At 64.0% G+C, this 56103-nt stretch carries 56 protein-coding genes and 1 riboswitch (1 of these 57 only partly in view); of the genes, 36 read left to right on the top strand and 20 right to left on the bottom strand.

What is annotated here, in order from left to right:
• The 6 genes from hisS to JWP26_RS20770 form a co-directional block, all read left to right on the top strand.
• On the top strand, positions 1-1383 hold the 3' portion of the coding sequence (gene hisS / locus JWP26_RS20795; RefSeq protein ID WP_299732439.1) for a histidine--tRNA ligase. Its footprint begins 114 nt before the window's first position; the window shows 1383 of its 1497 coding nt (coding positions 115-1497); the start codon falls outside the window, past its left edge; the stop codon is at positions 1381-1383.
• Positions 1380-2444 carry an ATP phosphoribosyltransferase regulatory subunit gene (locus tag JWP26_RS20790; protein ID WP_299732437.1) on the top strand — a complete coding sequence of 355 codons (1065 nt, stop codon included), beginning with the start codon at positions 1380-1382 and terminating at the stop codon, positions 2442-2444. Before hisS ends, JWP26_RS20790 begins: the two co-directional genes overlap by 4 nt.
• Positions 2444-3151, top strand: coding sequence for an ATP phosphoribosyltransferase (gene hisG, locus JWP26_RS20785; RefSeq protein WP_299732435.1), 708 nt, complete (start codon positions 2444-2446; stop codon positions 3149-3151). Before JWP26_RS20790 ends, hisG begins: the two co-directional genes overlap by 1 nt.
• Before the next feature lie 10 nt (positions 3152-3161).
• Positions 3162-3491: a hypothetical protein gene (locus JWP26_RS20780; protein WP_299732432.1), complete on the top strand. Its 330-nt coding sequence runs from the start codon at positions 3162-3164 to the stop codon at positions 3489-3491.
• Positions 3492-3569: 78 nt separating this feature from the next.
• Positions 3570-4754 (top strand): glycosyltransferase family 2 protein, encoded by a 1185-nt coding sequence (locus JWP26_RS20775; RefSeq protein WP_299732429.1) that lies wholly within the window; start codon positions 3570-3572, stop codon positions 4752-4754.
• Between the two features lie 4 nt (positions 4755-4758).
• Entirely contained in the window at positions 4759-5508 is a 750-nt protein-coding gene (locus JWP26_RS20770; RefSeq protein ID WP_299732426.1) for a TSUP family transporter, read from the top strand.
• Positions 5509-5537: 29 nt separating this feature from the next.
• Here JWP26_RS20770 and JWP26_RS20765 read toward each other — a convergent pair whose 3' ends face one another.
• The 5 genes from JWP26_RS20765 to JWP26_RS20745 form a co-directional block, all read right to left on the bottom strand.
• A complete protein-coding gene (locus tag JWP26_RS20765; RefSeq protein ID WP_299732423.1) occupies positions 5538-6269 on the bottom strand; it encodes an EF-hand domain-containing protein in 732 nt (243 codons plus the stop codon).
• Between the two features lie 157 nt (positions 6270-6426).
• Positions 6427-6663 (bottom strand): BrnA antitoxin family protein, encoded by a 237-nt coding sequence (locus JWP26_RS20760; RefSeq protein ID WP_299732420.1) that lies wholly within the window; start codon positions 6661-6663, stop codon positions 6427-6429.
• 39 nt (positions 6664-6702) lie between these two features.
• The gene (locus tag JWP26_RS20755) at positions 6703-7185 is read right to left on the bottom strand and encodes a hypothetical protein (RefSeq protein ID WP_299732417.1); all 483 of its coding nucleotides are present in this window, start codon (positions 7183-7185) and stop codon (positions 6703-6705) included.
• Positions 7186-7439: 254 nt separating this feature from the next.
• Entirely contained in the window at positions 7440-9083 is a 1644-nt protein-coding gene (gene groL, locus JWP26_RS20750) for a chaperonin GroEL (protein WP_299732414.1), read from the bottom strand.
• Between the two features lie 55 nt (positions 9084-9138).
• Entirely contained in the window at positions 9139-9429 is a 291-nt protein-coding gene (locus JWP26_RS20745) for a co-chaperone GroES (protein ID WP_299732411.1), read from the bottom strand.
• A 184-nt stretch (positions 9430-9613) separates the two neighbouring features.
• Here JWP26_RS20745 and JWP26_RS20740 point away from each other — a divergent pair, with 184 nt between their 5' ends.
• The 3 genes from JWP26_RS20740 to JWP26_RS20730 all read left to right on the top strand — a co-directional run bounded on the left by JWP26_RS20740 (position 9614) and on the right by JWP26_RS20730 (position 11311).
• Complete coding sequence (locus tag JWP26_RS20740) at positions 9614-9976, top strand: DUF427 domain-containing protein (protein WP_299732408.1); 363 nt, start codon at positions 9614-9616, stop codon at positions 9974-9976.
• A 72-nt stretch (positions 9977-10048) separates the two neighbouring features.
• The gene (locus tag JWP26_RS20735; protein ID WP_299732405.1) at positions 10049-10252 is read left to right on the top strand and encodes a hypothetical protein; all 204 of its coding nucleotides are present in this window, start codon (positions 10049-10051) and stop codon (positions 10250-10252) included.
• Between the two features lie 138 nt (positions 10253-10390).
• Complete coding sequence (locus JWP26_RS20730; RefSeq protein ID WP_299732466.1) at positions 10391-11311, top strand: DMT family transporter; 921 nt, start codon at positions 10391-10393, stop codon at positions 11309-11311.
• A gap of 22 nt (positions 11312-11333) precedes the next feature.
• Here the strand turns inward: JWP26_RS20730 and JWP26_RS20725 are convergent, their stop codons facing one another.
• Genes JWP26_RS20725 through JWP26_RS20715 form a run of 3 tightly spaced genes read right to left on the bottom strand, consistent with a single transcriptional unit; the run spans position 11334 to position 13427 of the window.
• On the bottom strand, positions 11334-11633 hold the full coding sequence (locus JWP26_RS20725) for a HigA family addiction module antitoxin (protein ID WP_299732402.1): 300 nt from the start codon (positions 11631-11633) through the stop codon (positions 11334-11336).
• A 31-nt stretch (positions 11634-11664) separates the two neighbouring features.
• Positions 11665-11946 carry a type II toxin-antitoxin system RelE/ParE family toxin gene (locus JWP26_RS20720; protein WP_299732399.1) on the bottom strand — a complete coding sequence of 94 codons (282 nt, stop codon included), beginning with the start codon at positions 11944-11946 and terminating at the stop codon, positions 11665-11667.
• A gap of 53 nt (positions 11947-11999) precedes the next feature.
• Positions 12000-13427 carry a sigma-54 dependent transcriptional regulator gene (locus tag JWP26_RS20715; RefSeq protein WP_299732397.1) on the bottom strand — a complete coding sequence of 476 codons (1428 nt, stop codon included), beginning with the start codon at positions 13425-13427 and terminating at the stop codon, positions 12000-12002.
• Between the two features lie 197 nt (positions 13428-13624).
• On the opposite strand from JWP26_RS20715, the gene JWP26_RS20710 reads away from it, so the two are divergent.
• From JWP26_RS20710 to rsmD, 10 genes are all read left to right on the top strand, one after another.
• Positions 13625-14833: an ROK family transcriptional regulator gene (locus JWP26_RS20710; protein WP_299732395.1), complete on the top strand. Its 1209-nt coding sequence runs from the start codon at positions 13625-13627 to the stop codon at positions 14831-14833.
• A 202-nt stretch (positions 14834-15035) separates the two neighbouring features.
• A complete protein-coding gene (locus JWP26_RS20705) occupies positions 15036-16310 on the top strand; it encodes an EAL domain-containing protein (protein WP_299732393.1) in 1275 nt (424 codons plus the stop codon).
• 39 nt (positions 16311-16349) lie between these two features.
• On the top strand, positions 16350-16829 hold the full coding sequence (locus tag JWP26_RS20700; protein ID WP_299732391.1) for a shikimate kinase: 480 nt from the start codon (positions 16350-16352) through the stop codon (positions 16827-16829).
• Between the two features lie 100 nt (positions 16830-16929).
• Positions 16930-17796 carry a TIGR01459 family HAD-type hydrolase gene (locus JWP26_RS20695; protein WP_299732389.1) on the top strand — a complete coding sequence of 289 codons (867 nt, stop codon included), beginning with the start codon at positions 16930-16932 and terminating at the stop codon, positions 17794-17796.
• Between the two features lie 5 nt (positions 17797-17801).
• Positions 17802-18776 carry a bifunctional riboflavin kinase/FAD synthetase gene (locus JWP26_RS20690; protein WP_299732386.1) on the top strand — a complete coding sequence of 325 codons (975 nt, stop codon included), beginning with the start codon at positions 17802-17804 and terminating at the stop codon, positions 18774-18776.
• 217 nt (positions 18777-18993) lie between these two features.
• The gene (gene ileS, locus JWP26_RS20685; protein ID WP_299732383.1) at positions 18994-21963 is read left to right on the top strand and encodes an isoleucine--tRNA ligase; all 2970 of its coding nucleotides are present in this window, start codon (positions 18994-18996) and stop codon (positions 21961-21963) included.
• A 3-nt stretch (positions 21964-21966) separates the two neighbouring features.
• The gene (lspA, locus tag JWP26_RS20680) at positions 21967-22524 is read left to right on the top strand and encodes a signal peptidase II (RefSeq protein ID WP_299732380.1); all 558 of its coding nucleotides are present in this window, start codon (positions 21967-21969) and stop codon (positions 22522-22524) included.
• A gap of 116 nt (positions 22525-22640) precedes the next feature.
• Positions 22641-23327: a hypothetical protein gene (locus JWP26_RS20675; protein WP_299732377.1), complete on the top strand. Its 687-nt coding sequence runs from the start codon at positions 22641-22643 to the stop codon at positions 23325-23327.
• Between the two features lie 99 nt (positions 23328-23426).
• On the top strand, positions 23427-25553 hold the full coding sequence (locus tag JWP26_RS20670; RefSeq protein ID WP_299732375.1) for a pseudouridine synthase: 2127 nt from the start codon (positions 23427-23429) through the stop codon (positions 25551-25553).
• A 106-nt stretch (positions 25554-25659) separates the two neighbouring features.
• Positions 25660-26214 carry a 16S rRNA (guanine(966)-N(2))-methyltransferase RsmD gene (gene rsmD, locus JWP26_RS20665; protein WP_299732373.1) on the top strand — a complete coding sequence of 185 codons (555 nt, stop codon included), beginning with the start codon at positions 25660-25662 and terminating at the stop codon, positions 26212-26214.
• Positions 26215-26443: 229 nt separating this feature from the next.
• On the opposite strand, the gene JWP26_RS20660 is transcribed toward rsmD, so the two are convergent.
• The 5 genes from JWP26_RS20660 to JWP26_RS20640 all read right to left on the bottom strand — a co-directional run bounded on the left by JWP26_RS20660 (position 26444) and on the right by JWP26_RS20640 (position 29891).
• A complete protein-coding gene (locus JWP26_RS20660; protein ID WP_299732370.1) occupies positions 26444-26881 on the bottom strand; it encodes a Fur family transcriptional regulator in 438 nt (145 codons plus the stop codon).
• A 54-nt stretch (positions 26882-26935) separates the two neighbouring features.
• On the bottom strand, positions 26936-27865 hold the full coding sequence (locus JWP26_RS20655) for a metal ABC transporter substrate-binding protein (protein ID WP_299732367.1): 930 nt from the start codon (positions 27863-27865) through the stop codon (positions 26936-26938).
• 168 nt (positions 27866-28033) lie between these two features.
• Positions 28034-28906, bottom strand: coding sequence for a zinc ABC transporter permease AztB (aztB, locus tag JWP26_RS20650; protein WP_299732365.1), 873 nt, complete (start codon positions 28904-28906; stop codon positions 28034-28036).
• Positions 28903-29670 (bottom strand): zinc ABC transporter ATP-binding protein AztA, encoded by a 768-nt coding sequence (gene aztA / locus JWP26_RS20645; RefSeq protein ID WP_299732363.1) that lies wholly within the window; start codon positions 29668-29670, stop codon positions 28903-28905. The genes aztB and aztA overlap by 4 nt, the downstream gene beginning before the upstream one ends.
• Positions 29667-29891, bottom strand: coding sequence for a hypothetical protein (locus tag JWP26_RS20640; RefSeq protein WP_299732360.1), 225 nt, complete (start codon positions 29889-29891; stop codon positions 29667-29669). Before JWP26_RS20640 ends, aztA begins: the two co-directional genes overlap by 4 nt.
• A gap of 130 nt (positions 29892-30021) precedes the next feature.
• Here JWP26_RS20640 and JWP26_RS20635 point away from each other — a divergent pair, with 130 nt between their 5' ends.
• Positions 30022-31236, top strand: coding sequence for a GTP-binding protein (locus tag JWP26_RS20635; RefSeq protein WP_299732357.1), 1215 nt, complete (start codon positions 30022-30024; stop codon positions 31234-31236).
• On the opposite strand, the gene JWP26_RS20630 is transcribed toward JWP26_RS20635, so the two are convergent.
• On the bottom strand, positions 31217-31573 hold the full coding sequence (locus tag JWP26_RS20630; RefSeq protein ID WP_299732354.1) for a DMT family protein: 357 nt from the start codon (positions 31571-31573) through the stop codon (positions 31217-31219). The genes JWP26_RS20635 and JWP26_RS20630 overlap by 20 nt on opposite strands.
• 169 nt (positions 31574-31742) lie before the next feature.
• Between JWP26_RS20630 and JWP26_RS20625 the strand changes: the two genes are divergently transcribed.
• From JWP26_RS20625 to cobO, 7 genes are all read left to right on the top strand, one after another.
• Positions 31743-32354, top strand: coding sequence for a hypothetical protein (locus JWP26_RS20625; RefSeq protein ID WP_299732351.1), 612 nt, complete (start codon positions 31743-31745; stop codon positions 32352-32354).
• A 43-nt stretch (positions 32355-32397) separates the two neighbouring features.
• Positions 32398-32610: riboswitch (cobalamin riboswitch) on the top strand.
• 39 nt (positions 32611-32649) lie between these two features.
• Positions 32650-32832: a CbtB-domain containing protein gene (locus JWP26_RS20620; protein ID WP_299732348.1), complete on the top strand. Its 183-nt coding sequence runs from the start codon at positions 32650-32652 to the stop codon at positions 32830-32832.
• Between the two features lie 33 nt (positions 32833-32865).
• A complete protein-coding gene (locus tag JWP26_RS20615; protein WP_299732345.1) occupies positions 32866-33621 on the top strand; it encodes a CbtA family protein in 756 nt (251 codons plus the stop codon).
• Entirely contained in the window at positions 33618-34673 is a 1056-nt protein-coding gene (gene cobW / locus JWP26_RS20610) for a cobalamin biosynthesis protein CobW (RefSeq protein ID WP_299732342.1), read from the top strand. The genes JWP26_RS20615 and cobW overlap by 4 nt, the downstream gene beginning before the upstream one ends.
• A 76-nt stretch (positions 34674-34749) precedes the next feature.
• The gene (locus tag JWP26_RS20605; protein ID WP_299732339.1) at positions 34750-35256 is read left to right on the top strand and encodes an endonuclease domain-containing protein; all 507 of its coding nucleotides are present in this window, start codon (positions 34750-34752) and stop codon (positions 35254-35256) included.
• Complete coding sequence (gene cobN / locus JWP26_RS20600) at positions 35256-39167, top strand: cobaltochelatase subunit CobN (RefSeq protein WP_299732336.1); 3912 nt, start codon at positions 35256-35258, stop codon at positions 39165-39167. Before JWP26_RS20605 ends, cobN begins: the two co-directional genes overlap by 1 nt.
• Positions 39164-39805 carry a cob(I)yrinic acid a,c-diamide adenosyltransferase gene (gene cobO / locus JWP26_RS20595; RefSeq protein WP_299732333.1) on the top strand — a complete coding sequence of 214 codons (642 nt, stop codon included), beginning with the start codon at positions 39164-39166 and terminating at the stop codon, positions 39803-39805. The genes cobN and cobO overlap by 4 nt, the downstream gene beginning before the upstream one ends.
• On the opposite strand, the gene JWP26_RS20590 is transcribed toward cobO, so the two are convergent.
• Positions 39802-40281, bottom strand: coding sequence for a hypothetical protein (locus JWP26_RS20590; RefSeq protein WP_299732330.1), 480 nt, complete (start codon positions 40279-40281; stop codon positions 39802-39804). The two genes, cobO and JWP26_RS20590, sit on opposite strands and share 4 nt — an antisense overlap.
• A gap of 48 nt (positions 40282-40329) precedes the next feature.
• Positions 40330-41226 (bottom strand): cation diffusion facilitator family transporter, encoded by an 897-nt coding sequence (locus tag JWP26_RS20585; protein ID WP_299732463.1) that lies wholly within the window; start codon positions 41224-41226, stop codon positions 40330-40332.
• A 305-nt stretch (positions 41227-41531) separates the two neighbouring features.
• Here JWP26_RS20585 and JWP26_RS20580 point away from each other — a divergent pair, with 305 nt between their 5' ends.
• Positions 41532-42044 carry a cobalamin biosynthesis protein gene (locus JWP26_RS20580; protein ID WP_299732327.1) on the top strand — a complete coding sequence of 171 codons (513 nt, stop codon included), beginning with the start codon at positions 41532-41534 and terminating at the stop codon, positions 42042-42044.
• On the opposite strand, the gene JWP26_RS20575 is transcribed toward JWP26_RS20580, so the two are convergent.
• Positions 41963-42706: a cobalt-precorrin-6A reductase gene (locus JWP26_RS20575; RefSeq protein WP_299732324.1), complete on the bottom strand. Its 744-nt coding sequence runs from the start codon at positions 42704-42706 to the stop codon at positions 41963-41965. The two genes, JWP26_RS20580 and JWP26_RS20575, sit on opposite strands and share 82 nt — an antisense overlap.
• Positions 42707-42783: 77 nt before the next feature.
• Here JWP26_RS20575 and cobA point away from each other — a divergent pair, with 77 nt between their 5' ends.
• From cobA to cbiB, 4 genes are read left to right on the top strand one after another with little or no spacing between them, the layout of a single operon-like run.
• Positions 42784-43620, top strand: coding sequence for a uroporphyrinogen-III C-methyltransferase (gene cobA / locus JWP26_RS20570; protein ID WP_299732321.1), 837 nt, complete (start codon positions 42784-42786; stop codon positions 43618-43620).
• Positions 43607-44896, top strand: coding sequence for a cobyrinate a,c-diamide synthase (locus JWP26_RS20565; RefSeq protein ID WP_299732318.1), 1290 nt, complete (start codon positions 43607-43609; stop codon positions 44894-44896). The genes cobA and JWP26_RS20565 overlap by 14 nt, the downstream gene beginning before the upstream one ends.
• Positions 44893-46356, top strand: coding sequence for a cobyric acid synthase (locus tag JWP26_RS20560; protein WP_299732316.1), 1464 nt, complete (start codon positions 44893-44895; stop codon positions 46354-46356). The genes JWP26_RS20565 and JWP26_RS20560 overlap by 4 nt, the downstream gene beginning before the upstream one ends.
• The gene (gene cbiB, locus JWP26_RS20555; protein ID WP_299732313.1) at positions 46356-47324 is read left to right on the top strand and encodes an adenosylcobinamide-phosphate synthase CbiB; all 969 of its coding nucleotides are present in this window, start codon (positions 46356-46358) and stop codon (positions 47322-47324) included. The genes JWP26_RS20560 and cbiB overlap by 1 nt, the downstream gene beginning before the upstream one ends.
• Here the strand turns inward: cbiB and cobU are convergent.
• Entirely contained in the window at positions 47321-47875 is a 555-nt protein-coding gene (cobU, locus tag JWP26_RS20550; RefSeq protein WP_299732310.1) for a bifunctional adenosylcobinamide kinase/adenosylcobinamide-phosphate guanylyltransferase, read from the bottom strand. The two genes, cbiB and cobU, sit on opposite strands and share 4 nt — an antisense overlap.
• A gap of 218 nt (positions 47876-48093) precedes the next feature.
• Here cobU and JWP26_RS20545 point away from each other — a divergent pair, with 218 nt between their 5' ends.
• The 4 genes from JWP26_RS20545 to edd are packed head-to-tail and all read left to right on the top strand — an operon-like array spanning position 48094 to position 53045.
• Entirely contained in the window at positions 48094-48966 is an 873-nt protein-coding gene (locus JWP26_RS20545) for a BadF/BadG/BcrA/BcrD ATPase family protein (protein ID WP_299732308.1), read from the top strand.
• A 27-nt stretch (positions 48967-48993) separates the two neighbouring features.
• Positions 48994-50475, top strand: a complete 1482-nt coding sequence (zwf, locus tag JWP26_RS20540) for a glucose-6-phosphate dehydrogenase (protein ID WP_299732306.1) — start codon at positions 48994-48996, stop codon at positions 50473-50475.
• Positions 50475-51170 carry a 6-phosphogluconolactonase gene (gene pgl, locus JWP26_RS20535; RefSeq protein WP_299732304.1) on the top strand — a complete coding sequence of 232 codons (696 nt, stop codon included), beginning with the start codon at positions 50475-50477 and terminating at the stop codon, positions 51168-51170. Before zwf ends, pgl begins: the two co-directional genes overlap by 1 nt.
• A gap of 60 nt (positions 51171-51230) precedes the next feature.
• Positions 51231-53045 carry a phosphogluconate dehydratase gene (edd, locus tag JWP26_RS20530; RefSeq protein ID WP_299732302.1) on the top strand — a complete coding sequence of 605 codons (1815 nt, stop codon included), beginning with the start codon at positions 51231-51233 and terminating at the stop codon, positions 53043-53045.
• Between the two features lie 46 nt (positions 53046-53091).
• Here the strand turns inward: edd and JWP26_RS20525 are convergent, their stop codons facing one another.
• Positions 53092-53928 carry a GGDEF domain-containing protein gene (locus JWP26_RS20525; RefSeq protein ID WP_299732300.1) on the bottom strand — a complete coding sequence of 279 codons (837 nt, stop codon included), beginning with the start codon at positions 53926-53928 and terminating at the stop codon, positions 53092-53094.
• Between the two features lie 60 nt (positions 53929-53988).
• The gene (mutL, locus tag JWP26_RS20520; protein WP_299732298.1) at positions 53989-55827 is read right to left on the bottom strand and encodes a DNA mismatch repair endonuclease MutL; all 1839 of its coding nucleotides are present in this window, start codon (positions 55825-55827) and stop codon (positions 53989-53991) included.
• Positions 55828-56103 lie beyond the last annotated feature (276 nt).

Genomic DNA, 56103 nt, shown 5'->3' with positions numbered 1-56103 from the left:
GAACGCTATGGCTTCGATCCGGTCGAAACCCCGCTCTTTGAATATACCGAGACCCTCGGCAAGTTCCTGCCCGATACCGACCGGCCCAATGCCGGCGTCTTTTCCTTGCAGGACGATGACGAGCAGTGGATGTCCCTCCGCTACGACCTCACCGCGCCGCTCGCCCGCCACTTCGCCGAAAATTTCGAAACCCTGCCCAAGCCCTATCGCTCCTACCGCCAGGGCTACGTCTTCCGCAACGAACGCCCAGGCCCGGGCCGCTTCCGCCAGTTCATGCAGTTCGATGCCGATACGGTCGGGGCCGGCAGCCCCGAAGCCGACGCCGAAATGTGCATGATGATGGCCGACGTCATGGACGAACTCGGCCTCGGCGGTAAATATGTCGTGCGCGTCAACAACCGCAAAGTGCTCGACGGCGTCCTCGCCACTGCCGGCGTCGCCACCGACGAACAAAAGCTCATTGTCCTCCGCGCCATCGACAAGCTCGACAAGTTCGGCACCGCCGGCGTCAAGCTCCTCCTCGGCGCCGGTCGCAAGGATGACAGCGGCGACTTCACCAAGGGCGCCGGTCTCAACGCCGATCAGATCGACACCGTGGTCGCCTATATCGAAAGCGGCACCCCGGCCGCGGGCGTCGAAAAGGGCAGCAACACCCACGTCATCGCCGTCATCAACACCCTTGCCGGCCTCGTCAGCGGCTCGGAAACCGGCCTTGCCGGTGTGCAGGAACTCGCCAGCATTTTTGGCCTCGTCAGCGCCGCCGGCTTTGGCGGCCGCGTCATCCTCGACCCCTCCGTCGTCCGCGGCCTTGAATATTACACCGGCCCGGTTTTCGAGATCGAATTGACCTTCCAGGTCACCAATGAAAAAGGCCAGCCGGTCGTCTTCGGCTCAGTCGGGGGCGGTGGCCGTTACGATGGGCTCGTCTCCCGCTTCCGCCGCGAGCCCGTCCCCGCTACCGGTTTCTCCATCGGCGTCTCGCGCCTGTTCAATGCGCTCAAGCTCACCGGCAACGTCACCACCGCTGAGCCCACCGGCCCCGTCGTCGTCCTCGTCATGGACAAGGACCAGACCGCTGGCTACCAGGCCATGGTGTCGGACCTGCGCAAGGCCGGCATCCGCGCCGAAATGTTCCTGGGTAATTCCAAGAATTTCGGCAAGCAGGTCGCCTATGCCGACAAGCGCAACGCCCCCGCCGTCATCATCGAAGGCAGCCAGGAGCGCGAGCAGGGTATCCTCCAGATCAAGGACCTGATCGCCGGCAAGCAAGCCGCCGCCGCCATCACCGACAACGCCGAATGGAAAGCCGCAAGGCCGGGCCAGTTTGAAGTGAAACGCGAGGAGTTGGTGGCTGCGATTCAGAAGCTGCTGGCCGAGCAATGACCGCTGCCGCCGCCCAGCGCCGCACAGCGCTCGAAGATCTGGTCGAGGCCCAGGGCGCCACCCGCGCCACGCCGCCGCTCTTGCTTCCGGCCGACCCATACTTCGATCTGGCCGGCGAGGAATTCGGCCGTCGACTGCTGCTGACCACCGCCACCACGGGCGCCGAATACTGCCTGCGCCCAGATTTCACCCTGCCCATCGTCAAGGCCTATATTGAGGACGGCGTCGGCGAACCCGCCGCCTTCTCCTATCTCGGCCCCATTTTCCGCCAGCGCGAAACCGGCCCTGCCGAATTCGACCAAGCCGGCATCGAGCTGCTGGCCCAACCCGATGGTGATGTCGCGCTCGATCAGGTGCTGACCTTCGCCCGCGCCGCGCTCGACCTGTTCGGCGTCAGCCCCACCATCCACCTCGGCGGCGTTGGCCTCTTCGAATCCCTCCTCGCGCAGGCCGATATGCCCGCCCCCTGGCGCTCGCGCATTCGCCAGCGCTTCGGCCATACCGAAGCGCTCGATCGCCTGCTGACGCGCCTCGAATCCGCGCCCGAATTGCCCCGCGCCGAGCAACCCTCACGCGAAGCCATGGTCGATGACATCACCGAGCAGATGGTCGCCGCCGGCCTCAGCCTCTCCGAAGGCCGCACACCCACCGAAATCGCCGACCGCTACCTCGAACAGCAAGCCCTAGACGCCGCGCAAATCCCCCCCGCGACCCTCAAGCTGCTCCGCGACTACCTCGCCATTTCCGGCCCGGCACTACAGTCACTGACCCGCATCGAAACGCTGGCTCGCGCCGCCCGCATCGACCTAGCCCCGCGCCTTAAATCTATCCGCCACCACCTCGATAATCTCGGCGAGGCCAGCGTCAGCTTCGACGCCAACTTCTCGCCGCGGCTGGATTATTACACCGGCATCGTCTTCGAAATGACCGGTCCGCGTGGCGAAATCCTCGCCTCTGGTGGCCAATACGATCGCCTGCTCGAGCGCCTCGGTGCCGTGGCCCCCATCGCTGCCTCCGGCTGTTCCGTCTGGGTCGATCGCCTCGAAGCGGAGGCCGCATAATGGCCGGTATTACTCTGGCGGTTCCCAGCAAGGGCCGTCTCGAAGAACTCACCCGCGAATGGTTCGCCGATAACGGCCTCACCATCACCCGCCCCGGCGGCGCCCGCTCCTATCTGGGCGCCATCGAGGGCCTGCCGGACGTCACGGTGCGCTTCTTCCCTGCCTCCGAAATCGCCCGCGAACTGATCCGTGGCACCATCGATTTCGGCGTCACCGGCCGCGACCTGATCCACGAGACCAGCGAATCCGGCCCCGCCTCGGTCGTCTTCGCCAAGCCCCTCGGTTTCGGTTCCGCCGATGTCGTTGTCGCTGTCCCCGACGCCTGGATCGACGTCACCCACATGCACGACCTGGCCGATGTTGCCTCCGATTTCCGCTCGCGCCACGGCCGCTGGCTGCGCATCGCCACCAAATACATCACCATCACCCGCCAGCATTTCGCCAAGGCCGGCATTGCCGAATACCGCATCGTGGAAAGCCTCGGCGCCACCGAAGCCGCCCCGGCCTCGGGCGTGGCCGACATCATCGTCGATATCACCACCACCGGCTCGACCCTGACCGCCAACGCCCTGCGCGTCCTCGAAGACGGCACGCTGCTTCAGAGCGAGGCGTGCCTTCTGGTTTCGCGCACGGCTGCATGGACCCCGGAGCGCCGCGCGCTGCTCGATGTCGTCCTCACCCGCCTCGACGCGGCGATCGATCTCTGATCGCCGCCCGATGGGAGACCTTTGGGACCTCTGGTTTCTGCTGATCCCCGCCGCCCTCGTGGCGTTCGTCGTCTTCGTCATCCTCAATTCGATCTTCAACATCAAGGTGCCCACCGATGGCCGCCCAATCCATCGGGCTCCCGCCGGCTCCAGCGACAGCACCGACAGCAGCTTTTGGTCGTCCAATAGCGACACCAGCACCCACCCCGGCCACGATAGCAGCCCTCATTCAAGCCCCAACGACAGCAGCCACAACTCCGGGGATAGCGGCAGCTCGTCCGGCAGCGACAGTGGCTCGTCCGGTGGTGGCGATGGCGGCGGCGGCGGTGGCGGCGACTGATCGCCGCTGGCGCCATTGCCAGTCACCCAGTTTCACGGCACAAGCCCTCCCCAGCGCACGAAACCGGGGAGGGCGCCCATGAGCGACGCGCTCGAACTGACCATTCTGATGCCATGCCTCAACGAGGCCGAGACCTTGGCCGCTTGCATCGCCAAGGCCCGGTCCTTTCTCACCCGCGCCGGCATCGCCGGCGAAATCGTCATCGCCGATAACGGCTCCACCGACGGCTCTCAGGCCATCGCCACCGCAAGCGGCGCTCGCCTTATCGCCGTGCCCGAAAAGGGCTATGGCGCCGCTCTTGCGGGCGGCATCGATGCCGCCAGGGGGCGGTTCGTCATCATGGCCGATGCCGATGACAGCTATGATTTCGCCAATCTGGACCTGTTCGTCGCCGCCTTGCGCGACGGGGCCGATCTGGTGATGGGCAATCGCTTCGCCGGGGGCATCGCTCCCGGAGCCATGCCCTGGCATCACCGCCAGATCGGCAACCCGGCTTTGTCCTTTGTCGGCCGCCTGTTTTTCCACACGCCGGTCAATGATTTCCACTGCGGCCTGCGTGGCTTTTCCCGCGCCGCGATTCTGGCGCTCAATTTGCGCACTACCGGCATGGAATTCGCCTCCGAAATGGTGGTCAAGGCGACGCTGGCCAATCTCGACGTGCGCGAGGTGCCAACCACGCTGTCCAAGGATGGCCGCTCCCGAGCGCCCCATCTGCGGTCTTTCCGCGATGGCTGGCGCCACCTGCGCTTCCTGCTGCTGTTCTCGCCACGCTGGCTGTTTCTTTATCCCGGTATGGTGTTGCTACTGATCGGCCTTGTCGGCGGCGCGGCTCTGCTGCCAGGTCCCATGCATATTGGCGGCGTGGTGCTGGGCATCCACACCTTCCTTGTCGCCGCGCTCTGCGTCATCGTCGGCGTGCAGTCGATTGCCTTCGCCATTATCGGTCGCCGCTTCGCCTCGCGCTATGGCTTCATCCCGCCATCCGATACTTATGATCGTATCCTCGAAGCGATCACCCTCGAACGCATCCTGCTGCTCTCGGCCATTCTCATGCTGACTGGCGTCGTCGCGCTTGGCTGGGGACTGAGCGAATGGGCCCAACGCGGCTTTGGCGATCTTGATCCGCGCACCACCATGCGTGCCGCCATTCTCGCCTTGACCGCCCTGGTCTGCGGCTTTCAACTGATGATGAGTGGCTTCATGTCGTCGATGATCAATATTCCGTTCTCCGAAGGCCGCATCGGCGGCCAGTCAAACTCGTGATCCCATGCTCGATCCACTGATCCTTCTATCCCTGACCGGCGTCGGCCTGCTCGCCGGCTTCGTCGATGCCGTGGCCGGCGGCGGCGGCCTGATCGGCATTCCGGCCCTGCTATTCGTGGGCCTGCCCCCGGTCGCGGCGCTTGCCACCAACAAGGTGCAGGGCGCCTGCGGCACGGCCATGGCCGTCGTCACCTATTGGCGCCGCGGCTTCGTCGATATTCGCGCCCTAGCCCTGTCCGCCCTGTTCACCCTCTGCGGCAGCGTCATTGGCGCCCTGGTGGTCAAGCGGCTGGATGTGTCGATCCTAACCACGCTGGTGCCGATCGCCCTGATCGCCATCGCGCTCTATTTTCTGGTCGCGCCGAACCTGTCCGACACCGACAAGCACGCCCGCCTGCCATTCGCGCGCTTCGTGCCGTTGCTGGGATTCTGCCTCGGCTTTTACGACGGCATTTTCGGCCCCGGCACCGGCTCGTTCATGACCATCGGCTTCGTCACCCTGTTCGGGCTGGGCCTTACCCGCGCCACCGGCCACACCAAGCTGTTGAACCTGACGTCCAATATCGCGGCGCTGCTGGTGTTCATTCCGTCGGGTGACGTGCTGTGGCCTGCCGCCATCGCCATGGCCATTGGCCAGCTCGCCGGGGGCTATATCGGCGCCCGCACCGGCATTCGTTACGGCGCCAAACTGATCCGGCCCCTCGTCGTCGTCATCTCCATCGCCCTGGCGCTGAAGCTGCTGTTCTTTCCGTAAAAAGCGGCGGGTCGCCCCGCCGCCTAATGTTATGCTGCGCTGTCGAAGATCGCCTTCAACTGACTCAGTAAGTCGGTGCCCTTGCCCTGGCTCGAATAGGCATTCTGCGCCAGGCTCATCAGGTCGAACGGCTTGTCTTCGTTATCGTCTTGGCCGTCATCGCTGAGCGCCTGTGCCAGCGACATACCATTGGGTATTCCGCCTGCAGCATTATCCGTCTTCCCGCCGCCGCTGGCGATATCCAGCACCGCCGACTTCACCGAATTGAGAAAGTCCGAGCTTTCGGTCTTGCTGATCGCGCCATCCCCGTCGGCATCGATCATGGCGAACAGCTTCTGCAATCCATCGTTGCCGATGGCCTTGGCGCCCGCGTCGTCGCCCAGTTCTGCCAGGCTCACCGAGCCATTGCCGTCCGTGTCGGTCTGGTCGAACAGGCTGTTATTGTCGATCGGCTGCTGGCCACCGGCCATCATCTGCGTCATGAACTGCATCGATTGCCGCTGGGCGGCCATCTTGCTGTCGAAACTGTCTTTTTCCGTGCTGGTGACGCTACCGTCACCATCCTGGTCTATCGCCTTGAACAGCGCTTCTGCGCGTTTGCTGGCTTTGGCATCCGTTGCGCCCCCGGGCGCGCCGGCGATAAGTTCGTCCAGCGTTACCGTGCCGTCCGCATTCTGGTCTAGCGTGTTGAACGACGGTGGCTTCATCGCTGGGCGCATCATCTGCGCGGCGTTCGACCCTCCGATAGTGCTTGTCGACATCGTGCTCTCTATTGACCCGCGCGGGACTTCCGCGCCCGAGCAGCAAGAGCCGACATGGTTAACCACCCGTTAAAGTCCGGCTTTGGGACAGCCGGAACAGCAGATTTAATCATTCGGTAATGTTGGCTAGGGCGGCGAGCAGAACGCCGCGTCTATCCTACGATTCCAGCCCAGCCGCTGCCCGCAATGCAGCGTTGATCCGCTCCTGCCAGCCCGGCCCGTCTTCCTGGAAATGCTCCAGCACATCCCGGTCCAGCCGCAGCGACACCATCTCCTTGCCCGCCGGTGGCGTGGCTGGCTTGGAAGCCACCTCCGGCTTGGCGGTGACTGCCTTGAAAACCGCCTCGGCGCGATCGATGGCACTGGTTGGGCGGCGTGTCGTTGGTGTTTTCATGGGTGAGGTCACGCAATAGGGAAGGGCAGGGGCGATTGTCTATGATTCCGGGCAGGTGGTCATGGTGACTTTTTCAAACGGCTCATTGACCGGTTTCAACGTGCCTTTTTCAATATGCAGCGGGGCAAACGGTGGTTCTTCCTGCAAGGCTGGCTGCACCAGCCGCAACTGGTAACACCCCGCGAAAACCTTATGCGTCCCGTCGGTAGCCTCAGCATCAATCGCGACCGGCAGCGTGTAATACGTGCTCCCCGCCGCGCCCTCTGACGTTTCGTCGCCAGTCTTAAGCGTCACGCCAGCCGTATCCGCATAACCCGCCTGGAATTCCGAGAATGGCTGGTTATCGGCACTGTCGCCAAAATACGAATAAGCCCGCGCATATTCGCTACGGTTGATCGCATTGTAGAACGACTCGATCACCGTCGTGGCGGTTGACCGGTCATCGACGTACGACGAGTCATCCGCCATCGCGGGCGCAGCGACGCTACCCAGCAGCAGAACCGCGATCGCTATTTTCCGCATTCAATCCTCCCGAATGCATCACCCTGCGGTGCCGTCACGGCGGATTTGGGGCAACGAAAAAGGCGCGGTGTTTCCACCGCGCCTTCTGCAAAGTCCGTGACTGGGAAGTTACGAGACCTTGTAGCTCTTTGTTTCTTCCAGGCTGCAAGGCAGTCCGGCAGGCGTCTGCCGCGCCCGCGCAGGGCCAGTATTCAGTCCCCTTGAGGACTGAATACGAAACGGCCCGTGAGCGAAAGGAATCTAAGGCGTTAGCCTTAGAAGTCCATGCCACCCATGCCGCCCATGCCGCCGCCACCGCCGCCCATCTGGGGCGCGGAGTCCTTGGGAGCATCGACGATAAGGGCTTCGGTGGTGATCAGCAGCGAAGCGACCGAAGCCGCGTCCTGCAGGGCGGTGCGAACCACCTTCACCGGATCGATAACGCCCATGGTGATCAGATCGCCATATTCACCGGTCGCGGCATTGTAGCCGAAGGTGATCGAGCTGTTCTCAAGGATCTTGCCGACGACGACGGAGCCTTCGGCACCAGCATTGTTGGCGATCGTGCGCACTGGCTCCTGCAGAGCGCGGCGAACGATATTGATACCAGCGGCCTGATCGGCGTTGGCGCCCTTGACGGTGATGGCGTGCGAAGCGCGCAGCAGCGCGACGCCACCGCCGGCCACGATGCCTTCTTCAACAGCAGCGCGGGTTGCATTGAGCGCGTCATCGACGCGGTCCTTGCGTTCCTTGACTTCAACTTCCGTCGAGCCGCCAACCTTGATCACCGCAACGCCACCGGCGAGCTTTGCCAGGCGTTCCTGCAGCTTTTCCTTGTCGTAGTCCGAAGTGGTTTCTTCGATCTGCGCCTTGATCTGGCCAACGCGACCTTCGATATCGTCCTTGGTGCCGGCACCGTCGACGATGGTCGTGTTTTCCTTGGTGATTTCAACGCGCTTGGCAGTGCCGAGCATGTCGAGGGTCACGTTCTCGAGCTTAATGCCGAGGTCTTCGGAAATCACCTGGCCACCGGTCAGGATGGCGATGTCTTCGAGCATTGCCTTGCGGCGATCGCCGAAGCCGGGAGCCTTGACGGCCGCAACCTTGAGGCCGCCACGCAGACGGTTGACGACGAGGGTCGCGAGAGCCTCACCTTCGATGTCTTCGGCGATGATGAGCAGCGGGCGCTGGCTCTGAACGACGGCTTCCAGGATCGGCAGGATAGCCTGCAGGTTGGAGAGCTTCTTCTCGTGCAGCAGGATCAGGGGCTCGTCGAGCACAGCCGTCATCTTCTCGGCATTGGTCACGAAGTAAGGCGACAGGTAGCCGCGATCGAACTGCATGCCTTCGACGATGTCGACGGTGGTCTCGGCGGTCTTGGATTCTTCGACCGTGATGACGCCCGAATTGCCGACCTTTTCCATGGCCTTGGCGATTTCTTCGCCGATGAAGCTTTCGCCATTGGCGGAGATCGTGCCGACCTGGGCGATCTCGGCAGTCGAGGTGATCTTCTTGGAAGCAGCCTGCAGCGAGGCGACAACTTCTTCGACGGCCAGGTCGATGCCACGCTTCAGATCCATCGGATTGAAGCCCGCAGCCACGGCCTTGACGCCTTCGACCACGATAGCCTGACCGAGCACGGTCGCGGTGGTGGTGCCGTCACCGGCAATGTCGTTGGTCTTCGACGCAACCGAACGCAGCAGCTGTGCGCCCAGGTTTTCGAACTTGTCTTCCAGTTCGATTTCCTTGGCGACGGTGACGCCGTCCTTGGTGATGCGCGGAGCGCCGAACGACTTTTCGATAACGACGTTACGACCCTTGGGGCCGAGCGTTACCTTGACGGCATTTGCCAGGATGTTGACGCCGCGCAGCATCTTGTCGCGGGCTTCGGTGGAGAATTTGACTTCTTTAGCAGCCATGTGAGGCGCTCCTTAAAAACGGAAAAGGGCAGACCGAAAGGGCAGGGCGCGAGCCTTAGCCTTCGATGATGCCCATGATGTCGGATTCTTTCATGATCAGCAGGTCTTCGCCGTCGACCTTGACTTCGGTGCCGCTCCACTTGCCGAACAGGATGCGGTCGCCGGCCGAAACGTCGGGGAGGACGCGCACGCCCTGCTCGTCACGAGCGCCGGGGCCAACGGCCACGACGACGCCCTCGGAGGGCTTTTCCTTAGCGGTATCGGGGATGATGATCCCGCCTTTGGTCTTTTCTTCGCTGTCGAGACGGCGGACGACCACGCGGTCGTGCAGGGGACGGAAGCTCATGTTTGCTCCTATGGCATCGAACTGGAATGCAATTTGTGCACCGAAATTAGCACTCACAATCTTAGAGTGCTAACAGGCTGTCGGGGATATAGGGAGGAGGGTGAACCGAGTCAAGAACGCTTGAACCGACTTCGTCGCTCATGCGTTAACAGCTTACCGACAACCAAACAGATGGCAGCCAATCATGACGGGACAATGTCTGGACAAGGATATCAAGATCGCTCCGGCCAAGGGCCGCGTGCATGTGATCTTTGATGACGCCGAGATCGCCTCTTCCCTCAACGCGCTTGAACTCGATGAACCCGGCGCTCCGTTGCGCATCTATATTCCGCGCGAGGACGTGCGACCCGATATCCTGGAAGCGTCCGAAACCCACACGCACTGTCCTTATAAGGGCGACGCTTCCTACTACACCATCAAGACCCTGACCGCGACCGGCGCGGACGGCGTCTGGTACTACCCCGACCCGTGCCCCCTGGTCGAACCGATCCGCGATCACCTGGCTTTCTGGGGCGACAAGATCGAATACCGCACCAGCGAGGTCTAAGCGCGACGGGCGCGTTCCGGAAACTGCCCCTTTCGCCCTTTCGCCGTAACGATTGCTGTTGCATAAGGGAACATGACCGAAAAAACCGAAAACCTGACGATCCGCCTCCGCCTCAAGGGCGGCAGTGGCCCCAATTCCAACTGGCTGTGGGAGCTTGTCGATGCCCAGGGCAGCGTGGTGAAATCCGGCACCATCAGCGGTCCCGAGCACAAGGCCTTCGCCACCGCCACCCAGGCCAAGGCCAAGCTGGTCAAAGCCGAGGCCAAGCCGCGCTAGACCAATCCAAATCCTTGACGGACCATGGCGCGAGCCGTGGCCGTCAAGCACAGTTTACCTCTTCGCCTTCTCACCAACCTTGAGCGTCCCGTGACCATCCCGCCCGCACCATATGTTCCCGCCACCCCAACGGGGATCATGGACGGGCCGATGCGCGGCATCATGCTCAAGGTCGGCTCGGTCTGCATTTTCGTCGTCATGTCGGCGCTGCTCAAGGCCACCGGCAACGTGCCTGCCGGCCAATTGGTATTCTACCGCTGCCTGTTCGCGATCGTGCCGGTGCTGGTCTACCTCGCCTGGCAGCGCCAGTTACGGGTCGGCTTCAAGACTGCCAATCCTTGGGGCCATTTCCTGCGCGGCCTGATCGGCGTTATCTCGATGGGCCTGAGTTTTTACGCGCTCACCAAGCTGCCGCTGCCCGAGGCCATCGCCATCGGCTACGCCTCGCCGCTCCTGATCGTCGTGTTCAGCGCCATCATGCTCAAGGAGCAAGTCCACTTCATCCGCTGGTCGGCGGTGCTGATCGGCCTCGTTGGCGTCGGCATCATGCTGTGGCCCCGCCTGACGGTATTTTCGGGCCAAAGTGCAATGGGGTGGGGCGAAACCGTCGGCGCCATCGCGGCCCTTGGTGGTGCCGTCTGCGCCGCCTTCGCCATGATGCAGGTGCGTCGCCTGGTGCAGACCGAACGCACCGAAACCATCGTGCTCTACTTCTTCATCAGCGCCAGCACCATCTCATTGGTCACCATTCCGTTCGGCTGGGTCTGGCCCTCGCCCGAACATGTCGTGTTCCTGATTCTCGCTGGCTTCGCGGGTGGCATCGCCCAGATCATGATGACGGCGAGCTATCGCCACGCCGATATGTCGGTCATTGCTCCCTTTGAATATACGTCGCTGCTGCTCGGCCTCTTGGTCGGCTATTTCGCCTTCGCCGAAGTCCCCACCGTGCCCATGCTCATCGGCGCCGCCATCGTCATCGCCTCAGGCATCGTCGTCATCCTGCGCGAACACCGCCTCGGCCTCGACCGCGTCAAATCCCGCGAAGCCAATACGCCTTAGGCGTGTCCACACTACCTAAGAGCTAGGCCGCCTTCATCGCCTGGATTTTCTCCAGGTCCTCAGCGATGGCCATGGCTTCCTGGCTCAGGTCGAATGCAGTCTGCATGCTCATCCAGAATTGCGGCGTCGTGTCGAAAAACTTGGCAAGGCGCAATGCGGTATTGGTGGTGACAGGTGTGCTTTCGGCCACCAGGCGCTCGATACGGGTTCGCGGAACGCCTAGTTTCTTTGCGAGCGCATAGGCCGACAATCCCAGCGGAGCCAGATATTCCTCGCGCAGGATTTCGCCCGGATGGATCGCCACAATAGCTTGAGTGTGCATTCGATCTTCCTGTTTGCCCGACGTTTGTGCATCAGTGATAGTCGACGATTTCAACCTCATGGGCCCCGCCGTCTTCCCAGCGCAGGCAGATGCGCCATTGCTCATTGATGCGGATTGAGTGTTGCCCAGCCCGGTTGCCCTTGAGAGCCTCAAGGCGGTTGCCGGGCGGCGACATCAAGTCCTTTAGTTCGAGAGCATGCTCCACCATGAACAGCTTCCGCTGCGCCGACCGCAATAGGTCCGCGGGAAAGCCTTTTGGAGCCAACCCGGCGGCGACCTTCTCGGCGAATTTGCCTTTGAACGACGCAATCATCAACGATCCATATCTGTATCACGTCACGATACAGATGGCAACAAATCGAAAGCCTAAGCCGCCCCTGCCACTCCCTCCGCCCAGCTCTGCCGCTTGCGATAGATCGTCGACGGGCTGATTTCCAGCGCTGCGGCGGCCAGCGAAACATTGCCGCCGAAGCTGGCGATCGCGTCCTCGATGATGCGCTGTTCCTGCTGCCACATCGGCAAGATCGCCTGCACCCGCTGCTGCGGCACGCCGGTGCCGATCATTTCGGCGGTGCCACGCGATTCGATATCGGCGGCAGCGATCATGGCGCCGCTGATTTCGCCGCCGTCGAACATCACCACCAAGCGCCGCACCAGGTTCTGCAACTGGCGCACATTGCCCTTCCATTCGGCGGCCATCAGCGCCTGTGCGCATTCGCCCGAAAAGCCGCTGAACGCCTTGTGTTCTTCACTCGCATATCGGGCGAGGAAATGGCGTGCCAGCACCATGATATCGCTCGGCCGCTGCCGCAACGGCGGTAGGTGGATGGGCAGCACATGCAGGCGATAGAACAGGTCTTCGCGGAATTTCTTTTCCGAAATCAGCGTCATCGGATTGCGATTGGTCGCGCAGATCACCCGCACGTCGACCTTGCGCACGCCCGCCTCGCCGACCCGGCTCAGTGTTCCCGTCTGCAGGAACCGCAACAGCTTGGATTGCAGCGACAGGTCCATCTCGCCGATTTCGTCGAGAAACAGCGTGCCACCATCGGCCAGTTCGGCCGCGCCCTTGCGGTCTTCATGCGCCCCGGTAAATGCACCGCGCGCCACGCCGAACAATTCGCTTTCCATCAGATCGCGCGGAATCGCCGCGCAATTGATCGCCACCAATGGCTTGCCGACACGCGGTCCCTTGGCATGCAGCGCCTCGGCGCACACATCCTTGCCGGTGCCGCTCTCGCCGGTGATGAACACCGGGGCCGCCGATGGCGCAATCCGCGCAATCTGCTCATAGACGAATTGCATGGCGCTCGACGCGCCGATGAAGCCGCCGAAATCGGCCACGCCCGCGGTCGGCCGAGCCTCGATACCTAGCGTGCGCGTCTTGCCGTGCCGTTGCGCCAATTCATCGATGCGCGCCGCGATGGCCGGACCGTTCAGCGGCTTGACCACATAGTCGTGTGCGCCCGCGCGCATTGCGGCCACCGCCGCCGATACCGAACTGCCGTCCGAAATGGCGATCACCAGCGCGCCTTCGGCCAGCTTGACTAGCCGCGTTACCGCGTCTTCGCTGCGCTCGCTCAAATCGCCCAGGCTCGACAGGTCCATCAGCACGATATCGTACCGCGCCTGCCGCAAGGCCTCGACAGCCTGCCGCCCGGTTTCCGCCGCCGCGATTTCCGGTGCGCCCGCCAGGGCAGCGCCCAGCCCCTCGACCACGAGGCGTGACGAGGCCACATCCCGGTCGATCAGCAGCAGGCGTCCATTGGCGTCGCACTGGCGTCCACTATGCATGCAGCGCGTCCTCGTTGTTTCTTTTCACCTTCTCGGCGCGGGCGGCAAAACGTTATGCAGCCACGCGAACAGGCGGTGTTGCGTTTGATTGTTCGTGAACAGGGTAAATTTTCCGTTCCGGTTTGGTCGCAATTAGGCCAAATACGCATTTCCATGGCTCTTGATCACAGCCCAAACTCCCGATTAAGTCTGCCGCCATGAGCAAGACGGATGATCCTGATGAGTTGAGTCCAGTGGGGCGCGGCGTGCCCCAGGCTGGCGTGCGCATTGCCAATGAACGGGCCGTGTTAAGCCTGATTGCGATTATCCCGGGCTCCTCCAATGCCGATCTGGCGCGCCGCTCGGGCCTGGGTCCCCAAACGACCTCGCGAATCATTTCCGATCTGGAGGATCGTGGCCTTATCGTGCGCGGCCAGGTGCTGCGTGGCCGCCGCGGCCAGCCGGCGACGCCCTTGTTCCTCAATCCTGATGGTGCTTATTCCATCGGTGTCGAGATCGGCTGGCGCCACGTTCAGGTGACGCTGGTCAACCTGACCGGCAAGGTGCTGTCCCATGAGCGCCGCGCTTATGCCTATCCCGATGCAACGACGCTGTTTGCCGAAATCGCCACGAGGATCGCTGACCTCGTCGCGGGGCTGACGCCGCAACAGCGAGCCCGTCTCGTTGGTGTCGGCGTCGCCTCTCCCACCGCGATGGGGCGGAACGTCGAAATGTTCTTGACCCACCCCGAGCAGCAGCCGCTTTGGGAAGCGATCGACATCGCTGCCCGCATCGCTGCCGATACCGGCCTGCCCACCGAATGGTTCAACGATGGCAGCGCCGCCTGCTGGGCCGAAATTATTGCGCTGCCTGACCCGCGCCCCACCGGTTTCGCCTATTTCCATGTCGGCGCCTATATCGGGGCGGGGATCATCGCCGATGGCCGCCTGTGGGAAGGTCCCACCGGCAATGCGGCAAATCTGGGCGCCATCATGGTGTCCGATCGTCACGGCGCGCCCAGCTTCGTGCACCGGGTCGCCTCGATCACCGCTTTCGAACGCTGGCTGCGCGAAGTGGGCGTAACCCCGCCGCCTTGCAGCCCCCAGGATTGGGATTGGGACACGCTTGAGCCTCATGCCACCGCCTGGCTCGACGATGCCGGGCGCGCGCTGGCCCAGGCCGCCATGACCACGCAGGCTATGGTCGAACTCGATAAGGCCAGCATTGATGGCTCCATGCCGCGTCCTGTCGTCGAGCGCCTGCTGCAGCGCGTGCAGCACCATCTGGCGCTGCTGCCGGTGCTGCGCAGCGGTCGACCGGTGGTGGCCATCGGCCACCTCGGCGCGTTCGCTGCCGCCAAGGGCGCGGCGCTCCTGCCTGTGTACAAACGCTATTTTTCCAGCGCCTGGAGCCACTTTGGGGCCTGAAATGGACGTGCCCTGCAGTGGTTCACCCCTGCGACACTGCGCCGCCGCGCCCACCCCGCCCGTCGTCGGCTTCACTAGCTGCCTGATCTCCCTCAAAAAATTACCCACGGAATACTGGCTGGTCACAGCTTTTGTGCGCCCGCTGTCAATGCTATGAGAGCTATGCCGAATCCCGGCCCACTCAAGCGATTGCGGACCGCTCGTGCAGGTATTGGTTTACACATTCATAGCGTTGGCGGCGCTTGGCGTCGGCTGCACGGCCTATTTCGGGCTGACGTTCACGCCTGCCGAGGCCATCATGGCTGCCCTGAGCTTTTCTGCCGTCGCGGTGGTCTTGATGGAGCGCAGCCTGCGTCAGCGCGCCGAGAATCGCCTGGAAAAGGCCATCGAGGATCTTGGATTGCTGCTGGCCGCCGAGGGGCAGGTCGGCACCACGCTGGGTCAGCGCGTCAATGCCTTGGCCGATCTCAATGCCGGCCGGCGTCTCGAAGGCGTCGAAGCTGACGTGTCCGTGCTGGGTACCGTCATCCGCCAGATCGCCGAGGCCGTCTCCGATATCGAGGAACGCGCCAACAAGCCGCAGTTTAGCGCCGCGCCGACGCCCCTGGCCGCCGTTCCCGCCATCGTCACACAAACGCCCCAACCCGTCGCGGTGCCGGTACAACGCGAGCCCGAGCCGCCCCTGATCCCGATCGAAACCCTGCGTCAGGCGCTCGCCGAAAACCGTCTCATCTATCATGTGCAGCCCATCATCACGCTGCCGCAGCGCCGCCCGCATGGCTACGACTTAGTGCCGCGCCTGATGCTGGATAATGGCGAGCTGGCCGACCGCGCCGCCTTCATGCCCCGCCAGAGCAATGAAGACGTGCTGCGTCACATCGAAGGGCTGGGCCTGATCGAGGCCATCGCCATCGGCCGCCGCTCGCGCAGCGCCGATCAGCCGATCAATCTGTTCATTCCGCTATCGCGCGCCACGCTGGGCGAATGGGTCGCCTCCGAACAGCTCATCGTCTCGCTCGAAGCCAACCGCGCCATCGCGTCCAGCATGGTTTTCGTCGTTACCGAAGCCGAATGGCAGATGCTGGCGGCCGGCGAACGCGCCATTGTCGACGGGCTGGTCAAGAAGGGCGCCGGTTTCTCGCTGTCCGAGGTCAAGTCGCTGCGCGTCGATGTCGCCGAACTGGCCGGGCAGGGGGTTCGTTCGCTGCGCGTCGATGCCACCCGCTTCATCGATGCGCCCGAAGCCTTCACCGATTTCCACGCCTCCGATATCGCCAACTACCTCAACCGTTTTGGCGTCAGCCTGATGGCCACCGGCGTCGTCAGCGAGCGCCAGATTCTCGAACTGCTCGATATCGGCATCGCCCAGATTCAGGGCCCGCACATTGCCGCGCCCGGCCCGGTCCGTCCCGACCTGATGCTGGAGCGTCCCAAGACCGCCGCGCCGGTTCTGCGTCGGGCCGAAGGCATAGCCTGATCGCCAACCGCGCCGGCGGCCGATGAAGGGAGCACGCGCATGATCGTCGTCGTGCTCAATGGCTCTATCAATTCGGGGAAGACCACCACCGGCCGGGCGCTCGCCGCTCTGCTCCCCGGCGCCCGCTTCATCGACGGCGATGACCATGGCATACCCGAATCCGTCCCCTTTCAGCAGATGATCGACCGCGCCGTGCTCTGGGTTGCCGACCAGATCACCGCCGCGACAGAACCCGTCCTGGTCATCGCCTATCCCATGCGCGACAGCGATTTCGCCATGCTCCAATCCGCCTGTGCCACCCGCCATGCCCGCCTTTTCGTCGCCACCCTGGCCCCACCGCTCGCCGTCGCCCTCACCAACCGCGGCGCCCGCGAACTCGACGACGGCGAGCGCGCCCGCATCCACGAAATGTACGCCGAAGGCTATCCGGCGCGCACCTTCAGCGACATCATCGTCACCGACCTCGCCACCCCCGAGCAAACCGCCGCCATGCTCGCCCTTCATATTGCCCGACTATGAGCCATGCGCCGGCAGCCGTCGCTATTGCTGCTTCCGCCCTTGATCCTGGCTGCAACCTGCACCATAGAACCCCCAGGCAATCCCGCTTCCGGAGCCTCCGATGACCGCCCCCCTGCCTCCCATTTCCGGCCTAGCCGATCTTGCCGGCCGCTACGATGCGGTTCTCAGCGACGTGTGGGGCGTCGTCCATAACGGCGTCGCCGCTTTCCCCTCCGCCGTCGACGCTCTCGTCGAGTATCGCAAAGCCGGCGGCAAGGTGGTCTTCATCACCAATGCGCCGCGCCCCTCCGCCCCGCTGATCGAGATGCTCGATCGCCTCGGCGTGGTGCGCGAAGCCTATGACGCCATCGTTTCCTCGGGCGACGCTACCCGCGTCATGATCGCCAAATATTCCGGCCGCCCGATCCATCATGTCGGCCCGCCCACCGAGGACGACGCGCTCTACGAGGGCCTCAACGTCCGCCGCACCACGGCCGAGGAAGCCGAGGTCGTCGTCGTCACCGATCTGGATACCGATGACGACACCCCCGAAATGTACCGCGACCGCGCCAAGCTCTGGCTGGCCCGCAAGCTGCCCATGATCTGCGCCAATCCCGACCGCGTGGTCGAGCATGGCGACAAGATCATCTATTGCGGCGGCGCTTTGGGCGATCTCTACGCCGCCATGGGCGGCATGGTGCTGATGGCCGGCAAGCCCTATCAGCCGATCTACGAGGAAGCCTTCCGCTTGGCCGAAGTCGCCGTCGGCCGCTCGCTCGAAAAATCCCGTACTCTCGCCATCGGCGACAGCGTACGCACCGACGCCACCGGCGCCGCCCAGTTCGGCATCGACCTGTTGTTCGTCACCGGCTCCATCCACGCCGCCGAACTCGATGCTTTCGGAAAACCCAGCCCGCAAGCCATCGCCGATCTCGTCGCCCCCAGCCGCGCCCACATGGCCGGCTTCCTGCCGCGCCTAAGCTGGTAGTCTCTATGTCCGACTTTCTCCGCCTCTCCAGTCTCGACACTGTCCCCGCTGCGTTGCGCGGCGCTTACGTGGCCATCGGCAATTTCGACGGCTTCCACCGCGGCCACCAATCGGTGTTCGACCTGCTGCGCCGCCGCGCCGCCGAGGCGGGGGTGCCGGCCATCCTGCTCACCTTCGAGCCGCATCCGCGCGATGTCTTCGCGCCCAGCCCCTTCATGTACCGGCTCACCGATGGCAACGCCAAGGCGCGCCTGGCCGAAGCGCTCGATCTCGACGGCATCGTCATCCTCAATTTCGACCGCGCCTTCTCCCAGATCGAAGCCGAGGATTTCGTCTCCCGTTTCCTCGTTGATGCACTTGCCGTCGCCGGCGTCATCGTCGGCGCTGATTTCCATTTCGGCCGCCAGCGCCGCGGTACCCCCACCTTCCTCACCGCCGCCGGAGAAGCCCAGGGTTTTGCCGTCGAGGTCATCGACCTGCTCGACGAGGGCTCGGAGGTCATCTCCTCCTCGCGCATCCGCGCCGCGCTTTCGGAAGGCGATATCGCCGCCGCCAATCGGCTTCTGGGGTATCACTGGTTCATGGAAGGCTGCGTCGTCAAAGGCGACCAGCGCGGCCGCGAGCTAGGCTATCCCACCGCCAACACCGTCACCCACGACAATTTCCAGCTCGCCCAGGGCGTCTACGCCGTGCGCGCCCGCTTGGGCGATCGGGTGTTCGACGGCGTCGCCGCCTATGGCAAGCCCATGTTCAACAACCAGCGCCCGCCCTTCGAGACACACCTGTTCGATTTCTCCGAGGACATCTACGGCCAGACCATCGTGGTCTGCCTGATCGAGCACATCCGCGGCCAGGAAGTCTTCTCCGGCCTTGATGAGTTGATCACCGCCATGAACCGCGACAGCAACAAAGCCCGCAAGATGCTGGCCGAGGCCAAGCCGTTGAGCGAATTGGACAAGCGACTGGGGTTTTTCGGGTAGTCGTTCTTCACCTCGCCCCTTTGGGGAGAGGTCGGCGCGTAGCGCCGGGTGAGGGGGCCTTTACTGGGTGGAGTGCGTGGGAAAGGCCCCCTCACCCGACCCAAGAGGGTCGACCTCTCCCCCAGGGGGAGAGGTGAAGCCCCCCAACCAAACCCTTTGCCCCATCGTCCCCACCTTGCTACAACCCCCGCAAATCTCCCCAACCGATTGCCGTTCCATGACCGATACTGCCACGGGCGCCGCCGAAACCGATTACTCGTCGACGCTCTTCCTCCCCGAGACCCAATTCCCCATGCGCGCCGGCCTGCCCGATCGCGAGCCGGGTTGGCTCAAGCGCTGGGAAGACATGGACATTTACAAGCTGCAGCGCGAGCAGGCGCAGGATCGCCCGCTGTTCACGCTGCATGATGGCCCTCCCTACGCCAACGGCAACATCCATATCGGTCACGCGCTCAACAAGACGCTCAAGGACATCGTCTCCCGCTCGATGCAGATGCTCGGCTTCAACTCGGCCTACGTGCCGGGCTGGGATTGCCATGGTCTGCCCATCGAATGGAAGATCGAGGAACAGTACCGCGCCAAGGGCCGCGACAAGAACGAAGTCCCGATCAATGAATTCCGCGCCGAATGCCGCGCCTTCGCCAGCCAATGGGTCGATGTGCAGCGTGAGGAATTCAAGCGCCTCGGCATCCTCGGTGAATGGGACAACCCCTATTTGACCATGAGCTTCGACGCCGAAGCCCAGATCGCGCGCGAACTGATGAAGGTCTCCACCTCCGGCCAACTCTATCGCGGCAGCAAGCCCGTCATGTGGTCCGTGGTCGAACGCACGGCTTTGGCTGAAGCCGAAATCGAATATGCCGATTACGAGAGCGACACCATCTGGGTGAAGTTCCCCATTCTGGGCGCATCCTCGGAAGTGCAGGGCGACGACTTCGTCGGCAGCGCCCAGCTCACCCGTGATCTGGCCGATGCCTCGGTGGTCATCTGGACCACCACGCCCTGGACCATCCCGGCCAACCGCGCCATCAGCTTCTCGTCAAAAATCGCCTATGGCCTCTATGAGGTCACCCAGGCCCCCGAGGGCAATTGGGCCGCGACCGGCGAAAAATACGTCCTGGCCGATAAGCTCGCCGCCGACGTCCTCGCCAAGGGCAAGGTCGAGGCCTTTACCCGCCTGCGCGATGTGAACCCCGCCGATATCACCGCCTGCGCCCACCCGCTGCGCGGCTTTGATGGTGGCTACGAATTCAAGGTGCCGCTGCTCGATGGCGAACACGTCACCGATGATGCCGGCACCGGCTTCGTCCATACCGCGCCCGGCCACGGCCTCGACGACTTCGAGATCTGGATGAATTCCGGCCGCCTGCTGCTTGAGCGCGGCATCGACACCGCCATCCCCTATGTGGTTGGCGACGACGGCTTCTACACCAAGGACGCCCCCGGCTTCGACGGCGCCCGCGTCATCGACGACAGCGGCAAAAAGGGCGACGCCAATAACCGCGTCATCGCCGCTCTCGCCGAGCGCCACGCCATGCTCGCGCGCGGCCGCGTCAAGCACTCCTATCCCCATTCCTGGCGTTCCAAGAAGCCGGTGATCTATCGCAACACGCCGCAATGGTTCGTCTATATGGACCGCGATATCGAGGGCGCTGCGGGCGATACCCTGCGCACCCGCGCGCTCAACGCCATCGACGCCACCAAGTTCTACCCCGCCGCCGGCCAGAACCGCCTCCGCGCCATGATCGCCGACCGCCCCGATTGGGTGCTCAGCCGCCAACGCGCCTGGGGTGTGCCGATCACCGTCTTCGTCAACAAGACCACTGGCGAAATCCTCAAGGACGAGACGGTCAATCACCGCATCGCCGACGCCTTCGAGGAAGAGGGCGCCGATGCCTGGTACGCCGCTGGCGCCGCCGAACGCTTCCTCGGCACCAGCCACGCTGTCGCCGATTACGAGATGGTCACCGACATCCTCGATGTCTGGTTCGATAGCGGCACCACCCATTCCTGGGTGCTGCGCAACAAGCAGAAGTGGCCGCACCTGAAGTTCCCGGCCTCGATGTATCTCGAAGGCTCGGACCAGCACCGCGGCTGGTTCCATTCCTCCCTGCTCGAATCCTGCGCCACCAATGGCTTCGCGCCCTATTCCAGCGTGCTCACCCATGGCTTCACCATGGATGGCGAAGGCAAGAAGATGAGCAAGTCGCTGGGCAATACCGTCGCCCCGCAGGACATCATCAAGCAATACGGCGCCGATATCCTGCGCCTCTGGGTGGCCTCGTCCGACTATTCCGAGGACCTGCGCCTCGGTAAGGAAATCATCCAAACCACGGTCGACAGCTACCGCAAGCTGCGCAACACCCTGCGCTGGCTGCTGGGCAACCTCGCCCATTACCAGCCCGCCGATGTCGTCACCTTCGACGCCATGCCCGAGCTGGAGCAGTTGATGCTGCACCGTCTGGCCCAGCTCGATGAGCAGGTCCGTGGCGCCTACAAGGAATACGACTACCGCCGCGTCGTCTCGCTGCTCACCAATTTCATGAACATCGAACTCTCGGCTTTCTACTTCGACATCCGCAAGGACGCGCTCTATTGCGATCCGATCTCCTCGGTGAAGCGCCGCGCCTCGCTGACGGTGCTCAATCACCTGTTCGATTGCCTCACTGCCTGGCTCGCCCCCATCCTGGTTTTCACCATGGAAGAGGTCTGGCTCGAACGGCATCCCGGCGCCGATAGCTCCGTCCACCTGCGCCTGTTCCCCGAAGTGCCCGCCGAATGGCTGAATGACGGCCTCGCCGATAAATGGGCCAAGATCCGCACCGTCCGCCGCGTCGTGACCGGTGCTCTCGAAATCGAGCGCCGCGAAAAGCGCATCGGCTCCTCGCTCGAAGCCGCCCCCCGCGTCTTCATCACCGATGAGGACCTGCTGACCGCCCTCGCCGGCGAGGACCTGGCCGAAATCGCCATCACCTCGGCCATCGAGATCGGCAATGCCGACGCCCCCGATACCGCCTTCCGCCTCGACGACGTCCCCGGCGTCGCCGTGGTCTCGGCATTGGCTGAAGGCACCCGCTGCGCCCGCTCCTGGCGCATCCAGCCCGATGTCGGCTCCGACCCCGAATATCCCGACGTCACCCCGCGCGATGCCCAGGCCCTGCGCGAACGCGCCGCGGCGGGGCTCTAGGCTTTGAACGCGTTCAAGGCCCAGTCGGTCATCATCTCCCTCATGGCCGCGATCCTCGCCTTCGGGCTGGACCGCGCCCAAAAAGCCTTTGCGGTCTCCGCCGACTGCATAGCCATCGGCGCGGCCCCCTGTGTCGATATCTTCACCTCCTACGTTCCCGCCACGCTCACCAATTGGCGCGGCGGCGAGGTCGTGCGTGTCACCGATTTCTTCGATTATGTCCTGGTCTGGAATACCGGCATTTCCTACGGCCTGCTGACTGACCTGCCCAGTTGGGGCCTCGGCCTCATCATGCTGGTCGCCGTCGTGGCGCTGGCCATCTGGTGGGTGCGCGCCGACTCGTCCCTGATCCGCCTGGGCCTGGCGTTCTGCATTGGCGGCGCATTGTCCAATGGCCTCGATCGCCTGATCTACGGCGCTGTCGCCGACTTCTTCCATTTCCACATCGGCGCCAGTTCCTTCTATATTTTCAACGTCGCCGACATGGCCATTACCTTAGGCGTCATCCTGCTGATCCTCGATTTGCTCGGCGTCGGCCGTGTTCGCGCCGCCAAAACCTGAGCCGCTAACCCAGTGTGAACGCATTGCTGCCAGAATCTGGCCTTAGCTGCTGTGATGCGCTATAAGCGCGCCAATAACCGAAGTCGCCGCGGCTCGCCGCTCTTGAAGGACGTTTCATGCATATTGGATTGACCCGGGCGGGCCTTTTCTCCCTTGGCCTTTTGCTGATGGCAGGCCTTGCTGGCTGCACGACGGCCGAAGGCACCAATGCGATGACCGATTTCGGCACCTTCGAGCGCGAGGTCATGACCTCGACCGCCCGCGGCGTCGGCCTCGTCCCCGGCGAGGCGCCCAAGGCCGACCTGACCCAGGCGCGCGCGCCGCTGGTGTTGCCGCGCGATGAGAGCCAGTTGCCGACCCCCACGGTCGCCATGGCCGACCAATTGCCGGTGGATAGCAACGCCGTGCAGATCGACGCCTCCAATCTGAGCCAGGCCGATCTGACCCGTCTGCGCAATGCCCGCGTCGTCGATATGCAGACCATTGCCGGCCGCCCGCTGACCGAGATCGAGGCCAAGCAGCTCACCGCCCGCATGCGCGCCGCCAATGTCGGTATCACCGGGAACGCCAAGCGCCCGATCTATATGCCTCCGGCCGATTATTTCACCCGCGTCGGCGATGCCGATCTGGTGTGCCGTGCCCCCAACGGTGCCATCGTGGCGCTCAACGATGCGGCTTGCCCCGAGGACGTGCGCAAGGCCATCAAGGCCGCCATGTCCCGTCCGGTCAATGGTGTCACCACGCCGGACAGCGGAGGCATGCTGGGCGAATTCGACGATAACAACAGCAGCTCGTCTAACTAGCTGCGTGCACTATTCCAGAATTAATCGCCCCGCGTAACGCGGGGCGATTTCCTTTTCCGCGCCGCCCATCCGGGTCCCGCATGACATGAAAGCTGCCCCATGACCGACCAGTCCGCCGTACCAGACACCGGCGATCGCCTCGCCAAGGTCATCGCCCGCTCCGGGCTCTGCTCCCGCCGCGACGCCGAGACCTGGATCACCGAGGGCCGCGTCGTGGTCAACGGCAAGAAGGTCATCACCCCCGCCTTCAACGTCACCGCCCGCGACAAGATCATGGTGGATGGCGCCCCGCTGGCTGCCCGCCAGGGCACCCGCGTCTGGCTCTACCACAAGCCCGCCGGCCTTGTGGTCACCGAGAAGGACCCCGAAGGTCGCGAGACCATCTTCGAGGCCCTCGAAACCCATGGCCTGCCGCGCGTCGTCACCGTCGGCCGCCTCGATATCAATACCGAAGGGCTGATCCTGCTGACCAATGACGGCGGCCTCAAGCGCGTGCTCGAGCTGCCCGCCACCGGCTGGCTGCGCCGCTATCGCGTCCGCGCCCATGGCACCGTCACCCAGGCCGCGCTCGACCGTCTCAAGGACGGCATCGAGATCGACGGTATCAAATACGGCTCCATCGAAGCCACGCTGGAACGCGACCAAGGCTCCAACGTCTGGCTGGTCATGGCCCTGCGCGAAGGCAAGAACCGCGAGGTGAAAAACGTCCTCGGCGCCCTCGGCCTTGAGGTGAACCGCCTGATCCGCGTCTCCTATGGCCCCTTCCAGCTCAATGACATCCCGGTCGGCGGCATCGAGACCGTCAAGGCCTCGACCCTGCGCGATCAGCTGGGCAAGAAGCTCGCCGACGCTGCCGATGTCGATTTCGACAGCGAAATGCCCGAAGCCAATGCCCTAGTCGGCAAGCCCACGCGCGATCGCCTGACCGGCCGCGGCACCAATACTGTCGAAATCGCCCGCCAGCGCTTCCGCTTCACCGACCACGCCGAAAAGACCGAGGAAGAAACGCGCGCCGAGCGCCCGCGCCAGGATCGCCCCGGCCGTTTCGACAGCAAGCGCCCCGCGCCGAAGAAATTTGACGATCGTGCCGAAGAAGAAATGGCGCCGCCCCGCCGCATCATTTTCGATGATGGGCGTGAGGAGGACTTCGTGCAGAAACGTTCCGGCAAAGGCACAACCTGGCGCGATCCCGACGATCAGCCCGCTCGCACTTTCGGCCAGCGCCCTGATCGTCCGGCCAAGCCCGCCCGCGCCCCGCGCGCCGAAGGCGCTTCGCGTCCGGCCCGCTCCGATGGTCCGGCGCGCCCGAGCCGCGACGCTGCCGGCAAGCCGCGCGGCGACTTCAAGGGTCCCAAGCGCGAGTTCGGCGATCGTCCCGCCCGTCCCACCAGCAAGGCCGTTTCCGGCCGCGTCGCTGCCTCCAAGTCCTACGGCGAGCGTCCCCGCACCGCGCGCCCCGAGGGCGATTTTGCCGATCGTCCCAAGCGCGATTTCGACGCGCCACGCGGCGCTCGCCCAACCGGCGCTGCCGGTCGTCCCGACCGCGCCTTTACCGGCACCCCGCGCGGTCCCCGTCGTGGCGATGCCGAGGCCCAGCGCCCGTCGCGCGATTACGCGCCCCGCACGCGTCCCGATAATGAACGCCCCGGTGCCGAAGGCCCCAAGCGCGCCTATGCGCCCCGCACCCGCCCGGACAATGAACGTGGCGGCAATGATCGCCCGGCCCGTGATTACACGCCGCGCACCCGCCCCGATAGCGAACGCGGCGAAGGCGCTCGCGCCACGCCCAATCGCCCCGGCCGCAATTTCTCGGAGAAGCCAAAGTCGTTCCGCCCCGATGGCGGCCGCCCGCAGCGCTCCGAGCGTCCCGATGGCGATCGTCCGGCGCGCAGCTATTCCGACAAAGCCAGCCGTCCCGGCCGCGATGCGCTAGGCCTTGAATCCAAGACCTATGGCAAGCCGAAGTCGCGTCCCGATGGCAAGCCTTATCCCAAGCGCGACGGCGCTGCCCCCGCCCGTGGCCCAAAGCCCGGCGGCTTCGGCAAGCCCGCGTTTGGTGGCGGTCGTCCCGCCGGTGTCGCGGGTCGCCCTGCTGGCGGCGCTGGTCGTCCCGCCTTTGGCGGCGGTCGTCCTGCCGGTGGTGCCGGTCGTCCTTCGGGCGGTGGCCGCCCCGCTGGTGGCGGTGGTCGCCCAACTGGCGGCGCTGGCCGTCGTCCCAAGTCCTAACCGATCGCGTTTGCGCTGCTCCCTCAGTCGACACCCTCCCCCTTGTGGGGAGGGATCAAGGGTGGGGGTAAGCCGCCGCAAACTCGGAACTCCCCAAGGCCCATCCATGCGCATCGTCGCCGGCAAATTCCGCGGTAAAACCCTGACCTCCCCGTCAGATGACTCCATCCGCCCGACCGCTGACCGCGTGCGCGAGAGCATGTTCAACATCCTCGCTTCGCGCCTCGACCCGGTCTTCGATGGCGTGCGCGTGCTCGACCTGTTCGCCGGCACGGGCGCGCTGGGCCTCGAAGCCCTCTCGCGCGGCGCCGCCCACGTCACCTTCGTCGATATGGGTGCCGAAGCCCGTGGCCTGATCCGCGACCACATCGAGGCCTTTGGGGCAGGGGGCATCACCAAGCTCTTGCGCCGCGACGCCACCGATCTTGGCACCCCCGGCTCGCTAAAACCCTTCGATCTGCTGTTCCTCGATCCGCCCTACGGCCAGGGCCTGGGCGAACGCGCCCTCACCAACCTCGCCCCCCAGGGCTGGCTCGCCCCCGGCGCCACCGTGGTGTTCGAGGAAAGCGCCGACGCCACCATCCAAATCCCCGCCGGCTTCACCCTCGACGATCGTCGCACCTACGGCGCCGCGGCGGTCCACTTCCTGACCTTCGCATAAGTAATTTTACCGATCACTTTTTCCGACTTTTTCGCGCGCTGCCACGTTCGTTCTGGACCAGTAATGTGGAACAAAAGCATGCGGTTATGTCGATTGATGAAGCTAGGGTTGGCGGTGGCTACAATGGTCGCCATCATCCCGGTCGCAACCCGCGGTCAGATCCCGACAATACCCAGCCAGATCGACCGCAGCGTCACCCCGCTCGATGGTGCCAAGCTGGCAAACTAACCTAGTTCGCCGCCTGGCAGCCTTCGCACTTGCCGCGAATTTCCATCGTGGTGCGCTCGACCTTAAAGCCCTTGGCGGCCGCCCATTCCCCCAGCCGATCCTCGATCACCCCATCGGCGAACTCATCGACCTTGCCGCAGCCATCGCAAATCGCGAACGCGATTAGCCCCGAGCGGTGGCAATGCTCATCTGCGCACGCCACGAACGCATTGAGGCTCTCCAGCCGATGCGCCAGCCCGCGCTCCACCAGCTTGTCCAGCGCTCGATACACCTGCAACGGCGCCTTGAGCCCATCCTCGCGCAGCCGATCCAGAATATCGTAAGCGCTCAGCGGCGCGTCCGAATGCGCCAGCGCGCCCAGCACCAGCCCCTGGTTCTTGGTCAAATCATTGGCCCACACATGATCGTGGCCCGCGTGACTGTCATCCGAATGTGCCATCTCGTCCGCCTTTCCAGCCGCCGCGCCCCCGCAAGGCGCGGCGGCATTGCAATCCTACTTGCCCAACATCGCCGGCACCAGCAGGCCGATATTGTGCTTGAACATATCTAAATAGCTCGCCGCCCCCTGACCGGGTTCTGACAGCGCATCGGCATACAACTCCCCGCCCACTTTCACGCCGGTTTCATCGGCGATCTGCTGCACCAGCCGTCCATCGCTCATATTCTCGATGAACAGCGCCGTGACGCCATCGGCCTTGATCTGCGTGATCAACTTGGCCACGTCGGCGGCGGAGGCCTCGCTGTCGGTCGAAATCCCCTCCGGCGCGAGGAACGTCACGCCATATTCCTCGCCGAAATAGCTGAACGCATCATGGGTAGTAATCACCTGCCGCTTGTTTTCCGGCACCGCCGCGATATCGGCGATAAGCTGATCGTCCAGCGCACTAATCTCCGCTGAATACGCCGCCGCATTAGCCTCGTAGGTCACACAACCCTCGGCATCCACAGCGCACAGCCCCGCCGCCACGTTCTTGACATACAGCAGCCCATTCTTGAGGCTCTGCCACGCATGCGGATCGGTCGCGCCATGATCGTGTCCGTGCTCATGCTCGGCCTCGCCGCTATGCTCCTCCTCCTCCGCCATCTCGTGGGTTTTGACCCCATCGCTGGCGACCACTACTGGTCCGGAAAATCCTGACGACTGCACGAACCGGTCCAACCACCCTTCGAATCCCAATCCATTGACGAACAGCACATCCGCCTGGCTCACCGCCACTGCATCGGACGGCTTGGGCTCATAAACATGCGTATCCGCATTAGGCCCGACGATCGTCGTCACCGCCACCCGCTCACCACCGACCCGCGCAACGATATCCCCCAATATCGAGAACGTCGCCACCGCCTTGACCTCCGCTGCAAACGCCGGTGCGGCGAGCGCCGAACCAACCAGCATCGCCAGCATCATCGATTTCAAAGTCTTCATCGCACATTTCCTTTATCTCTGAAGCCACCCGGCCCACCGGGCCACTCCTCCCCTACAGGGGAGGCTGGGTGGCGGGGCCGGTAGCCACGATCCGGCTCGCGTCCCCACTGCCTCAGCCCCCGGCTCGAATTTCGAGCCGGAGCAAAACGACCATCACTGCGGTGCGCTTCACGCCACGCGATGCCGCGGCGCCTGCACCCGTGTAAAAATCACCCCACGCCGCCCGAAAAACAGCGAAACCACATAAATCCCTCCTGCCACGAGGATAATCGACGGCCCCGACGCCACCCCCAGATAGTAGGAAATCAGCAGCCCGAAATAACTCGACACCACCCCAAACCCCACCGCCAGCGCGCACATTCCCTCGAGCCCCCGCACCCAAAACCGCGATGCCGCCGCCGGCAGCATCATCAGCCCCACCGCCAGCAGTGTGCCCAGCGCCTGGAACCCGCCGACGAGGTTCAACACCACCAGCGCCAGGAAAATCAGGTGCACCGGATGCCCCGCCTTGCTGACGCTGCGCAAAAACGTCGGATCGAGACATTCGGCGAACAGCGGCCGCCAGATCACCGCCAGCCCCACCAGCGACACCGTCGCGATCGCCCCGATCATCACCAGCGCATCGTCGTTGAGCGCCAGCACCGTGCCGAACAGCACATGCATCAGGTCCACATTGGAGCCCTTGAGGCTAACCAGCATCACCCCCAGCGCCAGCGAAATCAGATAAAACGCCGCCAGCGACGTATCCTCGCGCTGGATGGTGAACCGCGATACCAGCCCCGCCAGCAGCGCGACCACCAGCCCCGCCGCAAACCCGCCCAGCGTCATCGGCAAAATCGCCAGCCCCGACACCAGGAACCCTGCTGCCGCCCCCGGCAAAATCGCATGCGCCATGGCGTCCCCGGTCAGGCTCATCCGCCGCAGCATCAGGAACACGCCCACCGGCCCGGCGCTCACCGACAGGATGATCGCCCCCACCAGCGCCCGGTTCATGAACCCGAACTGCGCAAACGGTTCGATGAAAAGCTGCACCAAATTCATGCCGCATCCCCATGATGATGGTGCTTTGCCACATGGTCATGCCAGGGCGCGTGCTCGTCCCACGCCTCCGTCATCCGCCGCGCTTTCAGCAGGTTTTCCGGGTGCAGCGTCTCGCTCGTCGCCCCCCAGGCGATCGGCTCGCGCGCCAGCAACAGCGTCTGCGGAAACACCCGCCGCACCATCTCCACGTCATGCAGCACCGCGATCACCGTCCGCTTTTCGTTATGCCAGTGCTGCACCAGCGCGATCAGGTCGGCCACCGTCTTCTCGTCGATCGCCGTAAACGGCTCATCCAGCAGGATCACCCGCGCATCCTGCAACAGCACCCGCGCAAAGAGCGCCCGCTGCAACTGCCCGCCCGATAGCGTATCGATCGGCCTTTGCTCGAACCCCCGCAGCCCCACCGCCTGCAACGCCTCGTCCAGCGCCCCACGATCCACGCCTCGAATAGCGCCAAACAATCCCCGGCTCTTCCAAAACCCCAGCGAGACCAGATCGCTCACCACCGCCGGAAACGTCCGGTCGATCTCGGCAATCTGCGGCAAATAGGCGATCTCGCGCACCGAAATTCCGGCATGCTCGATCCGCCCGCCAAGCGGCTTCAGCGCCCCGGTAATGCCCTTGAGCAGAGTCGATTTACCCGATCCATTCGGCCCCACGATCGCCGTCAGCGACCCCGTCTCGAATGCGCCATCCAGATGATGCACCGCCGGATGCCCATCATAGCCCAGCGTCAAATCGTCCAGCCGAATGACGGCGCTCATGCCAGCAACGCCCAGATCGCCACCCAGATCAGCGCCACCGGCACCAGCACCAGGCCAACCCGCGCCGTCGCACTCATCTGCGCCAGACTAAAAGAGATACCGCTGACGTTATGATTGTCGTGCTGCTGTTGTGTCATATTGCTGTCGAGGCTCTGGCTTGGCCAAATGGCTGATTGGCCGATGTAACGTAATAACATTGCAATCGTCAACGCGCCTTGCATCAAAGATAGCGCATCTTTCCACTTGCGATTTGTAACGTAATAACATTACAAATCCGACTGCTCGGCCTTTCTCTAGGCGCAGGCTGGGCTCCTTACACCTCCTTGTGCTCGACCAATTTTCCGAGGTCCCATGTCGAACAAACTCCCCGTCACCGTGCTTTCCGGGTTTCTCGGCGCCGGCAAGACCACTCTTCTCAATCACATCCTCAACAACCGCGAGGGTCGCCGCGTGGCGGTCATCGTTAACGATATGAGCGAGGTCAATATCGATGCGGCTCTGGTGCGCGACGGCGGCGCCAATCTCAGCCGCACCGAGGAAACCCTGGTGGAAATGAGCAATGGTTGCATCTGCTGCACATTGCGCGATGATCTGCTGGTCGAGGTCACCAAACTCGCCGCCGCCAACAAGTTCGACTACTTGCTGATCGAATCCACCGGCATCTCCGAGCCGCTCCCGGTTGCCACCACCTTCGACTTTCGAGACGAGAACGGCGTCTCGCTCTCCGACATCACTCGTCTCGATACCATGGTGACGGTGGTCGATTGCGCCAACCTGCTTAAGGATTATGCATCGTCCGATTTCCTGCGCGATCGCGGCCAAACCATGGGCGAAGCCGACGAACGCGCCTTGGTCGACCTGTTGGTCGACCAGATCGAATTTGCCGACGTCATCGTGCTCAACAAGGTCTCAGCCGCCACCGCTGCCGACCGTGCCACCGCCGTCCAGATTATCAAGGCGCTCAACCCGGTTGCCCGGATCATCGAAACCGACCACTCGGTCATTCCCCTCGAGGCGGTCCTCGATACCGGGCTGTTCAATCTCGAGGCCGCCGAGGCCAATCCCCTGTGGTTCAAGGAACTCAACGGCTTCACTGATCACGTGCCGGAAACGCTGGAATACGGTATCCGCTCTTTCGTCTACCGCGCCCGCCGCCCGTTCAATCCGGCGCTGTTGAACAAATTCGTCAGTCGCGCGTGGCCTGGCGTGGTGCGCGCCAAGGGCTTCTTCTGGCTGGCCACGCGGCCCCATCACGTGGGCGAACTCAGCCATGCCGGCGCCCTGGTCCGCACCCAGCGCCGCGGCTTGTGGTGGTCCGCCGTTCCGCGCCAGCACTGGCCCGACGATGCGGATTGGCGCGCTTCGATGGCACCCTATCTTGATCCGGTGTGGGGTGATCGCCGCCAGGAGATCGTCTTTATCGGGCTCGACCCGATGGACGAGGCCGAAATTCGCCGCGACCTCGATGCCTGCCTGATCCCGGCCAACACCTTCACGCCTGAAAGTTGGACACGCCTCCCCGACCCATTCCCGAGTTGGGTTGGCGCTACTTCAGCGGCCCCTTGAAAATGAAGAACGCCCCGCCAAAAATCAGCGCGAAGCCCACCGCGTGGTTCCAGGTCAGCCGTTCGCCCAGCACCGTCACCGCGAAAATCACGAATACGCTCAGCGAAATCACCTCCTGGATGGTCTTGAGCTCCGCCCCGGTATAGGCGCCGTAGCCGATCCGATTGGCCGGCACCGCCAGCCAGTATTCAAACAGCGCGATGCCCCAACTGCTCATCACCGCCACCCACATCGCCATGGCTGGAAACTTCAAATGCCCATACCAGGCGAAGGTCATGAACACGTTTGACGCGATCAGTAGCCCGATCGGCGCGAGGGTAGCGAAATTGAGGCCCATGAATGCTCCGGTCAGTAACAGGATCGCGCGTCAACGCAGATGTTGGCCGCCGGTTCCCGCGCAAGCTCGACTTGCTGGGTGAAGTCCCTTTCAGCACTCGTTCATAGGCTGAGTCGGCTATAGTGGGATGATCTGGCCAAGATCATTTTCGTCACAAAGGACATCCGCCATGCTTGCCCGTGTATCCTTCGCCTTGCTCTGCGCCTGCCTTGTTGCCACTCCGGCTTTGGCCAAGGACAAAACCGCGTTTTCCTGCACTGGCGTTTTCGGCCCGGACAGTTCCGAGGCCCTGCTGATCAAGACTTATGGTGCCGATAACGTGGTCACCGGCCAGGTGCCGGGCGCCGAGGGCATGGACATGCTGGCCACCACGGTGTTTCCCAACGATCCGGACAAGACCATGGTGTTCGGCTGGATGAACGAGGATACGCGCGAAGGCCTCGGCTTCGTCGATCTGCCCGCCTCGGTCGAAGGCCCCCATGGCGTCCATGTCGGCATGAGCGTCGCCGACGTCCTCGCTATCAATGGCAAGCCTTTCAACATCGGCGGCTTCTGGTGGGATTACGGCGGCTATGCCCAGATCGAACAAGGCACGCTCGCCAACGCCGATGACGCAAGCTGCTTCGTCTCGCTGCGCTTCTCTCCGGCCGAGGAATATCCCCAGGATCTGGACGTCAGCGCCGTATCGGGCGAAGTCTCCATTCCGGCCGACGAACCGCTGCTCGAAAAACTCGATACCCGCCTCACCGTCGTCAGCATCGGCTTCCCCAGCGCCGAATGAGCCGGCAGGCGGCGGGGCGGATTGACCGCCCTGCCGCCGCGGCGTACACCCATCATGTGTTGGTTCCCCGCGCCCGCTGCGGCAAGGGGATCAAAAGGGAATACGGTGCGGATTACCCATCAGGGGCCAAAACCGGAACTGCCCCCGCAACTGTAAGCGGTGCGCTCTTCTCATATGCCACTGGCGAAAGCCGGGAAGGCGAGAGGAGCTGTATCCACCGCGAGTCAGGAGACCTGCCAACACATATCCGGGCGGAAAACGCCCATGCTTTCATATGCACACGGAGGGTGTTGCCTTGACCACTGCTACCCAGACTGCCGGCATTGCCGGTCTTACCATCTCTCAACGGCTGATCGCCGGGGGCCTGGCCTTTCTCATTGGCATGACGCTGCTGTTCGGCGTCGGTTTCGCCAGTGACACGCGCCTGCACAATGGCGCGCATGACACCCGCCATTCCATGGGCTTCCCCTGCCATTAAGCACCCGCCGCTCAGCGGCTTGAGAGACACAAAATGAAACTGTTCCAGCGAATCTTTTTCGCTGCGGTCCTTGCCGGGCTCGCAGCAGGCCTTGTCATGTCCGCGCTCCAGCAATGGAAAGTCGCGCCCCTGATCCTGGCCGCCGAAGTCTATGAAAACGCCGAGCCCGCTCCTGCGCACGAACACGCCGCCGCATCCACCGATGCCACGACCGCGCCCGTCGCCGCCGAAGCCCACGAGCATGACGAAGACGCCTGGGCCCCCCAGGATGGCATCGAGCGCACCGCCTATACCGTCCTTGCCGATGTCCTGGGCTGCCTCGGCTTTGCCCTCGTCCTCGTCGCGGCTTCGGTCATCTTCAAGATCGAAATCACCGTCGCCAATGGCGTGGTCTGGGGCCTCTGCGGCTGGATCGTCTTCCATCTCGCCCCCGCTTTCGGCCTGCCGCCCGAGCTTCCCGGCATGCCCGCCGCCGATCTCGCTGCCCGCCAAACCTGGTGGTGGGGCACCGCCATTGCCACCGCAGCCGCGTTCCTGCTCGTTGCCAAATGGCGCAATTCGGCCGCTATCGCCATCGCCGCCGCGCTGATCCTTATCCCCCACATCATCGGCGCGCCGCCCCAGCCCGAAGAAGCCAGCGCCGTTCCTGCCCATCTGGCCACCTCCTTCGCCGCCTCGGCCCTTACCGTGTCGGCCGTGTTCTGGCTGCTGGTCGGCCCGCTGATCGGCTTCTTCAATGAACTGCTGTCGCGGGCCGAAGCGCCCGCCGCCCGGAGTGTTCCCGCATGAGCAAGATCCCTACCACCGTCATCACCGGCTTTCTCGGCGCCGGCAAAACAACCCTCGTGCGCCATCTTCTGGCGCACGCCCCCAAGGGCAAGCGTATCGCCCTGATCATCAATGAGTTCGGCGATATCGGTGTCGATAAGGACATTCTCGCCGGCTGCGGCGACGATACCTGCCGCGAAGAGGACATGATCGAGCTCAGCAATGGCTGCATCTGCTGCACCGTGGCCGAGGATTTTATCCCCACCATGCAGGCGCTGCTGGCCCGCCCCGAAAAGTTCGATCATATCATCATCGAAACCTCGGGCCTGGCTTTGCCCCAGCCCCTGATCCGCGCCTTCAACTGGCCCGAAATCAAGGCCCAGGTCACCGTCGATGCCATCGTCACCGTCGCCGATGCGGCGGCGCTGGCCGAAGGCCGCTTCGCCAGTGATGAAGCCGCCATCGATGCCCTCCGCAAGTCCGACGAGATGCTCGACCACGAAACGCCCTTGGGCGAACTGTTCGAAGACCAGCTCTCGGCCGCCGATCTGGTCATCCTCAACAAGACCGACCTTGTCGACGCCGCCACCCTCGCTAAGGTCGAGGCGAGCCTCCGCGCCGAAATGCGCCCCGGCACCGGCCTGATCCACGCCCATAATGGCCACGTCGATATCGGCGCTCTCTTGGGGCTCGGCCTCGGTTCGGAATCCGACATCGCCAACCGCCCCAGCCACCACGAGCTGGAACATGGCGGCGAGGCCCACGAGCACGACGATTTCGACTCGTTCTCGCTGCGCTTCCCCTCGATCCTGGGCAAGGACGAACTCCTCGCCGCCATCGAAACTACCATCCGCTCCCACGACGTACTGCGCCTCAAGGGCTTCGCCGCCATCCCCGGCGCCAGTGCCCGCCTCGCCATCCAGGCCGTCGGCCCCCGCCTCACCACCTATTTCGACCGCCCCTGGAAGGACGGCGAAGTTCGTGAAACCGCGCTGGTAGTGATCGGCGAAAGCCCCCTCGACCATGCCGCCATCACCGCCAGCCTGCAAACCGCCGTCAAGATCGCGGCTTGAAGCGATCTGATGCCCCTCCCCCTTGAGGGGAGGGGCTAGGGTGGGGGGAACTCTCCACCCGAGTGGAGCCCCCCACATGCCCGGCCGCGCCCGCACTCTCCGCAATAACCCACCCGAGCCCGAGCGTCGCCTCTGGCAACTTCTCCGCGAGCTCCGTCCCTTGGGTTTTCATGTCCGTCGCCAGGTCCCTCTGGGCCCCTATATCCTCGACTTCGCCTGTCATCACGCCAAGCTTGCCATCGAGGTCGATGGCGACACTCACTTCACCGACGAGGCCATAGCGCGTGACGAGGTTCGCGACGCCATGCTTGTTGCTGCCGGCTATCAGGTCATTCGCGTCACCAATGACGACGTCATGACCAATCTCGATGGTATCGGCATCATGCTGCACGACGTCCTCATGAGGAAGTCTCCACTCCCGCCCCGGCTTCCCCCCACCCCTAACCCCTCCCCTCAAGGGGGAGGGGAATCCGCTCCACTCCAAAACACCGGTCCCTCGGTCCCATCCTCCCCTCCCCCCGGAGGGGAGGGCCAGGGTGGGGGGAACTCTCGACAAGTCAAATCTTCGCGGAGCGTTTCCTGATGCACCTCCTCTCCGCCCAGGCCGGCGCTATCCAGCAAGAGGGCGAGGCCATCGATCTCGCACAGTCCCCCGGCGCGCTGGTCTTCGCCTCCGCCGCCGATAGCGAACTGGCCATGCTCGCTGCCGCCGCCGACCGCGCTGGCGAAACCGAACTGCGCCTCGCCAACACCTTGCGCCTGTCGCACAACCTCTCCGTCGATCTCTGGCTCGACCAGACCGTCGCCCACGCCCGCCTCGTCGTCCTCCGCCTCATCGGCGGCGTGGCCTATTTCCAATACGGCGTCGACGAACTCACCGCCCTCTGCGCCAATCACAAAATCCCCCTCGTTCTCCTCCCCGGCGACGCCAACCCCGATCCCATCCTGCAATCGCGCTCCACCATCCACCCCGACGACTGGCAGCGCCTGCATTCCCTCCTGATCGCTGGCGGCCCCGAAAACGCCGATACCCTCCTGCAAGCGTTCAAGCTGCTCGCCGCCCCTTCTTCACCTAGCCCCTCCGAGGAGAGGAACGGGGAAGCGCTGAACTCTCTAGATTCCTCTCCCCATCGGGGAGAGGGTCGCCGAGCGCAGCGGAGGCCCGGTGAGGGGGCTTCTCTGTCCGAGCTCAACCCCATGCCCTTCGCCCGCTTCGGCCTCTGGCACCCCGCCCTCGGCATGACCGACGAAGCCGGCCTGCGCACCAACATCGGCACCGACCGCCCCCACATTACCATCCTCTTCTACCGCGCCGCCCTCGAAGGCGCCGGCACCGCCACCATCGAGGCCCTCATCGCCGAACTGGAGCGCCAACACCTCGCCCCAGTCCCCATCCTCGTCTCCTCCCTCAAGGAGGCCCCCTGCGTCCGTTTCGTCCAGAACGCACTGACTGCCTTCCCCCCATCCGCCATTTTCAACCTCACCGGCTTTGCCCTCGGCCTCGACAGCCTCGACGAAAAATCCAATCCCTTCTCCACCACCGACGCCCCCGTCATCCAACTGATCCAGTCAGGCCGCTCCGAGGGGCAGTGGCGTGCCGACCCTCAAGGCCTCTCCTCCAAGGATATGGCCATGTTCCTCGTCATGCCCGAACTCGATGGTCGCCTCGCCGGCCTCATCGTCGGCCACAAAGCCGACGCCGTCTGGCACGACCGCTGCAAGGTCCCGCTCACCGCGTACACCCCAGACCATTCCGGCATCACCCGCGCCGTTACCCTCGCCTCCAACTGGTCCCGCCTCCGCGCCACGCCGCGCGCCGACCGCAAAATCGCCCTCGTTCTCGCCAACTACCCCATCCACGACGGCCGTCTCGCCAACGGCGTCGGTTACGACGCCCCGCAATCGACCGTCGAGATGCTGAAGGCTCTCGAGGCCGCGGGCTATGACCTTGCTTCACCTCGCCCCTCCGGGGAGAGGTCGACGGCGCAGCCGTCGGGTGAGGGGGCCTTCCCTTCGTCCGGCAATGCTTTGATAGAGCGCCTACAATCCGGCCCCACCAATGCAGAGCCCCTGCGCGGCTTTTCCTCAGCCACAATCAGCCTCACCCGCTATCGCGAGCTCTTCTCGGCCCTGCCGATCAAAATCCAATCCGAGGTGTCGGAACGTTGGGGCGACCCCTCAACCGACCTTTTCATCCGCGAAAATACCTTCCATCTCCCCGCTCTCATCTTCGGCAACGTCGCCATCCTGCTCCAGCCCGCCCGTGGCTATCACCTCGACGAAACCACCAGCTATCACGACCCCGCCCTGGCCCCACCTCACGCCTACATCGCCGCCTATCTTTGGCTGCGCCACGACTTCGGCGCCCACGCCCTGATCCACAACGGCAAGCACGGCACCCTCGAATGGCTCCCCGGCAAGGCCACAGCGCTCGACGACGCCAGCTATTCCGACGCTCTCTGGGGCCAGCTTCCGCACCTCTACCCGTTCATCGTCAACGACCCCGGTGAGGGCACCCAGGCCAAGCGCCGCACCGGCGCTGTCATCATCGATCACCTGGTCCCCCCGCTGACCCGGGCTGAAACCTACGGCCCCCTCAAGGACCTCGAAGCCCTGCTCGACGAATATTACGCCGCCTCCGGCATGGATCGCCGCCGCCTCGCCGATTTGCGCCGCCGCATTCTCGATTTCACCCGTGACGCCCGCCTCGATCGCGACATCGGCCTTCCCGAAGACGAAACCGCCGCCCTGATCAAGATTGACAACTTCCTCTGCGATCTGAAGGAGGCCCAAATCCGCGACGGCCTCCACATCTTCGGCCGATCGCCGACCGGCGATCTCGAACGCGACCTCACCGTCGCCCTGGCTCGCGTCCCGCGCGGGGATAACGGGGGTAAGGACGCCTCCCTCATCCGCGCCCTGGCCGATGATCTCAAGCTCGGCTTCGATCCCCTGACCGCCAAATTGAGCGATCCCTGGACCGGTCCGCAACTCCCGTTATTTTCCGTTCATCGCGATGACCAAACCGCGGCGGATGCCAGCAAGAAATCCAGCAAGCTGGTTCATCTTCGCACCATCGGCGATGTCGTCGAGGCTCTCGAACTGCTCGCCGCCGACCTCGTCTCAGGATTGGCCCCCCACCCATCCTGGACCGCCACCCAGTCCGTCCTCACCACCGTCACCGACATCATCCGCCCCCGCCTTGCCGCCTCCGGCCCGGCCGAAATGCAGGCGCTCCTCGATGGCCTCGACGGCAAGTTCATCGCCCCCGGCCCCTCTGGCGCTCCCTCACGCGGCCGGCTCGATGTCCTCCCCACCGGTCGCAATTTCTACTCCGTCGACAACCGCGCCATTCCCACACCAACCGCTTGGGAACTCGGCAGAAAATCCGCCGAAAGCCTGGTTCTCCGCCACTTTCAGGACCACGGCGTCTACCTCAAATCCGTCGCCCTCTCGGTCTGGGGCACGGCCAATATGCGCACCGGCGGCGACGATATTGCCCAGGCCCTGGCCCTGATCGGTGCCCGCCCCACTTGGGATCCATCCTCCCTCCGCGTCTCCGGCTACGAAATCATCCCCCTGCCAAAACTCGACCGCCCCCGCGTCGATGTTACGCTGCGCATTTCCGGCTTCTTCCGCGACGCCTTCCCCGCCCAGATGGCCCTGTTCGACCGCGCCATCCGCGCCATCGGCGCGCTGGATGAACCCACCGACGACAACCCCATCGCCGCCCGCATGCGCACCGACGCGCTGGGCCTCATGGCCGAGGGTAACTCCGAGCGCGACGCTGCCCTTGCCGCCGGTCACCGTATTTTCGGTTCCAAACCAGGCACTTACGGCGCCGGCCTGTCCGCCCTGATCGACTCAGGCACGTGGACAACAAAGGCCGATCTCGCCAATCGCGCGCTCGATTGGGGCCAATACGCCTACGGCGCCCAGGCCGCCGGCGTCCCCGAACGCGCCCGCTTCGCCGCCCGCTTGTCCGACCTCGATGCCGTCATCCACAACCAGGACAATCGCGAACACGACCTGCTCGACAGCGACAACTACTACCAGTTCGAGGGCGGCCTCGTCGCCGCCTCCGAAATGCTCAGCGGCACCAAGCCCTTAGGCTATCACAACGATCACTCCCGCCACGAACGCCCGCTCATCAAGACGCTGGAGGAGGAAATCTCCTTCGTCATGCGCTCCCGGGTGGTTAATCCAAAGTGGCTCACCGGCGTCAAGCGCCACGGCTACAAGGGCGCGTTCGAGATCATTGCCACGCTCGATTTCATGTTCGCCTTCGCCGCCACCACCGGCGCGGTCAAAACCCACCATTTCGATCTGGCCTTCGAAGCCTTCGTCGAGGACGACGCCACGCGCGATTTCATCAAGCAAAACAACCGCTTCGGCTATGACGAGCTGATCGCCAAATTCAACGAGGCCCGCAGCCGTGGCCTCTGGACCCCACGCTCCAATTCCGCCTACGCTTATCTGGAGGACACCCCATGATCGATCGCGCGCCAAAGAAAACCGACCTGATGAGCGAAGCCGAGCGCGATGCCTATCACGCTGAAAAGATGCGCAAAAAGAAGGATGCGCGCGACAAAATCCTCTCCACCAAGACCGACGAAAAGGGCCTGCTCATCGTCCATACCGGCAAGGGCAAGGGCAAATCCACCGCCGCCTTCGGCATGGTGTTTCGTGCCATCGGCCACGGCTTCAAGGTCGGCGTCGTCCAGTTCGTCAAAGGTGCCTGGGACACCGGCGAGCGCGACGTGCTGCTGAAATTCCCCGATCTGGTGACCATCAACGCCATGGGTGAGGGCTTCACCTGGGAAACCCAGGATCGCCAGCGCGATCTCACCGCCGCCCGCGCCGCCTGGGAACAGGCCAAGACGCTGATCATGGACTCCACCTACAAGCTGGTCCTGCTCGATGAGCTAAACATCTGCCTGCGCTATGATTATCTGCCGATCGAGGAAGTCGTCACTTTCCTCAGGCAGAAGCCGCACAATACCCACGTCATCGTCACCGGCCGCAACGCCAAGGATGAACTGATCGAAATCGCCGACCTCGTCACCGAAATGACCGAGATCAAGCACCATTTCCGCGCCGGAGTGAAAGCCCAGGCGGGCATTGAGTTTTAGCAGGCGCCTCGCAACGAGCCCACCAGCTTGTCGACCACCGGGTCCATGGCGGCCGAGTCTCGCACCGAGTATTCCAGGCTGAACGCGGCAAAACTCTGCCGATCACACAGCATGATCATGCGCTGGTAGAGAATGCGAAAGCCCTTGATGGCGGAAAAGCTGGCCCATTCCGGCGTCGTGGCCTGATAAGTCACATGCCAGGCGCCGGCCTCTTCCTGCGCCATCCGCCATTTGACTTCGGCCTCGAAGGCCTCATTGACGGTGCCGAGCAGGCCGCCCCAGATCGTCAGCCGCTGCGCGCCTCGAACCCGCTGAAATTCTTGCCCATCGTCATTGCCGCTTTCGCCCTGGCCCAGATATTCCGGTGGTATCTCGACACTATAGCCATAGCGAGAGTTGTCGTAGTGGCCCCAATCCTGGGCCGAAGCAGGGGCCGCAATCAGGGCAATCAGCAGGGCGAAAATCAGTGTGCGCATACGCCAAATTTGCCTGCGCCGCCCGAGCCCAGCAAGTCAAAACATCGTTCAGAGCACCACGATTCCGGCATGCTTGGCCTTGTTCTCGGGCTCGACATGGATGGTGATCTGAATGTCTTCGACCGCCTCATGCAGCTTGGCTTCGATATTGTCGCAGATCGCATGGGCTGCATCCACGCTCATCGCGCCCGGCACCACCAGGTGGAAATCGATGAAGGTCAGCGATCCGGCCTGTCGCGTGCGAATATCATGCGCCTCAATGGCGCCATCGGCATTGCCGGCTATGATCTCGCGAATGCGCTTGAGCCGGTCTGGCGGCGTTGCCGCGTCCATCAGCCCGCCAACGCTGTCGCGCATAACGCTCCAGCCCGACCACAGGATGTTGAGCGCCACGAGGCCAGCCAGGACCGGGTCGAGCACGGCCCAGCCGGTCAAAAACACCAGCACTAGCCCGATCAGCACACCGACGGTCGAGACCACGTCGGTCAGCAAATGCTTGCCATCGGCCTCCAGCGCCGGCGAGCGGACCTTGCGGCCATAGCGGATCAGCACGAACGCCCAGACGACGTTGATTGCCGTCGCGCCCAAACTGATGGCCAGCCCCTGCGCCGGCGCCATCAATACATGCGGGTCGAAAAAGCCGAGCACCGCCTCGCGGATGATCAGGATTGCCGCCACGATGATCATGACGCCCACGATCACCGCGGAGAAATATTCGGCCTTGTGATAGCCATAGGGCAGGGCGGCGTCGGCCGGCTTCTGCGCCAGCCGCACCGCGATCAGCGCCACCACGGCGGTCACCACATTGACGATCGATTCCAGCGCGTCCGAATAGAGCGCGACCGATCCGGTGGTCCACCAGGCCAGCAATTTGAGCCCGAGCACCACCAGCCCCACCAACAGGCTCAGTGCGGCGATCGTCACCGTCTTGTTTGCCGCTGCAATTGCCAAAATACTGCCCCGCTGACCCCGGCGAGTTTATGCGACCCGCCACGACTGGGGCATAACTCTCCCCGTCCGTTCGCGCAAGTCATTGTATTTGCAAATCATTTTCAGAAGCATTCCGAACTGGCTGCGTCCGGGCAAGCCTTTGATTGACCACACGGTTTGCCCGGCTTAGAACCAAACCAATTGCAGCGTTCCCTCAAGGAACTGAAACAGAGTCCGGTGCGGTCGACCCAAATCGGGGACCAAGTCCGGAGCTGCTCCGGTCTTTTGCGAACCTGCCTCTTGCGTTCAAAGAGGCGATCATGGCCAAGCCTGCCCCCTCGGCATCACCTTTCGGTGCCGCCACAACGCGCGCCATCGTCGCCGGCATTGGCTGCCGCCGGGGCGCCGCGGCCGCCGAAATCATCGCGCTGATCGAAGCCGCTTTTGCCGCCGCCGGCCAATCGCCATCACTGCTGATCGCGCTCGCCTCGCTGGATCGCAAGTCCGTCGAGCCCGGCCTGCTGGCCGCAGCCGCCTATTTCGGCGTCCCCCTCAAAACCTTCAGCGCTGGCGCGCTAACGGCCTCATGCGCCAGCGTTTCCACCAAAATCCAGGCCCTGGTCGGCGCCTCCAGCGTCGCCGAAGCCGCAGCCCTTCGCGCCGGCACGTTGCTCACGCCCAAGCTGAAATCCGCCCACGCCACCTGCGCGCTGGCCGCCACGGGCCCCGATTTCGATCTTGCCAGCTTCGGTCAGACGGCTCCCGGCAATACGCCCGCTTCCACCGCCAGCATGGCCGCATCGAGGTCGCTGACCTCCAATGCCGGGCCATAGGCGGGCCGCGCGATCATGAGCACCTTGACCCCCAGGCGCCGGGCAGCCTCCAGCTTGGCCGCCGTCTGCCCACCGCCCGAATTCTTGGTGACCAGATGAGTAATCCCCTCGCGCTCCATCAGCCGCAATTCACCGACCACATCATAGGGCGGTCGCGACAGCAGCACGCTGGCATGCCGGGGCAGCTCGAACGCTGGCGGCTCGATCAGCCGCACCACGAACTGGCAGTCATCGCGCGTCATAAAAGCCTCCAGCCCCATATGGCCGGTGGTCAGCAACACATCGGCATTGGGGGGCAGGGCCGCCGCTGCCTCGGCCACGGTTTGCAGCGTCAGCCAATCATCGCCCTCGCGCTGCTCCCAGGACGGGCGCATGAACCGCACCAGCGGAACGCCGGTGACTTTCGCGGCCGTCACCGCATTGATCGAAATCAGCCCCGCATAAGGATGGGTCGCATCGACCAGGCGCTCGGTGCCCACGGCGCGCATATAGGCACAAAGCCCCGGAATACCGCCGAATTTGCCCATGCGGATATCGCCCTCCGGCAGCTTCGGATCACTGGTGCGGCCCGCCAGCGACGACATGACATCGTGCCCCTTGGCAACCAGCCGGTCGGCCAGTTCGCGCGCTTCCGCCGTTCCGCCCAGAATCAGGATTTTCATTGGCCGCCCGCTCTCCTCGCTCCACCCGACAACTGTGCCCGCGCTCGGGCGACGTCGCAAGATTGTCCGGTGCGATAATGTTCGATTGGATCAAGCCCCGCCGCCGCCCCGGTCATTTCGCCGCGCTGGACAGTGCCGACTTTCCGCCCTTTACGCCGGGCTCGGTCTGGCTCGTCGGCGCCGGCCCTGGTGGCCCCGGGCTGATGACGCTGTTGGGCTATTACGCCTTGGGGCAGGCCGATGTCGTTGTCCACGACGCGCTGGTGTCCCGAGCACTGCTGACCATGGCCCGTCCCGGCGCTCAACTCGTCTTCGCAGGCAAGCGCGGCGGCAAGCCCTCGCCCAAGCAGGCCGATATCTCGTTGCAACTGATCGATCTGGCTCGTGCCGGCAAGCGCGTGCTCCGCCTCAAGGGCGGCGATCCCTTCATGTTCGGCCGGGGCGGGGAGGAGGCTGGGACGCTGGCGGCCGCCGGCATTCCATTCCGCATTGTCCCTGGCATTTCCTCGGGCCTCGGCGGACTGGCCTATGCGGGCATTCCCATTACCCACCGTGACACCAATCAGGCCGTGCTGTTCCTCACCGGCCACGATGATAGCGGGGCGGTGCCACAAGCGGTGGATTGGCCCGCCGTCGCCCAGGCGGCCCCGGTCATTGTCATGTTCATGGCGGTCAAGCATCTCGGCTCCATGGCCGACAAGTTGCTGGCCGCCGGCCGCGACGGCGCCGATCGCCTCGCCATCATCTCCAACGCCGCCACGCCAAACCAGTCGGTCATCGAGACCACCTTGGCCCAGGCGCACCTTCTGCATGACGTTCCCACCCCCGCCATCATTGTCCTCGGCCCCGTGAGCCGCTATCGATCCTCGCTGGATTGGTATGTCAGTAAGGCGCGTGAGCATGGGTTTGGCTAAAGGCCTCGTTATCGCTGCGCCGCGCTCCGGCTCCGGCAAAACCGTCATCACCCTCGGCCTGCTCGCCGCCCTACGCCAGCGCGGCGTTGCCGTCGCACCAGCCAAGACCGGACCCGACTATATCGATCCGGCCTTTCTCGGCCGCGCCGCCGGTCGCGACGCGGTCAATCTCGACCCGTGGTCGATGTCTCCCCACCGCCTGAAACACCTCGCCGCGCAGCAGGCCGGCAAATCCCTCCTGATCGTCGAAGGTGTCATGGGCCTGTTCGACGCCTCCGCCGATGGCACCGGCTCGACCGCAGACCTCGCCGAACTGCTCGAGCTACCCGTGATTCTGGTGGTCGATGCCGACAAACAGAGCCAATCCGTCGCCCCGCTCGTCGCCGGCTTCGCCAATTGGCGCGTCGGTGTCCGCGTCGCCGGGGTTATCCTCAACCGCGTCGCCTCCACCAAACATGAGCGTATGCTGGTCGACGCCCTGGCACCCACGGGCATTCCCTGCCTCGGCACTATTCCACGAGACCCAGCGCTCGTCATCCCTGAACGCCATCTTGGCCTCGTCCTCCCCGGCGACATCGATAGTTTCGAGCCGTTCCTCGCCGCCGCCGCCCAAGCCATCAGCGATTACATCGATCTCGATCGCCTGCAGTCCCTCGCCACGCCCATCGCCGAAACCCAAGATAATCCGGCCCCTCTCCCGCCACTTGGCCAGCGCATCGCCATCGCCCACGACGCGGCCTTTGCCTTTCTTTATCCCCACCTGCTCGACGGCTGGCGCGGGCAGGGGGCCGAACTCACTTTCTTCTCCCCCCTCGCCAATGAAGCGCCCGCCGCCGATGCCGATGCCATTTTCTTGCCCGGCGGCTATCCCGAATTGCACGGGGCAACACTCGCTGCCGCCCAAACATTCAAGACCGGCCTGCTCGCCGCCCGCGACCGCGACGTGCTGATCTATGGCGAGTGCGGTGGCTTCATGGTGCTGGGCGAAGTGCTGGTCGATAAGGCGGGCATGCCGCACGAAATGGCCGGCCTGCTGCCGGTCATCACCCAGATCGATCGCCCCAAGCGCACCCTCGGCTATCGCCGCCTCACCCAGTCCGCGCTCCCGTGGCCGACCCGCCTTAACGGCCACGAATTCCACTATTCCTCGGTCAAGCAGTCGCGCCTGCCGCCGCTATTCGAAGCCACCGACGCCACCGGCGCTCCACTGCCGCCCATGGGCGCCGCCATCGGCCGGGTCATGGGCTCCTACGCCCATGTGGTGGACGCCGCATGACTCGCGCCCTGATGTTCATGGGCACCGGCTCCGATGTCGGCAAATCGCTGCTCGTCGCCGGCCTCTGCCGAGCCTTCGCCAATCGTGGCCTCCGCGTCGCGCCGTTCAAGCCGCAGAACATGTCCAACAATGCGGCCGTGACCGAGGACGGCGGTGAAATCGGCCGCGCCCAGGCCCTGCAAGCCCGCGCCGCCAAGCGCCCGCCGCTGACCGCGATGAACCCCGTCCTGCTCAAGCCCGAACAGGAAACCGGCGCCCAACTCGTCGTGCGCGGCCAGCGTCGTACCTCTATGTCCGCCCGCGATTACTTCGCCCGCCGCTCGGTCCTGCTCCCTGAAGTGCTCGCTGCTTATGCTGAACTGGCCGCCGATGCCGATCTGATCCTCGTTGAAGGCGCCGGCAGCGCCTCCGAGGTCAATCTGCGCGCCAATGACATCGCTAATTTCGGCTTCGCCCAGGCGGCAAACGTCCCGGTCATCGTCATCGGCGATATCCAGCGCGGCGGCGTCATTGCCTCGCTCGTGGGCACCTTCGCGGTCATCGACCCCGCCGACGCCGCCCTCATCGTCGCCACGCTGATCAACAAATTCCAGGGCGATCCAACTCTGTTCGACGCCGGCAAGGTCTTCATCGCCGAGCGCACCGGCGTGCCCTGTCTCGGCCCCATCCCCTATTTCGCCGATGCTCACCGGCTCCCGGCCGAAGACGTCATGGCCCTCGATACCCCCCAGCGCTCCGTCACCGGTCAATACGTCATCGCCGTCCCCCGCCTGCCACGCATCGCTAATTTCGACGATCTCGATCCCCTCCGCGCCGAGCCCGGCGTCTCCGTCGTCATCGTCGAACCCGGCCACCCCCTGCCGCGCGACGCCAATCTCATCATTCTCCCCGGCTCCAAAGCCACCCGCGCAGACCTCGCCGCCCTTCGCCACAATGGCTGGGACATCGACATCTTGGCCCATCACCGCGCCGGGGGCAGGGTGCTGGGCATCTGCGGCGGCTATCAAATGCTGGGCCAAACCATTGCTGACCCCGACGGCATAGAAGGGGCCCCCGGTACCAGCCCCGGCCTCGGACTGCTCGAACTCGACACCACCCTGACCCCGCTCAAACAACTCCGCGTCGAGCACGCCACCGATGCCCATACCGGCCTGCCCATCGCCGGCTACCACATGCATATGGGCGTCACCCGAGGCCCAGACTGCGCGACGCCCTTCGCGTATGTCGACGCCACGCCCGAAGGCGCCATAAGCCCCGATGGCCGCGTTTCCGGCACCTATCTACACGGCCTCTTCACCGCCGACGATTTCCGTCGCGCCTTCCTCGGCAATGCCGCCACTGCGGGTCTCAACTACGAAGCCGGCGTGGACGCGACACTCGATGCCCTTGCCGCCCACCTCGAATCTCATCTTGATCTCGATGCGCTGCTAGCGCTCGCCCAACCGGTCCGGACCGCCTGATGCAACTTCTCATCCCACCGCTCGCCCTGTTGGTCGAGCGCATCTTCGGCTACCCCGCCCGATTGATCGTGGTCATCGGCCACCCAGTGATGTGGTTCGGCTGGCTGATCGACTACCTCGAGCAACGCTCGAACCGCCCCTATCGCACCGCTGATGAACGCCGCACCGCCGGCATCGTCAATCTCGCCATGCTGCTGGCTGTGACCCTCGTCGCCTCTGTCCTCGTCCAGCAGGCTTTCCGCGCCATCCCCGGTGGCTGGACTATCGAAATCCTGCTCGCCACCCCATTCCTCGCTCAAAAGGAACTCGGCCGCGCCGTCAATGCCGTCGCCGAGGCCATGCGCACCTCGCTCGCCGCCGGCCGCGAGGCGGTCAGCCACATCGTCGGCCGCGATCCCCAAGCGCTCGATGAAGCCGGCGTCTCCCGCGCCGCCATCGAAACCTTGGCCGAAAGCACCTCCGACGGTGTTATCGCTCCGCTATTCTGGCTGGTCCTGCTCGGCCTGCCCGGCATCGCGCTCTACAAGGCCATCAACACCGCCGATTCGATGATCGGTCACCGCAACGACCGCTATCGCGACTACGGCTGGGCCGCCGCCAAGCTGGACGATGTGGCCAACTGGATCCCCGCCCGCCTGACCGCCGTACTGATCACCGTCGCCTGCTTTTTCACGCCCTATGCCAGCCCCAGCAAAGCCTGGAACACCACCCGCCGCGATGCCCGCAAACACGCCTCGCCCAATTCCGGCTGGCCCGAAGCCGCCTTCGCCGGCGCCTTGGATTTCACCCTCGGCGGCCCGCGTAGCTATGCCGGCGAAATGGTCGATCTCCCCGCCTTCGGCACCGGCAAGCGCGACCTCGTCGGCAGCGACATTTTACGCGCTCTCCAGCTTTATCGCTCGACCCTGAACGTGACGCTGTTCGTCAGCACCGCCGTGGCCTTGCTGTTGTTTTCGGCCCGCTTCTAGGCCTCGTAGATCCGTGGCGTGTCCATGCTCGGTGCCTCGCCCTTGAGCACCATCGGCAATCCCGCGACGACAAAATACACATCGTCGCAAATCTCGGCCAGTCGCTGATGCGCCGACCCCGCCAGATCGCGAAACGTGCGCGCCATCGCATTATCCGGCACGATACCCAGGCCTACCTCATTGCTGACCAGCACGATCTTGGTCTGGCGCACCTGCACCAGCGTTTCGGCCAATTGCTCGACCGCCCCCGCCACCTCCTCGCCCGCCATCAGCATGTTGGTGATCCACAGCGTCAGGCAGTCGACCAGAATCACATCGTGCTGCTTGGCGGCCGCGATGATGGCGTCCGATAGTGCCAGCGGCTCCTCAATGGTGGCGAATCGCCCAGCCCGGCCGCGCTGGTGGCTTTCGACTCGTTCGCGCATTTCGCCGTCCAAGGCAGTTGCCGTCGCCAGATAGGCCGGCTTTTGCCCTTCATGCATTGCCAAACGCTCGGCAAAAGCCGTTTTGCCCGATCGTGCGCCGCCCAGCACCAGCAGATGTCGTGTCATGCTCAACCCCTTCCGTCCCGCAACGGTCTTGATGATTAAAAGCGTGAGCCGCCAGCCGGTTGCGTCTGCCCGCCGCTGCCCGTAGACAAGCTATGCGAAACTGTCGCTTCGGTCGCGCGGAACAGCAGCTTATTGTACTTTCGTCTTAGCATCTTTCGCATTATGGTCCGCGCCGAACCGACCCAATACACTGTTGGCATAGAGACGGAGGCGCCCGCGTGCCCAGATACTATCTTGGCGTTGACGGTGGCGGCACCAATTGCCGCATCCGCTTGGCCGACGAGAACCTGAACACCCTTGCCGAGGTCAGGAATGGCCGCTCGAACCTGCAGATCGACGATGGCAATCCAGCCTATCAGGCGATCTCGATGGGTACCAAGGAAGTGTTCGCCCAAGCCGGTCTCGATGCCGGGCAAATGGCCAATACCTATGCGTGTTTCGGCATGGCCGGTGCTCGCCTGATTTCCGCGCGCGACGAATTCGAGGCGCGGCCCTGGCCGTTCGCCGCCGTCAAGGTCTACGACGATATCGATATTGCCCATGCGGGCGCGCTTGGCGGCGGCGACGGCGCCGTTATCATTGTGGGCACCGGCTCGGCCGGTCTCGCCATTGTGGGTGGCCAGCGCTACCAGCTCGGTGGCTGGGGCTTTCCTGTGGGCGACCAGATGTCAGGCGCCATTTTGGGCCGCGAACTGGTGCGGATTACCGTGGAGGCCGAAGACGGCTTGGTGCCGGGCTCTGACCTGACCAAGGCCGTTGTCGCGCAGATGGGCGACAACGACGCCATCATGGATTGGTCGTTCAAGGACGAGCGCAATCCTGCCGACTACGGCGCCCTGATGCCGATGTTCATCGACTATTTCGAAAAGGGCGACCCGATCGCTCGCCAGTTGATGGATTTGCAATTCAGCTACATCGACAACTATGCCAACTGGTTCAAGGCGCGCGACGCCAAGGTCATGGCCATCGTCGGTGGCTTCGGCCAGCGCCTGTTCCCGCTATTGCAGCAGCGTTATGGCGATTTCGTCGCCTTGCCGCTCTACGAACCGCTGCATGGCGCTGTCATCCTCGCCAAACAGAATTTTGCTTAAAGACTGCCTAAAGAAGGACTTAGCCTCGTGTCCAGCCGTATCATTCCGGTCCAGCCTTTCGATTATGTGGTGTTCGGCGCCACTGGCGACTTGACCAAGCGCAAGCTTATTCCGGCGCTGTATCATCGCTTCAAGGACGGTCAGTTCGACGAGCAGTCGCACATTATCGGCATGTCGCGCTCCAAGCTCAGCGACGCCGATTTCCAGAAGCTGGCCCGCGACGCGGTCACCGAATTCGTGGAAAAGGAATATCAGGACGCCGCGGTCATCGATCGCTTCGTCACGATATTCTCCTACGTGGCCAACGACGTCAGCGACCCGACCAAGTGGACCGATCTGGGCAAGGCCCTGCGCGATGATCCCAAGATCGTCCGCGCGTTTTACCTCGCTGTCGCGCCTGACCTGTTCGAGCCCATCGCCGAATATCTGTCCAAGAAAAAGTATTACCGCCGCGACGCTCGCGTGGTGATCGAAAAGCCGCTGGGCCACGATCTCGCTTCGTCGATGGAAATCAACGATGGCGTCTCAAAAATCTTCAAGGAAGATCAGGTCTATCGCATCGACCACTATCTCGGCAAAGAGACGGTGCAGAACTTGCTGGCGCTGCGTTTCGCCAACACGCTGTTCGAGCCGATCTGGAATTCGGCCCATATCGACCATGTGCAACTAACGGTGGCCGAGTCGGTCGGCGCCGGCCTGCGCGGCTATTACGACGAATCTGGCGCTCTGCGCGACATGATCCAGAACCACATGTTGCAGCTGCTGTGCCTCGTCGCCATGGAGCCGCCAGCTTCCGACGATGCCAATGCCCTGCGCGACGAAAAGCTCAAGGTGTTGCGCTCGCTAAAGCCCATCGTCAATGGCGACGTCGCCCGCATGACCGTGCGCGGCCAGTACCGTGGCGTGAAGTCCGAGACCACTTCGGTCGCCGGCTATCAGGATGAATTGCCCGAAGCCAAAAAGGGCAGCCGCACCGAGACTTTCGTTGCCCTCAAGGCCGAAATCGAAAACTGGCGTTGGGCCGGCGTGCCCTTCTACCTGCGTACCGGCAAGCGCATGGCTAGCCGCGTTTCGGAAATCTGCATCCAGTTCCGCTCCATTCCGCATTCGATTTTCGATCATGCCGAAGGCGCGCCCAAGGCTAACAAGCTGATCATCCGCCTGCAGCCCGATGAGGGCGTCAAGATGATGATGATGATCAAGGATCCGGGGCCGGGCGGCATGCGCTTGCGCGAAGTGCCGCTGAACCTGAGCTTTGCCCAGACCTTCAGCGAACGCACGCCCGAAGCCTATGAGCGCCTGCTGCTCGACGTGATCCGCGGCAACCAGACCCTGTTCATGCGACGCGACGAGCTGGAAGCGGCCTGGAAGTGGGTCGATCCGATCCGCGAAGCCTGGGACAATTCCTCCGAGCCGACCCAGTCCTATACGGCTGGCACCTGGGGCCCGACCGGCTCGATCGCCCTGATCGAGCGCGACGGCCGCACTTGGTATGAAGGCGAAAACTGATGACTATCGAACGCCGCAGCTTTGCCGATAAGCCGACCCTGGCCAAGGAATTGGCCGAGTCGGTTGCCGACCGTATTCGTACGGCCATCGCGGAGCGCGGCACGGCGTCCATCGCCGTCAGCGGTGGTTCGACGCCCGGCCGGTTCTTCCAGGCGCTGGGCAAGACCAAGGATATCGACTGGTCCAAGGTCATCGTCACGCTCGTCGATGAGCGCTGGGTCGATGAGATGAGCAACCGCTCCAATGCCCTTTTGGTCAATGAGCGCATGCTGCAGGGTCCGGCGGCGATCGCGCGATTCCTGCCCCTCTATTCGGGCGGCGACGAGCCGACGCCCGAGCTGGTCGCCAAGACAAATGCCTCGCTCGCCAACCTGCCACGCCCGTTTGCCGCGGTCATTCTCGGCATGGGCAGCGACGGCCACACGGCTTCGTTCTTTCCCGGCGGCGACACGCTCACTGAAGCTTTGTCCGCCCCCGGTCCCGCACTCGCCATCCACGCCCCCGGCGCCGGCGAGTCGCGCATCACCCTTACCCTTCCGTATCTGTTGAACACGGATGGGCTCTACCTTCACATCGAAGGGGAAGAAAAGGCCGTCGTTCTCGACACGGCATTGAGTGAAGGCCCCACAGAGGCCATGCCCATCCGTGCCGTCTTGCGCTCCGGCCAGACTGTAACCGTCTACTGGTGCCCGTAGTCCCCGTCGCGGTCCCCAATCGACCGCTTCGGCCACTTAAGGCTCCACCAAGGAGCTAAAATGTCTGTTCGCCAAGCCATCCAGGATGTCACCGATCGTATTGCCGCCCGCAGCCGTGACAGCCGTCGCGACTACCTCAATCGCCTCGACGCCGCCAAGGAAGCTGGCGTCTACCGCTCGACGCTGAGCTGCGGCAATCTCGCCCACGCTTTTGCTGCCTGCTCGCCCTCCGAAAAGGCCGCTTTGGCCGGCAGCAAGACGCTGAATCTGGGCATCGTCACGTCCTATAACGACATGCTAAGCGCCCATCAGCCGTACCAATTCTATCCCGATATCATCAAGGAAGCCGCTCGCGCCATCGGCGCCACGGCCCAGGTTGCCGGCGGCGTGCCGGCCATGTGCGATGGCGTGACCCAGGGCATGCCGGGCATGGACCTCAGCCTGTTCAGCCGCGACGTCATCGCCATGGCGACGGCGATTTCGCTCAGCCACAACATGTTCGACGCCGCCGTTTACCTCGGCATCTGCGACAAGATCGTGCCCGGCCTGTTGATCGGTGCGCTGACCTTCGGCCATCTCCCCGCCGTCTTCGTGCCCGCCGGCCCGATGCCCTCGGGCATGCCGAACGACGAAAAAAGCAAGATCCGCCAGCTCTATATGGAGGGCAAGGTCGGCCGCGCCGAACTGCTCGAAGCCGAATCCAAATCCTACCACTCAGCCGGCACCTGCACCTTCTACGGCACCGCCAATTCCAATCAGATGCTGATGGAAATCATGGGCCTGCATCTGCCGGGCGCCAGCTTCGTCAATCCCGGCACGCCGCTGCGAGATGCGCTGACGAAAGAGGCGACCAAGCGCGCGCTGTCGCTGACCGCGCAGGGCAATGACTACACTCCCGTCGGTCACGTCATCGATGAGAAGTCGATCGTCAACGGCCTCGTTGGGCTGCACGCCACCGGCGGCTCCACCAATCACACCATGCACCTGATCGCCATCGCGGCCGCCGCTGGCCTGCACGTCACCTGGGATGACATGAGCGACCTCAGCGACGCCACCCCGCTGCTGGCCCGCGTTTATCCCAATGGCGTCGCCGACGTGAACCATTTCCACGCTGCCGGCGGCATGGGCTTCCTGATCCAGGAACTGCTCGCCAGCGGCCACTTGCACGAGGACGTCAAGACCGTCTGGGGCAATGGCCTGTCCGGCTACGCCGTCGAAGCCAAGCTGATCGAGGAGAAGCTGACCTTCGAGGCCTCGCCCAAGGAGTCGGCACTGCCAAAAGTTCTGACCGGGGTCGCCACCCCGTTCCAGACCTCGGGTGGTCTCAAGCTGCTCTCCGGCAATCTTGGCCGCTCGGTCATCAAGGTCTCCGCCGTCAAGCCCGAGCACCGCATCATCGAGGCCCCCGCTCGCGTCTTCCACGGACAGGAAGGCCTGCAGGCGGCGTTCAAGGCCGGCGAACTCAATGGCGACATGATCGCTGTGGTCCGCTTCTCCGGCCCCCGCGCCATCGGCATGCCCGAACTGCACAAGCTGACCCCCGCGCTCGGCGTCTTGCAGGACCGCGGCTTCAAGGTCGCGCTGCTCACCGACGGTCGCATGTCCGGCGCTTCTGGCAAAGTGCCTGCCGCCATCCACATGACCCCCGAAGCCGTCGACGGCGGCCCGATCAGCAAGCTGCGCGATGGCGACATGATCCGCCTCGACGCCAATGAAGGCACATTGACCTTCCTCGGCGACGAAAAGGAACTGCTCTCCCGCACCCCCGCCACCGAAGACTTGCGCCCCCAGCACTACGGCATGGGCCGCGAACTCTTCGCCGGGTTCCGCAGCCTGGTGGGTGTCGCCGATCGCGGCGCCAGCGTTTTCCAGTAGAGGCCGTGCACACACTGGCCGCCGGGTGTGTCCCGGCGGTCTCGTCTCAGGCGGCCGGCGTTTGGGGCAAATCGGCTGGCGCTGCACAGGTGCGGTTTCGGCCGCCTCGCTTGGCCGTGTACAGCGCCTGATCGGCGGCGCGCAGCATGGCCTCGGAGGAGCCGGTCAGGGAGAGCGAGGAAATCCCCAGGCTCGCCGTAACGGCCAAGTCCTGGCCCCCGGGCAGGCTCAACGTTGACTCCGCAATGCGCAATCGCATCCGCTCTCCAAGGGAGGACGCCGCGGCAATATCGCAATTGGGCGCGATAACGACAAATTCCTCGCCGCCATAGCGAAAGACAGTGTCATTGGGCCGAACCGAAGCAATAATCAGCGAACACACGTGCCGGAGCACCAAGTCGCCGACATCGTGCCCATAGGTGTCGTTGACGTGTTTGAAATGGTCCAGGTGGATCAAGACCGCCGATAGCGGCAGGTTCAACCTTGTGGCCCGGCTCACTTCCTCGATCAGCTTGCTGTTGAGATAGCGGCGGTTATAGGTGCCGGTCAGCGGGTCCTCGATGGCGTCGCGTTCGAGCTTGGCGATCCGCACCACGTCATTGGTGGTGACAAAGGACAGGCGTGTGACGACCAGGGTAAAGGCCCCCGCCACCATCAGGATCAGCGCCACAAGCTCATTGGCCACCAGCGCCCGTTCTTCCCAAAGAACGACCAGCCCCACATAGCCCACAATGAAGAACACGATCAGCGCACTCAGCCCGATCCACTGCCGGCGCAACGTGCTCGACGCACTGAGCAGGCGGATGATCGAACGCACCGTGAGCAGTGCCGCGGCCAGCAACCCCACCCCGATGACGAGCATCACATCGTCGACATACATCATTGTTCTTTCCGGCATATTCGGCATTCGTCTATTACCACTCCCGGGCTTCGAAACCCACGCCTACCGGCTCCGCCCAAACAACCGCTCGATGTCCCGCTTCTTGAGCTCCACATATGTGGGCCGCCCATGGATGCACTGCCCGGAATGCGGCGTGGCCTCCATGTCCCGCAGTAGAGCGTTCATCTCATCCACCCGCAGGCGCCGTCCTGAGCGCACCGATCCGTGGCAGGCCATGCGGCCGATGATGGCGTCCATGCGGTCTTGCAGCGCCGAGCTGGTTTCCCATTCGGCTAGGCCATCGGCAACGTCGCGCACCAGCCCCGAAATATCGGTCTGGCCCAAGAGGGCCGGGGTTTCGCGCACCGCGACGGCGCGGGGGCCAAAGCGTTCGAGGTACAGCCCGAAGCGTTCGAGTTCGGGCGCGGCCTCTTCGAGGCGGGCGCAGTCTTCCTCGGGCAATTCGATGATCACCGGAATGAGCTGCGCCTGGCTGGCGACCGGGCCGGAGGCGAGTTGCGCCTTGAACCGCTCATAGACTAGCCGTTCATGGGCCGCGTGCTGATCGACCAGCAGCAGGCCTTCGCCGTTCTGGGCGATGATGAAATTGTCGAACATCTGCGCCCGCGCCGTGCCGAGCGGAAACTCCATCAGTTCGGGACGCGCGTCGGGCATTTCGACCCGGGCGCTGGGTTCCGACAGGCCTGCCAAGTCCGATTGGGCGCTATAGCTGGGGGAGAACGGGTTAGCGTTGCCGGTTCCTGAGACGCGCTCATAGCCAGCGGAGGGGGGCGTCGGGCCGGTCCAGCGATAGGCGGTGGACGGATTGCTCGCCGCAGGCGCAGCCGCATATTCGGGCGCCGTGAATGCCCCCAGTACATCGTCGGCCACGCTGGTCGAGGCCTTGAACCCGGCCGCAGCCAGGGCCTCGCCGACCGCCCGGATCACGGCGCTGCGCACCCCGCCGGCATCGCGAAAGCGCAGTTCGGCCTTGGCTGGGTGCACGTTCACATCCACCTCACCCGGATCGACCGCGAGATAGAGCGCGATCACGGGAAAGCGGTCGCGGAACGTATAATCCGCATAGGCCGCTCGCACCGCGCCCACCAGCACCTTGTCGCGCACCGAGCGGCCGTTGACGAAGTAGAACTGGCTGAGCGAATTGGCCCGCGTGTAGGTGGGCAATCCTGCCAGCCCCGCCACCACCACGCCATGGCGCGCGGTCGCCAACTGCACGGAATTCTGGGCGAAATCATCGCCGATCACCTGCGACAGCCGCGCTTCCAATGCGCCCGCACCGCTAACTGCCGGCCAGTTAGCCGGGCTGCGGTCGCTGCCATTGAGCACAAAATGCACGCCGGGATTGGCCATTGCCAGCCGCTTGACCACATCGGTAATCGCCCCTGCCTCGGCCCGGTCGGTCTTGAGAAATTTGAGCCGCGCCGGGATATTGGCGAACAGGTTCTTGACCTCGACGATGGTGCCCCGGTTCATCGCCTGCGGCACCGGACCATGCCGCACCCCGCTGCGAACCTCGATCCGCAGACCACTCTCCGCATCGCTGGTGCGCGAGGCAATGCCCAGCTCCGCCACCGAGCCGATCGACGCCAGCGCTTCGCCGCGGAACCCCAGCGTGCGGATATCGTCGAGATCGTCGGCGCTGAGCTTGGAGGTGGCGTGCCGCTCGACCGACAGCAGCAGGTCGGCCCGGTCCATGCCATGCCCATCGTCCTCAATGCGCATCAACCCTTTGCCGCCCATGGCCGTGGTGACGACCACGCGGGTCGCCCCAGCATCGATGGCATTTTCGACCAGTTCCTTGACCACGCTGGCGGGACGCTCCACCACCTCGCCGGCGGCGATGCGGTTGATCAGGTCTTCGGGCAATTGGCGGATGGGCAAGGGCGATTCTCCTTGGGCCAATATAGGCCATGCCGGCGCGGTTTCCGACCCGGTTCGCGCACTTGCGCAACGCCAATTGCCGCGCGGGTGGACCGGGCGGTTTGGAAAGACTGCGGCATGCGGCGAGACGTGCCTCATGGTGTGTTTAGTAAGCGAGACAGCGCCTCGCCGCATGCGATGGGGTTTCTGGCCGCCCGAACGTGGCCTCCACTATTTCAGGAGACGAACGTCGCGCTGGCCCAGGGATCGCGCGACCGCATTCCCCTCCCACCAAAC

Source organism: Devosia sp. (genome assembly GCF_028290435.1).
Taxonomy (GTDB): domain Bacteria; phylum Pseudomonadota; class Alphaproteobacteria; order Rhizobiales; family Devosiaceae; genus Devosia.
Note: the sequence above shows the minus strand (reverse complement) of the source record. Positions and strands in the feature narration are given on the sequence as shown.

What these genes read in the sequence shown, in the direction of transcription:
- JWP26_RS20790 (WP_299732437.1), top strand. Translation starts at nt 1,380, where the DNA reads ATGACCGCTGCCGCCGCCCAGCGCCGCACAGCGCTCGAAGATCTGGTC.
- hisG (WP_299732435.1), top strand. Translation starts at nt 2,444, where the DNA reads ATGGCCGGTATTACTCTGGCGGTTCCCAGCAAGGGCCGTCTCGAAGAA.
- JWP26_RS20780 (WP_299732432.1), top strand. Translation starts at nt 3,162, where the DNA reads ATGGGAGACCTTTGGGACCTCTGGTTTCTGCTGATCCCCGCCGCCCTC.
- JWP26_RS20775 (WP_299732429.1), top strand. Translation starts at nt 3,570, where the DNA reads ATGAGCGACGCGCTCGAACTGACCATTCTGATGCCATGCCTCAACGAG.
- JWP26_RS20770 (WP_299732426.1), top strand. Translation starts at nt 4,759, where the DNA reads ATGCTCGATCCACTGATCCTTCTATCCCTGACCGGCGTCGGCCTGCTC.
- JWP26_RS20765 (WP_299732423.1), bottom strand. Translation starts at nt 6,269, where the DNA reads ATGTCGACAAGCACTATCGGAGGGTCGAACGCCGCGCAGATGATGCGC.
- JWP26_RS20760 (WP_299732420.1), bottom strand. Translation starts at nt 6,663, where the DNA reads ATGAAAACACCAACGACACGCCGCCCAACCAGTGCCATCGATCGCGCC.
- JWP26_RS20755 (WP_299732417.1), bottom strand. Translation starts at nt 7,185, where the DNA reads ATGCGGAAAATAGCGATCGCGGTTCTGCTGCTGGGTAGCGTCGCTGCG.
- groL (WP_299732414.1), bottom strand. Translation starts at nt 9,083, where the DNA reads ATGGCTGCTAAAGAAGTCAAATTCTCCACCGAAGCCCGCGACAAGATG.
- JWP26_RS20745 (WP_299732411.1), bottom strand. Translation starts at nt 9,429, where the DNA reads ATGAGCTTCCGTCCCCTGCACGACCGCGTGGTCGTCCGCCGTCTCGAC.
- JWP26_RS20740 (WP_299732408.1), top strand. Translation starts at nt 9,614, where the DNA reads ATGACGGGACAATGTCTGGACAAGGATATCAAGATCGCTCCGGCCAAG.
- JWP26_RS20735 (WP_299732405.1), top strand. Translation starts at nt 10,049, where the DNA reads ATGACCGAAAAAACCGAAAACCTGACGATCCGCCTCCGCCTCAAGGGC.
- JWP26_RS20730 (WP_299732466.1), top strand. Translation starts at nt 10,391, where the DNA reads ATGGACGGGCCGATGCGCGGCATCATGCTCAAGGTCGGCTCGGTCTGC.
- JWP26_RS20725 (WP_299732402.1), bottom strand. Translation starts at nt 11,633, where the DNA reads ATGCACACTCAAGCTATTGTGGCGATCCATCCGGGCGAAATCCTGCGC.
- JWP26_RS20720 (WP_299732399.1), bottom strand. Translation starts at nt 11,946, where the DNA reads ATGATTGCGTCGTTCAAAGGCAAATTCGCCGAGAAGGTCGCCGCCGGG.
- JWP26_RS20715 (WP_299732397.1), bottom strand. Translation starts at nt 13,427, where the DNA reads ATGCATAGTGGACGCCAGTGCGACGCCAATGGACGCCTGCTGCTGATC.
- JWP26_RS20710 (WP_299732395.1), top strand. Translation starts at nt 13,625, where the DNA reads ATGAGCAAGACGGATGATCCTGATGAGTTGAGTCCAGTGGGGCGCGGC.
- JWP26_RS20700 (WP_299732391.1), top strand. Translation starts at nt 16,350, where the DNA reads ATGATCGTCGTCGTGCTCAATGGCTCTATCAATTCGGGGAAGACCACC.
- JWP26_RS20695 (WP_299732389.1), top strand. Translation starts at nt 16,930, where the DNA reads ATGACCGCCCCCCTGCCTCCCATTTCCGGCCTAGCCGATCTTGCCGGC.
- JWP26_RS20690 (WP_299732386.1), top strand. Translation starts at nt 17,802, where the DNA reads ATGTCCGACTTTCTCCGCCTCTCCAGTCTCGACACTGTCCCCGCTGCG.
- ileS (WP_299732383.1), top strand. Translation starts at nt 18,994, where the DNA reads ATGACCGATACTGCCACGGGCGCCGCCGAAACCGATTACTCGTCGACG.
- JWP26_RS20675 (WP_299732377.1), top strand. Translation starts at nt 22,641, where the DNA reads ATGCATATTGGATTGACCCGGGCGGGCCTTTTCTCCCTTGGCCTTTTG.
- JWP26_RS20670 (WP_299732375.1), top strand. Translation starts at nt 23,427, where the DNA reads ATGACCGACCAGTCCGCCGTACCAGACACCGGCGATCGCCTCGCCAAG.
- rsmD (WP_299732373.1), top strand. Translation starts at nt 25,660, where the DNA reads ATGCGCATCGTCGCCGGCAAATTCCGCGGTAAAACCCTGACCTCCCCG.
- JWP26_RS20660 (WP_299732370.1), bottom strand. Translation starts at nt 26,881, where the DNA reads ATGGCACATTCGGATGACAGTCACGCGGGCCACGATCATGTGTGGGCC.
- JWP26_RS20655 (WP_299732367.1), bottom strand. Translation starts at nt 27,865, where the DNA reads ATGAAGACTTTGAAATCGATGATGCTGGCGATGCTGGTTGGTTCGGCG.
- aztB (WP_299732365.1), bottom strand. Translation starts at nt 28,906, where the DNA reads ATGAATTTGGTGCAGCTTTTCATCGAACCGTTTGCGCAGTTCGGGTTC.
- aztA (WP_299732363.1), bottom strand. Translation starts at nt 29,670, where the DNA reads ATGAGCGCCGTCATTCGGCTGGACGATTTGACGCTGGGCTATGATGGG.
- JWP26_RS20640 (WP_299732360.1), bottom strand. Translation starts at nt 29,891, where the DNA reads ATGCAAGGCGCGTTGACGATTGCAATGTTATTACGTTACATCGGCCAA.
- JWP26_RS20635 (WP_299732357.1), top strand. Translation starts at nt 30,022, where the DNA reads ATGTCGAACAAACTCCCCGTCACCGTGCTTTCCGGGTTTCTCGGCGCC.
- JWP26_RS20630 (WP_299732354.1), bottom strand. Translation starts at nt 31,573, where the DNA reads ATGGGCCTCAATTTCGCTACCCTCGCGCCGATCGGGCTACTGATCGCG.
- JWP26_RS20625 (WP_299732351.1), top strand. Translation starts at nt 31,743, where the DNA reads ATGCTTGCCCGTGTATCCTTCGCCTTGCTCTGCGCCTGCCTTGTTGCC.
- JWP26_RS20615 (WP_299732345.1), top strand. Translation starts at nt 32,866, where the DNA reads ATGAAACTGTTCCAGCGAATCTTTTTCGCTGCGGTCCTTGCCGGGCTC.
- cobW (WP_299732342.1), top strand. Translation starts at nt 33,618, where the DNA reads ATGAGCAAGATCCCTACCACCGTCATCACCGGCTTTCTCGGCGCCGGC.
- JWP26_RS20605 (WP_299732339.1), top strand. Translation starts at nt 34,750, where the DNA reads ATGCCCGGCCGCGCCCGCACTCTCCGCAATAACCCACCCGAGCCCGAG.
- cobN (WP_299732336.1), top strand. Translation starts at nt 35,256, where the DNA reads ATGCACCTCCTCTCCGCCCAGGCCGGCGCTATCCAGCAAGAGGGCGAG.
- cobO (WP_299732333.1), top strand. Translation starts at nt 39,164, where the DNA reads ATGATCGATCGCGCGCCAAAGAAAACCGACCTGATGAGCGAAGCCGAG.
- JWP26_RS20590 (WP_299732330.1), bottom strand. Translation starts at nt 40,281, where the DNA reads ATGCGCACACTGATTTTCGCCCTGCTGATTGCCCTGATTGCGGCCCCT.
- JWP26_RS20580 (WP_299732327.1), top strand. Translation starts at nt 41,532, where the DNA reads ATGGCCAAGCCTGCCCCCTCGGCATCACCTTTCGGTGCCGCCACAACG.
- JWP26_RS20575 (WP_299732324.1), bottom strand. Translation starts at nt 42,706, where the DNA reads ATGAAAATCCTGATTCTGGGCGGAACGGCGGAAGCGCGCGAACTGGCC.
- cobA (WP_299732321.1), top strand. Translation starts at nt 42,784, where the DNA reads ATGTTCGATTGGATCAAGCCCCGCCGCCGCCCCGGTCATTTCGCCGCG.
- JWP26_RS20565 (WP_299732318.1), top strand. Translation starts at nt 43,607, where the DNA reads ATGGGTTTGGCTAAAGGCCTCGTTATCGCTGCGCCGCGCTCCGGCTCC.
- JWP26_RS20560 (WP_299732316.1), top strand. Translation starts at nt 44,893, where the DNA reads ATGACTCGCGCCCTGATGTTCATGGGCACCGGCTCCGATGTCGGCAAA.
- cbiB (WP_299732313.1), top strand. Translation starts at nt 46,356, where the DNA reads ATGCAACTTCTCATCCCACCGCTCGCCCTGTTGGTCGAGCGCATCTTC.
- cobU (WP_299732310.1), bottom strand. Translation starts at nt 47,875, where the DNA reads ATGACACGACATCTGCTGGTGCTGGGCGGCGCACGATCGGGCAAAACG.
- pgl (WP_299732304.1), top strand. Translation starts at nt 50,475, where the DNA reads ATGACTATCGAACGCCGCAGCTTTGCCGATAAGCCGACCCTGGCCAAG.
- edd (WP_299732302.1), top strand. Translation starts at nt 51,231, where the DNA reads ATGTCTGTTCGCCAAGCCATCCAGGATGTCACCGATCGTATTGCCGCC.
- JWP26_RS20525 (WP_299732300.1), bottom strand. Translation starts at nt 53,928, where the DNA reads ATGATGTATGTCGACGATGTGATGCTCGTCATCGGGGTGGGGTTGCTG.